The organism is Brevibacterium sp. 2SA, assembly GCF_005502845.1.
Lineage (GTDB): Bacteria > Actinomycetota > Actinomycetes > Actinomycetales > Brevibacteriaceae > Brevibacterium.
Genome location: NZ_SCMW01000017.1, coordinates 1 through 57,671, shown reverse-complemented (window position 1 = coordinate 57,671; position 57,671 = coordinate 1). Strand labels below are relative to the sequence as shown.

Here is a 57,671-nt window from a genome sequence, read left to right as displayed (position 1 = left end):
CCGCGCTGAACTCGACTCCGTCATGGATGAACGGCTCGGGGCTGAAGACCGTGCCCGCGCCCTCACCGGCATTGAGCTGCGCGATCGCAAGCGCGCAGTAGGTGACCATGAGGACGAGGGAGAAGATGAGCAGGAGCGCGTTGATGTTCGCCGTGCCCCGCATCGAGGACAGGACGATGCCGGTCATGATGACCGTGTAGGCGACGACCCAGATCCACGGCGGTGCGTCGGGGACCATCGATTCCATGTAGAGGCGGATGATGAGGCAGTTGACCATCGGCAGCAGGAGGTAGTCCATGAGCGAGGTCCAGCCGACGAGGAAGCCGAGCCCCGGCGACATCGTCTCGCGCGTATACGTGTACGCCGAGCCCGCCGTGGGGAAGACCCGGACCATCTTCCCGTAGCTGAACGCCGTGAACACCATGACGACGAGCGCGGTGAGATAGGCCGCCGGCACCGCACCGTTCGTCTCGTCCGAGACGATGCCGAACGTGTCGAAGACGACCGTCGGCGTCATGTACCCGAGCCCGAGTCCGACGATGGACCACAGTCCCAGGTTCCGTTTGAGCGATCCTGATGCCGCCATATCAATCCTCCCCGATGAGTCTTGCCGTCGGCGGCGCCTGAGCAGCGTCGCCCACGAAGGCGCAGACGTGATCTGCGCCATGTCGATGGTAGAGCAATTCAACTGAATGCGAAATCTCGACCACGGATAGAGAAGAGATGATCGCCGAGGTTGCGCTCGGCAATGCGAAATCCGTTGCGTTGAGTTCGGGTTGAGTGGCGGCAAGGTCCGTGGCTCAGTCAATTGTCGAACGATCTTTCAGTTTCCCGCGATTGGGAGTAGGTTGGGCGGAGGAGCTCACCGCTTCCCGATGAGGATCATCACTGCTCGACGAGGAGAGAAACGCACCGATGCCGATCGAAACGCTCAGCCCCCAGCAGTCCCACGCGTGGAAGGATCGGGTCCTCCCGCCGGTCGAGCAGACCGCAGACGGTGTATGGGCGATCCCGGTGCCGATTCCGAACAACCCCCTCGTCTACACGTACTGCTATGCGCTCGCCGACGGCGACGGCGTCGTCCTCATCGACCCCGGCTGGGACGGGCGGGACCAGTACCTCGCGCTCGCCTCGGCGCTGGCCGACCTCGGATTCGCCGTGCGCGACATCCACGGCGTCGCGATCACCCACTACCACCGCGACCACATCGGGCTCGTCCCCGCGCTCATCAAGGAGAACCCGGCGATGTGGGTGGCACTCCACGGGGAGGACCTGCGCGCGGTCAAGCGCTTCGCCTCACGGGCCGTCGACCTCGGCACGGGCACCGATCCGAACCTCAACATCGCCCGCGCCTACGGGGTGCCCGAGGAGCGCTGGCACGAGGTCGAATCCCTCCAGGTCAGCAAGCCGGGGAAGCGCGAGGACGGAACCGGACGCGATCCCTTCGCCCTCCAGCTCGCACAGCTGCCTGACACGCTGCGCATCCTCGAGGACGGGGCGACGCTGCCGCTCGAGACCGGACGCCTCGATGCTCTGTGGACCCCGGGCCACACCTACGGGCACACGGCCTTCGTCCGCGAGGGCGAACTCCTCTTCTCCGGCGACCATGTCCTGCCGACGATCACGCCGAACATCGGCCTCGACAGCGGCTCGATCACGCACAGCCTCGGCGACTATCTCGGATCGCTCGAGAAGATGGGCGCGCTCGCTGCCGACATCGCCGTCCTGCCCGCGCACGGCTTCCGGTTCCGCGGTCTCCACGAGCGCCAGCGGGAGCTCGTCGCGCACCATCGCGAGCGTCTCGCCGAGATCGACGCGCGGATGAGCGAGACCGACGACCATTCCGTCTACTCGATCGCCCAGGGCCTGCATTGGGCCCGCGGATTCGACCAGCTCCACCACTTCAACCTCTTCGCCGCGCTCGCCGAGACCGCCGCGCACATGCACTACCTCGACCTCGACGTCGGCACCGGCTCGCTCGTCGGGCAGGGGCAGCCGTGAGGCCGGACTTCGTGCCCGCCGCCGCGGTGCGCCCGGAGGTCTTCGTCTCCCGCGCCGGTGACCACATCCAGCGCGGGCTGCAGCGCGGTCGCGAACTGCGCACCGGGATCGGCGCGGCGATCGCCGGCTACCAGCGGTACTTCGCCCACCTCGGCATCACCGAGGTCGACGCCCGCCATGCCGCCGACGACAGCTATGCGCGCGTGCAGGCGTGGGCGCCGGAGGCCGCCGCTGAGATCTCCGCGGTCGCCGAGGGCTCCGGGCGCACGGTCACCGAGATCATGGAGGTCATAGCCCGCACGGAGATCATGACGCTTGCGGGGGCCGCCCCCACCGAGTGCTCGACGGTGACCCGGGTCGTGCACGGTGCGACGGTCTCGGCGCAGACCTGGGACTGGCTCGCCGACTTCTCGACGCTGTGGCACATCGGCGACGTCGGGGCCGTGCCCGGCCAGCTGCGCCACGTCGGCATCGCCGAGTACGGGATGCTCGGCAAGATCGGCCTCAACGACGCCGGCGTCGGCGTCCACCTCAACATCCTCAAGCACGCGGACGACCGGGCCGGGGGAGTGCCCGTCCATGCCGTCCTCAACCGGGTGCTCTCGACCGCGCACACCCTCACCGAGGCGCTGGAGATCATCCGCTCCGCTCCGACGTCATCGTCGTCGGTCATCACCGTCGTCACCGCCGAGGCGGCCGTCCAGGTCGAGATCGCCGGAGAGTCCAAGCGCGAACTCCGCCCCGGGGACCCCGTGGGGCGCGGCGACAAGGGGACTGCTGACACCGAGGCGGTGCTCGCCGAGGCCGACGTCCTCGTCCACACGAACCACTTCCTCCACCCCGACCTCCAGGCCGGAGCGATGGAGCTGCGCGCGGACTCGAGCTCACGGCCGCGCTATGACTTCCTCGCCGCCCGTGCCGCTGCCGCGATCACCGCGGGGCATCCGCCGGAGACGACGGCCGACCTCGTCGCCCTCCTCACCTCGGGACCGGGTGATCCGCCGGTGAGCTGCACGCCGGAGCCCGGCGCCGCCTACGGGGATCGGCCGGCGACCCTCGTCACGGTGCAGATCGACCCGGGCGCGAAGACGATCGAGCTCGCACCCGGGCCACCGGCCGACGGCCTCCACGGCAACCGCCGCTTCCAGCTCTGACCCGGCGCCGGCCGCTCCGGGTCCCGACGAGTTTGCGCCAGGTCAATCTGAGATGGCCATTACCGGTCGTGGCCATCTCAGATTCAACTGGCGCAAACCGGCGTTCAACCCGCGCAAACCGGCACCGGCCGGCCCTGACGAGCGCGGGCCGTCACCTCATTCGGCGGACTTCTCCGCCTCCTCGGTGCGCATCTCGATGATCGTGTCGAGGCCCTTCGCGATCGCCTCGGGGTCGTCAAGGGCGGCCTGTGCGAGCTTCCATGGGACGATGTCGAGGTTCTGGTCGCCGATGACGAAGCGGATGAACGGCTGCTGGCTGCGGGGGTCGTCGGCCTCGAGCTCGGCCCCGTAGCGCCACTGACCGAGTCCGATGCGCCGGATCGTCTCGCCGATGAAGCGCATCGCCCCGCCGACGAAGGCGATCTCGTCGTCGGCCATCATCTCGTCGCGGGAGTCGTACCGGACGTTCAGCTGCTTGCCGAGCCGGACGAGGCTGTCACGGTCGAGGGCCCACGACTGCGGGTCGGCTTGCTCCTTCGTCCACGCGGCGATGCCCGGCTCGACGGTGCCGAGGAAGCGGGAGAGGAACTCGACCTCCTCCTCGGAGGAGTTCTCGGACGTGAGCATCCCGATCGACAGACCCGTCGAGGTCCGCCGCGGGCTGCCGTCGCCGCCGAGCTCCTGGCGGGCCCGGTCGAGCACGGCGGTGAAGATCCCTCCGGTGCGCTGGTCGACGGCGGTGAGGACGACGGCGACGAGGGGGATCGGCTCACCCTTGGTCGGCCCGTCGGCATTGTCGGGGCGGATGAACGGCATCCCGTTGCCTGTCGTCTCGTCGTGGTCCCATGCCCCGCCGACGGCGCGCAGATACGTCTCGCCGAGGTAGCGGATGAGCCCCTCGACGAAGCGGTGGTTATCGGGGGAGACGACCTCGTCGGGGTCGGCGAACCGGGAGAGCACGAAGTGCTCGATGAGCGGCAGGGACTCCGGGCTCATGTCCTTGCGGAAGGGCGCCTGGGTGCCGTCCTCCTGTTCGACGGACTGGGGGAGGTCCGCGAGCACGAACGCGCCGAGGCGGACGTCCATGTTGTTGATGAAGGCCGTGTATTCACGCTGAAGATCAGTCACGCCCTCCACCTTAGCCGCTGGAGCTCAGGCCTCAGGGGTCGCGCAGTCGGTGAAATCGAGGAACCGGAGGAGAACCTCGACGATGAGGTCCGGTTCGATGTCGACGGGGTCGCGCAGATCGCGTCCGGCAGCGGACTGCAGCGAGAGGTGGGTGAAGAGGGAGATGAGGATCGTCAGCAGGCTGTCGAGCGGGATCGTCGGCACCGCGCCGACGTTCTCGATCGCCGTGCGCACGAGTCGGGCGAGCCTCTCCCGGCGGCCGGCGTCGAGCTCCTGATAGCGCGCGTAGAGCTCCGGGACCCGCAGGCAGTAGAGTTCGACCTCCTGCTCGGCGATCGCATCGGCGACGGTGTGGAGCTTCTCGGTGAAGATCTCCTCGACGAACTGCGTGAGCAGCGGCCGGATCTCCGCGGCGTCGGTGTCGTCGAGCTGCTCCTTCCACCGCTGGATCGTCGCATCGAGGCGGTCGAGGGTCTCGGCGGCACGGATCTCGAGGGTCGCGAGGACGAGGTCGTCGCGGCTGGAGAAGTTCGAGTAGAACGCGCCGCGGGTCAGGCCGCCGGCTTCGCAGATCTCCTCGATCGACGCTCCTTCGATGCCCTTGACCGCGAACACGGAGACGCCGGCCTCGACGAGGGTCGATCGGGTCCGGCGCCGGCGGTCGCTGAGGTTCTCGGTGTTCATCGCGTGTCAGTCTCGCCCGTCTCTCGTCTCCCGGCTGGTCCGCCTCCCGGCCGGGACGTCCCGGCCGAAACTGGGCATCCCATGGGAAATCACACGATTCTCTCATACTGATTTGCGCTCGAGAGGCGTTGTCCACAAGAATACATGACTGTATCCAATACACTTTTGTATCGAGGTCTTCGTGTCGACATTTCTCTACGCCCTCGGGCGCCGGGCCTTCCGCCAGCCGGTGCGCTTCATCGCTCTCTGGCTGGTCATCCTCGGCCTCGTCGCCGCCGGCGTCGCCGCCTTCGCCGAGGACTTCGATGACGACTTCACGCTCCCGGGCTCGGAGGCGCAGGTCGCCCTCGACGCGATGAAGGCGACTTTCCCCGAGGCGGCCGGCACCTCGGCGTCGGTCATCGTCGTCGCCCCCGACGGACAGTCCGTCACCGACCCCGACTACCGAGACGGGATCGAGCAGGCCGTCGACGACCTCGGCGAGCTGCCCAACGTCGACGCCGTGACCTCACCGTTCGACGACATGGTCGAAGGTGCGATCAGCGACGACGGCCAGGCGGCGATGATCTCCGTCCAATACGACGGCACCCTCCAGGAAGTCGGAGGACCCGAGGCCGCCGATGAGCTCGTCGCCGCGCTCGATGGAATCCGCGCGGACCTGCCCGGCGCCGAGGTCGAGGCCGGCGGTGAGCTCTTCCAGATCACCGGCGTCCACGTCTCCTGGGTCGAGGGGATCGGCGTCATCATCGCCTTCGTCGTCCTCCTCCTCACCCTCGGATCGTTCCGCGCCGCCGGCATGCCGCTCATCACGGCGCTCATCGGTGTGGCGATCTCCGTCCTCCTCGTCGTCGGGGCGACGGCGTTCGGGGCGATCAACTCCTCGTCGATCATGCTCGCTCTCATGCTCGGACTTGCCGTCGGCATCGACTACGCGCTCTTCATCGTCTCCCGGGCCAGAGCGCTGCTGGCCGAGGGCCACGAACCCATCGAAGCCGCCGGACGGGCGGTGGCGACGGCGGGATCGGCCGTCGTCTTCGCCGGCATCACCGTGATGATCGCCCTGCTCGGCCTCTCGCTGGCGGGCATCCCGTTCCTCACCGTCATGGGCATCGGAGCCTCGGGGTCGGTCGCGGTCGCCGTGATGATCTCCCTGACGATGGTGCCCGCCCTGCTCGGGTTCGCGAAGGCGAAGATCACCCCGAAGCCCTCCCGCCGCTACCGCCGGGCCATGGCCAGGGCGGAGGCCGAGGGACGCGATGCCAGCACGGACAGGACCGTTCTCGCTGAGGCGGGCGAACCCTATCCGCAGACGTTCATGGACCGCTTCTACTCCGGCTGGCTGACTGCGGTGACGAAGATCCCGATCCTCACGATCGTCGTCATCGTCGGGGGCCTGAGCCTCTTCGCGATCCCCGCCACCCAGCTGCAGCTGTCCCTGCCCACAGCGGGTCAGCAGGAGGAGGGGACTCCGGCCCGGACGACGTACGACCTCATCGACGAGCACTTCGGTCCCGGCTACAACGGTCCGCTCGTCATGACGAGCGAGATCGTCACCTCCGATGATCCGCTCGGCGACGTCGACGACATCGAGGCCCGCATCGCCGAGGTCCCCGGGGTCGAGCAGGTCGTGCTCGCGACCCCGAACCGGGACGCGACGACCGCGCTCTTCCAGATCATCCCGACGACGAGCTCGGATGACCCGGCCACCCTCGACACCGTCAACCGGCTGCGCGAGCTGAGCACGCAGATCGAGGACGACTACGGCTACGACACCGCCGTCACCGGTGCCACGGCCATCCAGATCGACGTCTCCGACCAGCTCGGCCAGGCGCTCGTGCCCTTCGGGATCTTCGTCGTCGGCCTCTCGATCATCCTCCTCACGATCGTCTTCCGCTCGATCGCCGTGCCCCTCAAGGCCACCGGCGGCTTCCTCCTGTCGGTCTTCGCGTCGTTCGGCTCCGTCGTCCTCGTCTTCCACGACGGGTACCTCGCCGGCCCGCTCGGCATCGACCAGACGGGCCCGGTCATCAGCTTCCTCCCGATCATCCTCATGGGCATCCTCTTCGGACTCGCGATGGACTACGAGGTCTTCCTCGTCTCCGGGATGCGGGAGGCCTACGTCCATGGCGCGAGCGCCCGGCAGGCGATCCGCACCGGGTTCCTCTCCTCCGCCCGGGTCGTCGCGGCCGCCGCGGTCATCATGTTCTCCGTGTTCGCGGCGTTCGTGCCCGCCGGTGAGCCGATCATCAAATCGATCGCGCTCGCCCTGGCCGCCGGCATCTTCGTCGACGCGTTCCTCGTGCGCATGTCGCTCGTGCCGGCGATCATGCAGCTTCTCGGCGACAAGGCCTGGTGGCTGCCGAAATGGCTCGATCGGATCCTGCCGCGGCTCGACGTCGAAGGGGAGGGCCTCGCCCACGAAGTGGCCCTGCGCGACTGGCCCGAACCGAACTCGCCCTACCGCATCTTCGGCCGCGGCGTCGGGGTGAGCGCCCACGGTCGCGGCTTCTCCCACGTCGACGTCTCGCTCCTGCCCGGGCAGACCCTCGTCGTCAGCGGAGCGGATCGCACCGCGCTCCTGCTCGCGATGACCGGTCGTGTCCCGCTCACGGCCGGGGAGATGAAGATCGGTGCGCTGGTCCTGCCCGAGCATGCCGGAAAGGTCAGGCGCACGGTGCCGTTCTACGACCTCGGCGAGGGAGGGACCCCGCCGCCGGGGGCGCAGGAGATCGCCCGTCTGCGCCGGGACGTGCCCGCCCTGCTCGTCATCGACGGCGCCGAGGCGCTGACCCGCAGCGAGGGCCGGTACCTCGCCGATGCCCTGCCCGAACTCACCGCCGAAGGCACCGCCGTCGTGCTCGCCCTGCCGGACGGGGATGTGCGCGGGATCCTGCCGCCGCACGCCGACTACCTCCACCTCGATCTCGACGCGGCGACGATCGACCCCGACGACGACACTCGTGCTCCTGAGGGCACCGACAGCAGCGGCGCGCGCACCGGCGCGGCCGCGACGAACCACACGGAAGGCGTACAGTCGTGAGACTCGAGCGAGCGAACTCCAAGAAGCCCGTGACCTGGCTGTCCTTCGCCGGTCTCGTCCTCATCCCCATCATCGTGGCCGCCGGGTTCATCCTCGCGACCTGGAAGAGCGGGGACCGGCTCGACACGATCGAGGCCGCGATCGTCAACAACGATGAGGGCGCCGAGGTGGACGGTCAGACGGTGCCCATCGGACGGGAGCTCACGAGTGGGCTCGTCGGAGAGAAGGACAACAACGTCGACTGGGTCATCACCGACGAGGAGGACGCGGAGAAGGGCCTGGCCGACGGCACGTATGCCGCCCGGCTGACGATTCCCGCCGGCTTCTCCCGGGCCGTCACCTCGGTCTCCGACGCCGACACCGCGACGCAGACGCAGCTCGACGTCGACGTGTCCGGAGTCGCGCCCGCATCGGACCAGCTCATCTCCCGGTCCGTCGCCGAGGTGGCGCGCACGACCTTCAACACGGAGATGACGGAGACCTACCTCGACAACATCTACGTCGGGTTCAACGACATGGGCACGCAGATGCGCAAGCTCGGCGACGCCGCCGGCGAACTCGACGACGGCGCCCAGCAGCTCTCCGAAGGCACCCGGCAGTCCGCCGACGGTGCCGGTGAGCTCGCCGCCGGCATGGGCGAACTCGACAGCGCCGGCGGCGAGCTGAGCTCCGGAGCCGGCGACCTGGCCACGGGTGCGGGGGAGCTCGCCACCGGTGCCGGTGAGCTGTCGACGGGCCTCGGCACGATGCGGGACGAGACGGCGAGTCTGCCCGATGACACCCAGCAGCTCGCCGACGGCGCGGGCGATCTCTCGTCCGGGGCGAGCGATCTCTCGACCGGTGCCGGTGACCTGTCGAGCGGCGTCGACGAGTACACGACGTCGATCGACGAGATCATCAAGGGCCTGTCGGGCGACTCCGGCAGCGGTTCGGGTCAGGGCGGTCTCGACGACCTCATCTCCGGTGGTCAGGAACTCGACAAGGGAGCGAAAGGCGTCGCCGAAGGGGCCAACGGTCTGTCCGACGGCCTTGGCGAGTATCGGGACGGTCTGCAGTCCGGGGCCGACGACGCGGACGAGCTCGCCCAGAGCGGCACGGTCACCGGTCTCGACTCGCTCGTCAGCGCCGGCCTGCTGACCAGCGGTCAGGCCGACCAGATCCGTGCTCAGCTGTGCCCGGCCGGGACCCCGGAGCCTGCCTGCCAGGGCGCGGAGCAGGCGTATGCCCAGGGTCTGCTCGCCGGCACCTCGGGTGGGCTGAACTCGGCCGTCGAGGGACTCGGCTCGACCGACGACGATCAGTCCCTCCTCGGCGGGGCGGCGTCGCTGGCCACGGGTGCCGATGATCTCAGCTCAGGGATGAGCGAGTTCGTCAAGGGGCTCGAGGACGGCCTCGGCGACCTCGCCGACGGCATGCAGGACATCGCCGACAACGCCCCGCAGCTGCTCGAAGCCTCGCAGGGTCTGCGCGACGGCGCCTCGGAACTCGCCGACGGCAGCTCACAGCTCGCCGACGGCGCCTCCCAGGTCGCTGACGGCAGCCAGCAGCTCGCCGACGGCATGCCGGCGCTCACCGACGGCATCTCGCAGTCCGCCGACGGTGCCAGCCAGCTCTCCGACGGCGCGAGTCAGCTCTCCGACGGCGCCGGCCAGCTGTCGACCGGCCTCGACCAGTACACGACGGGCGTCTCGCAGGCGGCGACGGGCTCGACCGACCTCGCCGACGGGCTCGGCCAGCTCGCCGACGGCTCCGAGGAGTACACCGACGGCGTCGGACAGTTCGCCGACGGCGTGCAGGACGGCGCTGACGAAGTGCCGTCGTACTCGGCGCCGGACCGGGACAAGCTCTCCCGGGTCGCCTCGGCGAACATCGAAGCCCCGGACACGGATTCGGTGACGAACCTCCTCACCGGATCGACGATCGCCCTGCTCATCATGCTCGCGCTCTGGGTCGGCGGACTCGTCACCTACACCGTGCTCAAGCCGATTCCGTCGTCGACTTTGCTCTCGACCCGGTCGTCGGTGTCGGTGTGGCTGCGCGGTCTCGTCCCGGGGCTCGCCGTCGGGCTCGTTCAGGCGCTCGTGCTCGCGATCCTCGCCGTCACCGTCATGGACATCGACGCGATCCAGGGCTTCGACATCGCGGTGCTCACGTTCGTCTCCGCGCTCGTGTTCATGGTGCTCAACTTCGCACTCGTCGCGTGGTTCGGCGGAGTCGGCCGATTCCTGTCGGTCATCGCCGTCGTCCTCGCCGTCGCCGGGCGCACCATCGGGGCCGTGCCCGAGTTCTTCCAGTTCGTCGCCCCACTGCTGCCGCTGACCCCGGCGATGAACGGATTCTCAGCGATCGCGGCGGGCACGAGCGGACTCGGTGCCGCCTATGGCGGGCTGCTCGCCTGGGCGGTCATCGGGCTCGTCATGTCGCTGCTCGCGATCGTCCGGGCCCGGACGACGAAGCCGGAGGAAGCCCTGGCGATGGCGTAGCGCCGCCCGCCGGCGGCGTCTGGTGGTCGCCGGTCGTCGATCAAGCCGCAGCGCGGATAGCGGGCCGTGCACGCGCCCGCATCCGCACTGCCGCTTGATCGAGCGCGCATCGGCCCTGCCGGCAACGGGCGCGGCCCTGCCGGTTGTGTGTGCGGCCCTGCCGGCTGCGTGTGCCGGCAGGGCGTGTGCAGCGAGCACGCTCAGATGAGGCGGGCTCGGATGAGGCGGGCTCAGATGAGGTCGAGGATCGCCTCGGCGGCGGCGTTCGAGTCGCACAGGGTCGCGGCGTCGGTGTCCGGGTTCGCAGCGATCGCCAGCCCCCACTGCACCGCGGAGAGTTGGATCGACAGGGCGAAGCGGCGCGGATGGACCGTGCCGAAGGCATCGATCGTGCGGTAGGGCCGCGGCGTCACTGCGAGCCCGCTCAACCGCTTCTCGCGGCCGTCGTCCAAGGTCAGACGCGCCGAGGTGAGCTGCCCCCGGTCGAGCATCCCGTGGATGAGGACGTCGGCAGCGAGGGCGACGGAGTTCGTCGGCGATGCGGCATCGATGACGACGCTGCCGGTCACCGTCCCCTCGACCCGCGCCGAGGTGACCGCGAAGATCTGCGGCAGCGCATCAGCGGCCGCGGGGTCCGTCCCGGACGGGGCCCCAGCGGGATCGTTCTCCGCGATGTGCATGTCCGGGCCGATGAAGCGGACGATGCCCGCATCGGCGAGGGCGATGAGTTCGGCGATCCGCCTCGGCGGGGGACCGTCGCAGATCCCGGAGACGAAGTTCTCGAACCAGCCGCGGATCTCCATATCCGTGCTCACCGGGTCGATGTGGCCGTCGGCGATGAGCTCCTTGAGGAGGAGCCGCGCCTGCCAGAGCACCATGAAGAGCGACTTGACGGGGCTGCCGTGGGGGCCGGCGAGGGAATCGCGGAGGTCGGTGCGGAGGAAGTCGAGCATCCAGTCGTGGAGTGAGGATTCCGCGCCCGGCGCGCGCCCGGCGAACTCCTTGTCCTCGAGGGGGTCGAGGAGGTCGTGGAGGGAGAGCCGGTGCGCCGGGTCGGGAACGAGCTCCTCTTCGATCTCGGCCCACGCGAAGGCTTCGCGGGTGACGCGTCCGGAACGGGAGGACTCGGCGGAGTCCTCGGCATCGGGGTGGGTCTCCTGCCAGGTGCGGCGCGTGAGGTGGCGGGAGACCGCCTCGGCGATCGCTTCGCGCAGACGTCCGGGGTCATCGGCGAACGCATCGGGGTGCGTCCGGGCCAGCGTCCGGTAGTACGCGAAGCGGATGTCGGCGAGGATGAGCGGCCACAGCTGATCGTTGAAGCGGGCGGCGGCCTTGGCATCGCCGTCGAGGTCGTCGAGACCGGCGAGCTGGGCGACGTTGTCCGTCGTGAAGTAGCGCAGCGGCCAGGAGGTGCGCGGGTGCTCGGGGCTGATCGGCTTGCTGCGGTAGGGGATGCCGCGGCGGGAGCCGAGGAAGAGGAGCGGTTCCTCCCCGCTCGGGGTGTAGCTGACCGCGCCGGTACCCTCGTCGGCGGTGAAGCGTCCGCCCCGCTCGATCGTCAGCAGGGTCTGGACGTCGAAGTAGTTGAGTCCCATGCCGCGGACGATGACGCGGGCGCCGGCGGGCACCTCGCCCAGCGGTGCCTCCGCGGGCAGGCTCTGGGGCATGTAGAGTCCCCCGTTGCGCTGGGCATAGGCGGCGAGGCGGGCGCGTTCGTCGGCCTGGGCGCTCGGGATGTGCCCGACGGCGAGGACGACCGCCGAGGCGATGATCGTCGTCCCGTCCTCGCAGCGCACGAGCTGCGGAGGCGCGGTCGCCTCCGAGTCGTCACCGGGGAGGTCGACGGCGGGCAGGTCGATGACGGATTCGACCGTGGTGCGGTGTTCGATGATCTCGATGAAGTCAGGCGCGGCAGCGCGGATCCGCTCGTAGGCGTCGCGCAGGTACTCGCCGTAGAGGGTGCGGCTCGGGAAGGTCGAGTCGACGGGCTCGGTGCCGCCGCGGGCGCGGTACCACTGCGCCATCGTCGGGCCGAAGCGGAAGGATTCAGCGGGGTCGGGGGTCGCGGACGACGCAGCCGCCTCGGCGGGATCGGAGTCGTTGGCAGTGGACCCGGCTCCCTCCTCGGCGAGGAAGGAACAGCTGGTATCCGGGAAGATCGTCTGCTCGCCGATCGTCGTGTTCATCAGCAGGCTCGCCGGCTGGTCGGTGCGCCAGACGATGCCCGCACCGGGCGGGTACGGGTCGATGAGGTGGATGGCGATGGGGTCGCGGGAGTCGGGCCAGCGGGCGGCGGCGAGGGCGACGATCCTCTCGAGGACGCTCAGCCCGCGGGGGCCGACTCCGATGATCGCGACCGTGCTGTCGGCGGTCACTCCTGCGTGCCGGCACCGGGGCCGGGGTAGCCGGGCCACGGGTCGCCCGGCTGGTAGTCCTGCGGGTAGCACATGCCCGCCGCGTTCGGTTCGCCCGGAACGGTCTCCGGGGTGGGCTCAGCGGTCGCGCCGTCGCCGGCGGGCGCCTCGGTGCCGGTCTCCGTGTCCTGGGAGTCGTCGGTGGTGCCGGAGTCCGACGAATCCTGAGCGGCGTCGGAGCCGTTGTTCTGCGAGGGGTCGTTCGTCGGCTGCGGGGTGTCGGCACCGTCGGAGGCACCCTGGATCTCGCCCTGGATCCACTCGTGGAGGACATCGAAGTCCGGGTCGTAGGTGGGGGTGACGTCGTTGTTGATCTGGACGGTGGTGACGTCGCCCTTCTGCATCGCCACGGCGAGTTCGATGAACGCGGGGATCTCGTTCTGGGGGATCGAGGTCGCGATGTTCTTCGTCGCCGAACCGGCGAGCTTCGGGTAGGCGGCGGCGAGTTCCTGCGGATCGATCTGCTCGAGAGTCGTCTTGAGCATCCGCTGCTGACGGCACATGCGGTCGTAGTTGTCGCTGCCCTCGCGGGAGCGGACGTACCAGAGCGCCTTCTTGCCCTTGAGGTTCTGCGGGCCCGGATCGATCCAGCCGAAGACCTTGTTCGGCACGCCCGACATCGATTTGCCGCCGCCCATCGGGATGGGTCGTTCGACATCGATGTTGACTCCGCCGATCGCGTCGACGACGTCTTCGAAGCCGGCCATGTCGACCGAGGCCCAGTAGTCGAGGTTGAGCCCCAGCGAACCTTCGACGGCGGCCATCGTCGCCGACATGCCGGGTTCGAGGCCGTTCGTCTCACCGACGGCGTCGGGGTTCTCCTCGCCCCACTGCCAGACGGCGTTGATGAGGTCGACGGAGGAGTCGCCGGTGGGGCGGAACCCGTTGGGCCAGACCTGGGCTTCGGGGCTGTCCGCGGGGAAGATCGGGAAGGCGAGGTTGCGGGGCACGGAGATGAGCGCGGCGTTGCCGGTCTTCGTGTCGATCGAGGCGACGAGCATCGTGTCCGGGCGGGTGCCCGTGCGGTCGTCGCCGTTGTCGCGGCCGATGAGGAAGACGTTGATGAACGGCTTGTCCTTCCACAGCTCCTGCGCGTCGAGGGTCTTGCCGGTGCTCGCGCCGAAGAGGCTGGCGATCGTGTCGGCCTGGACGCGGGCGTAGACGGAGCCGATGCCGAAGGGAATGCCGATGATGAGGACGAGGGAGACGACGAGGAGGCCGGACATCCGGTTCTGCCACGGCGCATACCGATGGCCCTTGCGCAGGCCGAGGTGGGAGATGACGATGACGACGATCCAGATGAGACCGACGAGGACCGCGCCGATCGCGAGGACGTTGAGCAGCGTCGGGGTCGCGATGATCGTCGCGACGGCGTGGACGGGTCCCTTGATGAGGAGGTAGCCGATCGCGACGAGGATCGTGAGGACGAAGCCGCCGAAGACGATGAGCCCGAGCGGCCGGAACTTCGTCCGCAGCAGGCCGACGCCGGGCAGGAGCGTGCTCAGCGAGGTCCATCCGACGAGTGAGGGGAATCCCTCGCCGAGGCGGGAGGAATGTCGGCGGGCCCGTGCCGGTCCGCGGGTGGCCGGGGACTCGTCCCCTGATTGGGCGTCGCCGGCTGCGGCGTTCGTGGTCGGTGCCGACGCCGAGGCGGTGGCGGCGTGTGATCGAGCGTTGCCCGCTGCTCCGGTGGCTGCGGCTGCGGCAGCGCTGGCGCGGCGGGAGTCGCCGTCGGTGCGGCGGCGGTCGTCGTCCGTGCGGCCTCGGGCGGTCCTGTCGTCATCGCCGGCGGCGCGATGTGCCCGGTCCTGTGCGGGAGAGTGCTGCTGGCCGGCGGGCGGCTGCTGGCCAGCGGGACTCTGCTGGGCGGCTGCGGCGACACCGGCGGCGCTGGCGCCGCTTGCCGCGGCGGCGCGCAGCATTCGTGCTTCACGCCGTGTGCGAGGGGCGACGGGGCGCGGGGTCGGCGCCTTCGAGTCTCCGCGATGGTCGGCGCTCTGGGGGGATTCTGCACTGCGGCGGTCGGTTCCGCGGTTGTTCCCGCGCGACTCGGAGCTGCGAGGGCCGTCGGCGTGGGCAGAAGGGGGCGTGTCTGCGGACGAGTCGCTGCGTCGCGACTGATTGAGCGAATAGTTCGGGGTGTCCTTGTGCGCTGCGGACGGAGGCTGCGGGGGAGAGGCCGGGGTGTTCGGCGACGACGGGGAACCGGAGTTCTCGGTCGAGCTGGCGGCGGCTTCGCCGCGGAAACGAGGGCGGGACGAGGCACGGAGACGGCGACCGGCGGAGGAGGAATCAGGGTCGCTCCCCTGAGGTCCTCTCTTGTCAGGGGGAAACTCCGGCAAGTTCTCTACTCCTTGTTGCTCTTCTCGTGCGTCGCATCTCGGGCCCTTGACGCCTGGTCAGCGGCGCAGATGTACCCAGCGATGAGCGGACGAACGGGAGTGTCGAAGCGCAGATCACGGGTCACATCACCACGATTTTACGCCGGTACATTGATGAATGCTGGTATTCGCATCAGCGATGACCTGGGAAACTGCCTCAACGTGCGGCATCGCGGACGAACTGAGGTCAGCTCATATGATCAAGGCCACTCCGTGCGCGCGAACTTTGCTCTCGGAGCTTCCTTTCGCATAGGCTGGTTCTCGCAGTCTCAACTGTGGTGCCGAGGTTCGCGGAATGCGCGAGTTCTCGGGCCGAAATCTGGAGTCGTGGCTGAGCGGCCGAAAGCGTCACCCTGCTAAGGTGAAGTCCCTTGAACTGGGGACCGTGGGTTCAAATCCCACCGGCTCCGCGTTGTGATGTGTCGCGACATCGTTCACTCGATGTCGCGGCACATTTCTCTTTTCTGACCCGGGTATGTCTCACGACATCGTTCCGGTTTTTCACCTGATGTCTCACGACATCGTTCCGGTTTTTCACCTGATGTCTCACGACATCGTTCCGGGTATGTCTCGCGTCATCGTTCTGGTGACTTCTCAGGCTGCGCATCCGCACGAGTCCCGTCGGTCGTCTGCTCAGGATGCTCGTTTTCAGGGGTGCTCGTCTGCGCTGCTCGCGCAACACGGATGTTCGCAGACACGATGAGGGCGGCTGCGCCGACCGCGAGTGCAAGAGTGCCGGTCGTCACTGCACTCTCGAAAGCGCTCGCCTGAGTCGTGGTCCACCGTGCAGCGGTGAGCGATCCGGCGACGGTGGCGGCGATGACCGTGCCGGTCACGGCGATGCCGATGCCCGAGGCGATCTCCTGCGCGGTGTCGTTGAGCGCGGCTCCGATCGACGTCCTGTCCTTCGGCAGGCCCTTCATGACGCTGATCGTCGCGGCGATCATCACTACCCGCATGCCAGCGGCGACGAGGACGAGGGATGCGGCGATCCACACGTAGTGGACGTGACCGACCGCCGCGTAGAGAACCAGGCCCGCGACGACAGCCCCGGCGCCGAGGCGCCCGGCCGATTCCATGCCCACGCGGCGGATGACCGTGTCGACGAACGGTCCGATGAGGATCATCGTGAGCACCTGGGGGAGCGAGCCGAGCGCGGCCAGGGCCGGCGGCCATCCCCACGCGAGTTGCAGCTGCAGGGTCACGGTGTAGCCGAGTCCTGCCGTGGCCAGCCCGAGCGCCGCCTGATAGGTCAGGCCCAGCGAGACTGCGGGCCGGCGGATGAGCGCAGGATCGACGAGGGGGTGGCCGGTGCGTCGTTCGCAGACGATGAACGCGGCGATCCCGAGCAGTGCTGCGACCGCGATGATCCACGGCCGCGGATCCTGCGCCCCGAGGTCGACGAACAGGGTGGGCGCGAGCAGGGTCGCGATGATGGCGAGAGTGCCGAGAGCCGCGCCGAGGATGTCGATGGGGGCGCGATGGAGTTCGGTGGGGTCGTCGGCGGCGATGCCGAAGCGGACCCCGACGAACGCGAGCACGGCGATGGGCACGTTGATGAGCAGCAGGGCCTGCCAGGGTGCGATCGCCAGGAGGAGGCCGCCGAGCGTCGGGCCGATGGCGAGTCCGACGAGGCCGACCGTGGAGATCAGTGCGGTGGCGCGCACACGCAGGGCATCCTCGTCGAAGAGCCGGAACGACAGTGCCATCGCGCCAGGCGCCGTCATCGCGGCAGCGACTCCGATGAGCACGCGCACGACGATGAGCCCGAGCGGGGTGGTGACGAGGACGACCGCTGCGCTCGCGAGCCCGAAGAGGCTGAGCCCGATGAGCATGACGCGGCGGCGACCGAAGCGGTCGGCGATGGCCCCGAAGGCGAGCATGAGTCCGCCGAAGACGAGTGCATAGGCCCCCGACGCCCACTGCAGCTGCGAGGTGTTCGCGGAGAGGTCGGTCGCGATCGTCGGCAGGGCGACATTGAGCACCGAGGTGTCGAGCATTTCGATGAGGAAGACGGCGGAGAGCCCGAGGAGGGCGAGCCATGCGCCGCGCAGGGAGCGTGGGCGTGGATGTGCGCTCGTGTCGGGGCTGGCAGTCCGGTTGGGAGTTGAGGTCGGCGCCGGAGTGAGTGGGCGCTGATTATTGGATCGGTGTTCCATTCCTCAACAGTGGAACGTTGATCCATTTGTGTCAAGATGGTGGGTATGAATTCTTCTCGTCCGTCCGGACGTCGTCCGAAGAGCGATTCGCTGACCCGCGCGGCGATCGTCGCCGCCGCCATCGAGCTGCTCGATGAGGCGGGGGAGCCCGGGTTGACCGTGCGGGCGCTCGCGGCGCGCCTGCACACGGGCCCCGGGTCCATCTACTGGCACGTCGGGGACCGCAGCGGCCTGCTCGCGCTCGCGTGTGATGCCGTGCTCGCCGCCGTTGCGGAGGAGGCCGGTTCGACAGGCGAGTCCGGGGCGGCAGGCGAGGGCGGCTTGACACCGATCCCGGAGCCCATTGCCGCCGTTCGAGGGATCGCGGTGAGTCTCTTCGACGCGCTCGACGCGCATCCCTGGGCCGGGGTCATCCTGGCGGGAGCCGCCTCGGCGCCGAGTCTGCTCACGGCCCTCGATCGCATCGGCACCCTCCTCGATGAGGCGGGGGCGGCCCGAGACGAGCAGTTCTACCAGGCGACGGCGATCCTCAACTACGTCCTCGGAGTCGCTGCCCAGATGGCACGCAACGCGGGGGTCGCGGCCGGAGGGGAGTCGCAGGCCGCATGGCTCGAGAAGCGCGCCGCGGAATGGGAGCGGATGGATGCCCGGACGCACCCGTTCCTCCACCGCGTGTCCGCCGACTTCCGCGACCACGATGATCGCGAGCAGTTCATCGCCGGCCTCGACCTGCTGCTTGCCGGGATCGTCGCGTCCACGAAACCCTTTCAGGAACGCTCTGAGTTCGGCTGATAGTGCCGAGTTTCCGGCAAGCGAGGCCGTCAAATGTCGCCGGGTCGATATCCAACAAGGTTGATTGATTGTCAGTTCCAGGGCTGGTGCCTGAACGGTCGATAGCCTAGGCTCGACATTGTCAGTCAATCGCCAGATCGAGGTGATTGAGACCGAGGAGGAGATGCCATGCGAATACTGCTGGTGGGCGCCGGAGGGCATGTCGGAGGAGTCGCGCGAGATGCCTTCGAAGGTCGAGGACATGAGGTCCTCGCCGTTTCCCGCACGACCGACCCCGCAGTGAACACTTCTGATCCAGCTTCGATCCGTGCGCTCCTGGAAGCTGTCGGAATCGTCGATGCGATCGTCGTCGCGGCCGGATCCGTCCCATTCAAGCCGGTCACAGAGCTAACACGGGAGGACTACATGTCCGGGTTCGTCTCGAAGACCCTCGGGCAGCTCGAATTCGTCGTGCAGGGCCTCGACCACGTTGCCGACGGAGGGTCGATCACCGTGACCACCGGAGTGCTTGCACGAGAATCCGTTCCGACGGCAGCTGCGGCCGCGATGGCCAACGGGGCAGTCGAATCCTTTGTCCTGGCGGCGGCGCCCGAACTGCCCCGAGGTATCCGCATCAACGCGGTGAGCCCCAACGTTCTCGCGAACTCGCCTCACTATCACGACGCATTCGCCGGGATGACTCCGGTGACCGACAGTGAGGTCGCGATGGCCTTCATTCGGGCGGTCGAGGGCAATGTCAATGGGCGAGTTCTCGCAGTCTAAGGCTCGCGGCGCTGAGGTCGTGATTGACGAGACCGGTGCCGTAGCCGAATCACTGCAAGGAAGAGCCGCGGAGGGCGCGCGGCCGCCGGCGTCGAACACTGAGAGGCGGCAGCGGGTCATCGACGAGATCAAGCGCCGCATCGTCCTCGGCGAGCTGAGACCCGGGCAGCGGATTATCGAAGCCGAGCTCACATCCTCACTCGATGTCAGCCGTCCCACCGCGCGCGAGGCACTCAACCAGATGGCCAGTGACGGTTTCCTCATACAAGAGGCCTATCGAGGTTTGCGTGTGGCCGACATCGAAGCCGACTCGCTTCTTGAGATTGCGCGGATTCGCGTGGCGCTCGACACTGAAGCGATCACGGAGATTCTCGCAGATCCCACCGGGAGGCGTCTGGCGACCCTCGAGGCGATCTGGGAGCAGTTCGAGGCCGAGGACTCTGACGGCGACCCGTTGGCGATGCATGCCGCGCACATTCGATTCCATCGTGGTATCTGGCAAGCCTCGGACAACTATCTGCTTATGCGGATCTGGCCCGTAGTCGAGGCGCAGATGACGATCGTGCTCGCATACGATCAGTTCACCCGACGCGACCCGCAGCGAGCCCATGCGATTCACTCCGCGCTGATAAATGCCATTCGCAGTCGTGACCATTCCCGGATCAGGATGGCGTTGAAAGTTCACACAATCGACAGTGCACAGGAGCTTTCGCTCCTCGTCTCCGGCGTCGCGGACGGCTGACTTCGGCAGGTGGGCTGCCATCAGTCGCTGAGGTCTGGTGAATGCTGCGAATGCGCATGGGTCCAAGGTGATCCTGCGGGTGACTTCGCCGGCATCAAATGCGTATCGGCCGCCGTTCGACTGGCCGTACCCCATTGACGGGACCGATCTGCGTGCGTAGCGTTGATGACACCTGATTGTCATACAATTCAAACGGCGCAGAGGCGCGACTGGGACCGAAGACGACCACAGTCGGCAGCGAAGGAGCACATGATGAAGGTCGTGATCGTCGGTGGCGGAGTCGTCGGACTGACGACCGCTTACGAACTTGAGGCTGCAGGGTGCGATGTCACTTTGCTCGAAGCCGTTCGGTGCGGCTCGGGCGCCTCCCATGGCAATGCTGCGAAGATTGCCTTGGCCGAGAGCGCACCCGTGCCGGGCCCCGGAGTTCTCGTGCAGGGAATCCGCTGGATGTTCAGATCCGACAGTCCGCTGTCCATCCACCCTTCTGTTGCGCCGGGGTATATCGGTTTCCTTCTCCGCATGGCTAGACACTGCAATAAGCGCGACTTCGAAGCCGGACTCGATGTGCACCTTCGTCTGGGGGCCGATGCGAATGACCTCTTCGACGACTATCGACGCGACGGCATCGACTTTGAGATGCACGCTCGGGGCGTCCTGCTCGCCTTCGAGACCAGGGGCCGCTTCGACGAACACGCGGAGTCTCTGCCGATGTTCGAATCGGCCGGACACTGTGCACAGATCCTTCATGACGATGATGTCCGTGAGATAGAGCCAGCGTTGAGCTCGCGAATCCGCCATGGTCTTTTCTTCCCCGCTGACCGTCAGATCGAACCTGATTCGCTCACGCATGCTCTGAGGCACCGCCTGGTTTCACGTGGAGCCGATGTGCGTGAAGGAGTGGAGGTCGGCGGATTCGTCCGCCGCGGTGGCAAGGTAGCGGCGGTCGTCACCACCGACGCCGAAGTAGTCTCCGCCGACGCCGTTGTCATCGCCGCCGGAGTTCGGACTGCGGATCTGCTGGCGTCACTGGGCTGCACAATGCCGATCCGTGCGGGCAAAGGGTACAGCATCGATTATTCCCCCGCACCGATCGAGTTGAGGACCTCACTCACCCTCGAAGACGCACGGGTAGCCGTCACCCCCCTCGACCAAATGCTCCGTCTCGCGGGGACGATGGAGTTCGGCAGTCGAAATGCGGGGGTCGATGAAACTCGAGTCGACGCGATTCGCAGGTCCGCCCGTGAGGCGTTCGCGGGTTGGGACGATGACGCCGCCTCTGCAGGTGAAGCCCAACCGTGGGCTGGGGCAAGGCCGATGACACCTGATGGTCTCCCGATCATCGGCGGTGTGCGCGCGAATGTCTTCGTGAATTCCGGTCACTCGATGCTCGGCCTCACTCTTGCACCCGGCTCAGCTCGCCTGCTTGCCGCGCTCCTGACCGGTCGAAAAGTCACACTCCCGAGTGAAATCCTCGATCGGGTCTCGCCCAAGAGATTCACCAAAGTACGACTCACTCGTGACCGCACCAGAGGGCGTACGACGATGACCGCGAGGACAGCATCATGATGCAGACGCAGTTCACCGGAGTGCTCGCTGCGGTGCTCACACCGTTCACCCCCGACGCGTGCGCCGTCGACCATGACGGCATCGGTCGACAGGTTGAACACATTATCGCCGGAGGAGTGGGCGGACTCGTCCCCGGCGGTTCGACCGGCGAGTTCACCGCACTTAGCACCATTGAGCGCAAGGCCGTCAATCGCTCGTACATCGAAGCGGCCGGAGGGCGTGTGCCCGTCATCGCCGGCACCGGCGCGCTGAACACGGCTGAGACCATCGACCTCACCCGCGATGCTGCCGACGCCGGCGCAGCTGCCGCGATGATCGTGCCGCCCTTCTACGATGTGCTGAGCTTCCCCGAACTTGTGGCCCACTACAGTGCCATCACCGACGCCGTCGACATCCCGATCATGTACTACAACATTCCCGGTGCGACGGGCGTCGAGCTCTCGCCCACGGAGTTCGCCGAACTCGGCAGGAAGACCGGAATCACCTGCTTCAAGGACACCGGAGGCGACTTCCCGAAACTGACGAGCGTCCACTTCGACCATGCCGGGGACATCACGGCGCTCAACGGTTGGGACACACTGAGTTTCGCGGCCTTCGCTCTCGGCGCCCGGGCCGGTGTCTGGGGAGCTGCGAGCGTGATTCCACGCTTGTGCGCCGACCTCTATCGAGCTCTCGTCATTGATCGCGACCTCGACAGGGGTCGGGCTCTCTGGGCGCTCATCAATCCGATCTGTGTGTTCCTCGAAGCTCACAACTACGCGGGCGCTATCAAGGCAGGAGTCCGCCTCGTCGGAGTCGATGCGGGCCCTACCAGAAGGCCAATACTGCCGTTGGCCGAGGCCGACGTCGAGGAGTTCCGCGGACTGCTCCAACGCGCAGGAGTCGAGGTCGTGGGGTGACATCCAGGCAGATCATCCCGGCTGTCGATGTCCACGCTGCGGGCGAGCCTGGGCGGGTCCTCCTCGCCTCGGGGCTCAGGGTGAGGGGAGAGACGATGGCGGCGCGCCTTGCCTACTGCCGAGAGCACCTCGACGGGTTCCGCAGGCTTGTTCTGCAGGAGCCGCGAGGGTACCCGGGACTGTGCGCCCCGCTCATCGTCGAACCGTCCGATCCGAGTTGTGATGTCGGAATGATCGTCATGGAGCAGGGAGGCTTCCGTCCGATGTCGGGGTCGAACCTGATCTGCGCAGTCACTGCGCTCATCGAGACCGGTTCCGTCGACGTCACCGAACCGGTCACCGAGCTCCGTGTCGACACTGCGGTGGGCGTCGTTTCGGTCCACGCCGAGGTGGTCGCCGGTCGGGCGGTCCGGGTGGCCTTCGACAACGTTCCCTCGTTCGTCGTCGACCTCGATCGACCGCTCGAGGTGCCCGGGTACGGAACAGTCCCCGTCGACATCGTCTTCGGCGGCCAGTTCTACGTTCAAGTGAGAGCCGACCGCCTCGGAGTCGCCCTCGAGCCTCGCAACGCAAAGGCGATCATTCGCGCTGCCAGCGCCCTCCGGCAGGCCGCCGACGAGGCCTTCGACGTCGTTCACCCGTTGCTTCCGGACAGCCGCGGCATCGGTCTGCCGATGCTCTTCGGTCCTCCGGCGACGACCGGCACCGATGGGCGGAATGCCGTCGTGCTTCCCAATGGCATCGTCGCTCTCGACGATCCTGAAACGTGGTCAGGAACCCTCGATCGCTCGCCCTGCGGCACCGGAACGAGCGGGCGAATCGCGGCGATGTACGAGCGCGGTGAGATTGCCGTTGGAGAGCGCTTCGTCCACGAATCGATGCTCGGCACGACGTTCGCCGCGTCAGTGCGCGCGCCGGTCGAGGTTGGAGGACTGCCCGCTGTCATCCCGTCGATCAGCGGGCGCGGCTGGATTACCGGCCACCACCAGCTGGTTCTCGAACCCGACGATCCCTTTCCCACGGGATACACCGTCGGCGACATTTGGGGGACCGGCGAAGAGGTGGAGCAGGTGCAGGGAAGATGAATCGTCGCGTGTGTGATTCCTCGGCTGAACATGTCGGCCGGGAGCTCGAGCTTGCGGGTCGGAAGGTGCTCGTCACCGGTGCGGCCGGAGGCATCGGTCAGGCGATCGTCGCTGCCTGCGTGCGCCAGGGTGCTCGCGTCGCGGCGGTCGATCGTGTCATGGCGCCGGTGCCGGACGGCTGCGGCGACAAGGCAGTGCCGTTCGTCGCTGATCTGACGGATCCAGGAAGCACAGACTCCCTGATTGCCGAGGTGATTACCGAGCTCGGCGATCTTGAGGGGCTCGTCAATTGCGCTGGTGTGATGCGGCGCGGCGATCTGCTCGCAATTGACCTCGCAGACTGGTCAGCAGCGTACGCCGTCAACGTCGATGCCGTCATGCGGTTGTGCCGAGCCGCATTGCCCGCACTCTTCGCATCGTCCACCGGGAATGACACGGCGTCGATCGTCACGATCGCTTCGCAGTGGGGGCTGGTTCCTGCGGCCGGGCATATCGCCTACAACAGTTCGAAGGCGGCCGTAGTGTCGTTGACTCGCAGTCTCGCCCGAGACTTCGGGGCCCGTGGGATTCGGGCCAACTCGATCTGCCCCGGGGAGATTCTGACCCCGATGGTCGAGTCGAAGCTCGCCACAACAGGGACGAAAGAGAGCGAGCTCGCCGCAGCGATCCCGCTGGGCAGGCTCGGAAGACCTCGGGAGGTCGCGGAACTCACAACCTTCCTGCTCAGTGAGCGCGCCTCATTCATCTCCGGTGCCGCGATCGAAATCACCGGTGCCCAACAAGTTGGATGACTGCGCTCAGTTCTCACCGATTTCTCGCAAACGAACCCACCACCGAAGGGAGAGCGCCGATGACCACACGCACTGACAATTTGCCGCGCGCCATGCTCATGGGGAAGCGGATTCTCGTGACAGGCGCCTCGAAGGGAATCGGCGCGGCCATCGTCCGCGCACTTCATCGCGAGGGCGCCAACCTGGTCCTCCACTTCAATACTGACCGGATGTCCGCGATCGCGCTCACTGCTGAGCTCGGCCACCGGGTACACGCTGTCGGCGCGGACCTGTCCGACCCGAGCGCGGGGACCCGATTGTGGGACGAGGCACGGAATCGCCTCGGCGAAGTCGATGTCCTCGTGAACAATGCTGGGGCGTGGATCGCCTCCCCTATCAGCGACGCTTGCGGTTGGAGTGCCGGCTGGACCGAGAATCTCCAACTCAATCTCCGTGCTGCCGCAGACCTGTGCCGTCTCGCCGTGCACGACTTCGAAGCTCAGGGCGGTGGGGCCATCATCACGATCACGAGTCGTTCGGCCCATCGCGGTGATGATGGCGACCACCTCGCGTACGGGGCGGCGAAAGCCGGCGTCCTCGCCCTCACGAAGGGCTTAGCACGCGCGTTCGGGCATCTCGGCATCCTCGCGTATGCGATTGCGCCCGGGTGGGTCGACACCGGACTTGTTGCAGGCACGGTCGACGCGAAGGCAGAGGGCACACTGCCACTGAGAGAGCTGACGCCTCCTGAGGACATCGCCGAACTTGTAGCATTCCTGGCAAGCGGACGCTCACGCCATCTCACTGGAGCCACTCTCGACGTCACCGGTGCCGACTACGTCCGCTGAGCACGGCTGACCCGGAAGGCTGCCCCGGTTTCAGAACCTCACCGCCTCGATGAACTTCTTCAGTTCCGGGTCCTCAGTGTGGTTGAACGCTTCGTCGGGAGTGGAATTGACGGCGATCTCACCCTGGTGGAAGAAGACGACGCGGTCGGCGGCCTTCGAAGCGAACGCCATGTCATGGGTGACGAGAGCAACCGCAATGCCTTCCTCCTCCTTGAGTCGGCGAAGGACATCGAGGACTTCAGCTGCCACTGGCGGATCGAGGGCAGAGGTGATCTCGTCACAGAGCAGCAGTTTCGGCTGCATCATGAGGGCACGGGCGATAGCAACGCGTTGGCGCTCGCCGCCGGAGAGCTGGACGGGCTTCGACCGGATGTGATCGGACATTCCCACCTCGGCGAGAGCTTTCTCCGCCCGCGCGAGTGCATCGGCCTCCGACATTCCCAGCCTCTTCCTCGGTGCCAGCGTGAGGTTCTTGAGCACATCCATGTGCGGCCACAGAGTGTAGCTCTGAAAGATCATGCCGACATGGGAGTCGACCTGTTTCCACGCCGGCGTGCGCTTCTGATCTTCGAAGACGACCTCACCGTCGAAAACCATTCGACCGTCGTCGGGATCGGTCAGGCCGGCGATAGCCCGGAGCAGGGTCGACTTGCCTGATCCGGAGCGCCCGATGATCACAGTGATATCGCCGGCCCTCATGTCGAAGTCGATGCTCTTCATCACCTCGCGGTCTCCGAAGCTCTTCTGCAGGCCCTGGCAGGAGACGAGAACTTCACCTTTTGCGGCGGTGATCCGCCTGCCTGACCCGCTTGGTACGGTGCCGGTTTCGCTCATGGCTTCACTTTGACCTTTCCGCCGGGCAGCATCTGCACTGCCAGGCCCCTCTTCTTCCGCACACTGCTGCCCATCATCAGGTTGCGCTCGATCTTGCTGAGGATCAGCGATGCGGGGAATGCGATCGCGAAGTACATCAGCGCCGCGACGCTGAGGATTTCAAGAGCGCGATAGGACTCAGTGGCGATCTTGTTCGCAGTGAACATGAGGTCAGCCACTGCGATCGTCGACACGAGAGCCGTGTCCTTGAACAGCGATATGTCGAGCGAGAGGATGACAGGCAACTGCTGTTTGAGGGCCTGCGGGACAATGATGTAGCGGATCTGCTGGAACCGGGTCAGTCGCAGCATCTTCCCCGCCTCGATCTGCTCGACCGGCACCGCTTGGAAACCGGATCGGTAAGCCTCTGCCATGAATGCAGTGAGATTGAGGGTGAGGGCGATGATCGCCGATATCGTCCCGGGAATCGTGATGCCGGTCAGCGTCGGCAGAGCGTAGTAGACCCAGAACAGCTGGACCAGCAACGGCGTGCACCGGAAGATCTCGATGTAGAGCTGCGTGATCCAGCGGACCACCTCGATGTTCGACATCCGCAGCAGTGCCACCGGTACGGCCAGAACCATGCTGAGGACGATGACGATGACCGAGATCTGCAATGTCATGCCCAGGCCCTCGAGCAGCCGGGGGAAGTTGTTCGTGATCACCGACCAGTCGAATTGGTAATTCATGATGGCTCCTCACCGATCACATCGCTCACTTCATTTCGAGATCGCCGAGGTCGGACGGGTCAATGACGCCGGCTTTGTCGAGGGCGGCTTGGAACGAGCCGTCATTCTTTGCATTCTGGATTGCGATGTTGAGGACCTGGAGCGAGCGATCATCGATATCGGAACTGACCCCGTAGTTCGAGTCGCTTTTGAAGATCACCGGGTTGGGTCTGACGATCTTCAGGGATGAGTTCTTCTGAGCGGCATCTGCGAGTGTCGGAAGGTCACCGAACGCCGCGACCGCCCGCCCAGCCTCCATCGCCGTAATCGACTGCGGAATGGCTTCGGCGCTGACGATGTCGACGTCGAATTCCTGGACGCGACGTTCGTACGAAGTTCCCGAGGCAACCGCGATGCCCTGACCGGATTTGATGATGTCGTCGGTTGACTTCAGCCCCGAGTCGGCTTTGACGATCCACACGCCCTCATAGGTATAAACGGGATCGGTGAACTGGATGGCCAAAGATCTTTCGGACGTGGCGTCAAGGTAGGCTCCGACATCGAATCGATCGGCCTGGAGGCCGGACACCATCTTCGACCATTCAGCGGCGACCGGAGTGAACTTCACACCCATCTCGTCAGCCAGGTTCTGCAGTGGCAGGACATTTGGTCCGCCCATCGTGCCGTCGGGCTGCTCGCCTGTCATGGGTGGAGCCGAGGCGATTCCGACCCGCAGTTCGCCCTGGTCCCGGATCTTCTGGAGCCAGGCGCCGTTCTCGGTGCCTCCAGCGGCTCCGCCAGACCGGAAGCCGGCGCCGAAATAGCCGCCGGCGAGGGCCAGCACGATGACCGCGACGATGGCGATGATGATCTGACTTGTCTTGGACATCTTTGCCTCTTTCCGTCATGCTCGACTCCCTCGTCGAGCCCTGGACTGCGTTGTCCGAATGCTCCCCGGCGATCGTCGGGAATGGCAGTGCGGAATCGCACATGTCATACAATCGACCTTATAGCGGATTGATGTGATGTGCGACACATTAAATGAAATTCGACGCAGAAGTGTTGCCATGCGCCGTGATCTGCGTGACTGTCTTAGGTTGTATGACAATTGTTGAGCGATTGCACAATGGGAGATGAGGGTTGCGATGACCAGCGGCGAAGCGGAAGAGCCTCTCGAGACGATCGGTTTCGCGGCGCTCTCGACCGCAATCGAGAACCGTCTGATTCAAGCCGGGGCAAGTTCTGAAGTGTCCCGGATACTGGCACTTAACTGCGCGTCATGTGAACGCGACGGCACTCTCAGCCATGGGGTGTTCCGGGTTCGCGGCTACATCGATTCGCTCACCCGCGGTTGGGCTGACGGCCGGGCGATGCCGGTGGTCGAGGAAGCAGGCGACTCGTTCATCCGCGTCGACGGCCGGAACGGATTCGCACAGCCGGCGCTCGCCGCAGCTAAACCTGCGATCACTGCAGCGATTGAGGGCACTGGAGTTGCAGTGGTCGCCTTGCGCGACTCGCACCATTTCAGTGCACTGTGGCCCGATCTCGAGGTCTTTGCCAGGGACGGGTGCACAGCGATGGCGATGATCGCGAGCGGAAAGCTCGCTGTCGTCCCCGAGGGTGCGCGCAGGCCGGTCTTCAGTACGAACCCGTTCGGCTTCGCCACGCCTGTCGCGGGCACGGATCCCCTCGTATTCGATTTCTCGACATCGTCGATGTCACATGGTGACCTCCAGCTCGCGGCTTCCGACGGAGTCGCCGTGCCGCCGCACACTGGTGTCGACGCTGCAGGAAACGAGTCCGAGGACCCGAAAGCGATCCTCGATGGTGGCGGATTGCGGCCGTTCGGAGGACACAAGGGAGCGTTGCTGTCGCTGATGATCGAGACGCTTGCCGCCGGTCTGACCGGCGGCAGCTTCACTTACGAAGTCGACATGGAGGCTCCCACGGGTGCACACACATTCCGGACCGGACAGCTCTACATCGTCATCGATCCGCGGCGCGGAGGAAACGAGTCTTATCCCGAGCGCGTCGCCTCCTTCATCGACATGCTCAGGGAGGCTGGAATGGACCGACTCCCTGCCGATCGCCGCTATGCCAACCGGGCAGCGGCTGAAGCGCGCGGTATTCCCATGTCTGAGGAAATACGGGCTCTCCTCGCTGGGGAATGACTGGTCATCATTTGCCTGCAGGTGGCCGTGCGCGGTCTGCAGTTCAACCGGGATGTCTTGAACGCAGCCGTTCGAGCCCCGCCCAACGCTCACCGTGCCTGCATCCGCCACCACAGCAGGGCGACGTGGAGAGCGGTGCGTGACTCGGCGTCGTCGAGGGAGACGCCGAGGCGCTCCTCGAGTTTCGCCAGCCGCGCGTAGAGGGCGGGGCGAGAGAGGAATCCTGCCCGCGCGAGCGCCGACTTGTTGCCGCCGTGGGTGAGGGCGAGGTCGAGGAAATCGAGCATCTGTTCATCCCCGTCGAGCAGCGGCCCGAGCTCGCCCTCGGCGAAGGCCCGCAGGCGCGGGTCCTCACCGAGCACGGCGAGCAGACCGCGCAGCCGCACATCGGCGGAACGGTAGAAGAGCCGCTCGCGGACCTCGAGCGTCGAGGCCGCCTCGGCGACCTGCGCGGCAGTGGGGAGTCTGCCGATGGCCGCGATGAGCGACACGTCGCTGCGTCCGACGCCCACGGTCCACGTGACATCGAGGTCGGGCAGCGCGGAGAACACGCGGTCGAGGACCTTCGTCTCGTCGCGACGGCCGGGCAGCGCGAGGATGAGGCCGAACGAACCCGACTGCAGCTGGGCGGAGACGACGGCGAGGTCGGCCCGGGCGGCCGCCTCGGTGACCTCCGTGATGACAGCGCGCTCCCAGAGCTGAATCCGCGTCGGATCGGCCGCCGGATCGTGGTCGATGCGCACGACGACCGGAACGAGACGAGCCCCGGCGGGCGGATCGAAGCCGAGCGATCGCGCACGAACCCGCACCTCACCTTCGTCGTCGTGGCGCGCATCGAGGATGTCCCGGACGAAACCGCTCTGCGCCTGCAGGACGAGGTCACGCTCATCGCGTTCGGCCATCCGGGTGAGCGTGAGCGCCTGGGCGGCGCGCTCGACGATCTGTTCGACATCCGGCACAGCGGTGCGCGTGATACCCGGCACGACGAGACGGCCCCAGCGGCGGGCGCGCAGGCCCACGGGCAGGGAATGCCAACGGCGGTCGACGCCGAGGTGACCGCCGGGCACCGACGAACCCGCACCGAGGCGGCCGCCGGGCTCCACGCGGTCACGGCTCTCCGTGCGTCCCGCACCCGTCTCGACGACGAGATCCTTCCACTGGGCGGCAAGGGCCTCCGATCCGTCACCGGCATGCGCGAGCACCCGGTGACTGACGTCCTCGAGGATGACGGGGGCACCGAGGAGGGCGGCCGTGCGCGCGACGATCACCCCGACCTCGGCCCGCTCGAGACTGAGCTGGGTGTACGTCTCGTGGATCTCCCGGGCCCGTTCGAGACGGCCGAGCTGCAGACCGAGCAGCGCCCGATGCGCGAGTTCGGTGATGCGGACGAACTTGATCCGACGCCGCAGGCAGATGACGGGCAGGCTCCGGCCTTCGGCGGCGGCGCGGAGCACCGCGACCGCGGCGTCATCAGGCGTCGAGTCGTCGTTGACGAGTTCGACGACGACTCCGGCGGCGCCGGCGTGCGCGAGCTGATCGAGGAACTGCGCCATCGCCGCAGCCGACCGGCGGAACGTCTGCGCCGTGGTGAGCACGAGCTCCCCGCCTTCGAGGAACCGTTCGACCTCGGGCGCATCGGCGATGTGGATCCACCGGACCGGGCGGTCGAGACGCTCGCCACCGGAGAGGACCTCGGGACCGCCGGCGCGGATCTCCCCGAAGTCGAGCACGTCGGCGACGACGAGGCCACCGGCACGGTCGGCCTCCGCCGTCCCCGCGGTGTCCCTCGCGCCCTGTTCACCGCCATCGATCGTCATTGACACAGTGTAAATCTGGCTTCGCCGATACTGACACTCTGACACTGACGTCGCAGCGCCTCGGCGACGAAGATGAGAAGACGCACCTCTGCCGTCGACGTCGAAGGAACCCCCTCATGCCCGCCATCTCCCATTGGATCAACGGCCGCCCCGAGACCCTCGGTGCGGACACCCGCCTCGGTCAGGTGACGAACCCGGCGACCGGACAGGTCACCGGTGAGGTCGCGCTCGCCGACAAGGCCACCACGGACGCCGCGATCGCTGCGGCCGCGGCCGCCTTCCCCGCCTGGCGCGACACCTCGCTGGCGAAGCGCACCGCGACCCTCTTCGCCTTCCGGGAGCTGCTCAACTCCCGCAAGGCCGAACTCGCCGAGATCATCACCGCCGAACACGGGAAGGTGCTCTCCGATGCCATGGGCGAGATCGCCCGCGGCCAGGAGGTCGTCGAATTCGCGTGCGGCATCTCAGGTCTCCTCAAGGGCGGCTTCTCGGAGAACGTCTCCTCGACCGTCGACGTCCACTCGCTGCGACAGCCGCTCGGCGTCGCCGCGATCATCTCGCCGTTCAACTTCCCGGCGATGGTGCCGATGTGGTTCTTCCCCATCGCCATCGCCGCCGGCAACACCGTCGTCCTCAAGCCCAGCGAGAAGGACCCGAGTGCCGCGAACTGGCTCGCCGAGCTCTGGCAGGAAGCCGGCCTGCCCGACGGCGTGTTCAACGTCCTCCACGGTGACAAGGAAGCCGTGGACACACTGCTGACCAGCCCGGACGTCGCCTCGGTGTCCTTCGTCGGGTCGACTCCGATCGCCCGGTACGTCTACGAGACGGGCACTGCGAGCGGCAAGCGGGTGCAGGCGCTCGGCGGCGCGAAGAACCACATGCTCGTCCTCCCCGACGCCGACCTCGACCTTGCCGCCGACGCCGCCGTCAACGCCGGGTACGGCGCTGCCGGGGAGCGGTGCATGGCGATCTCCGTCGTCGTCGCCGTCGACTCGATCGCCGATGAGCTCGTGGCGAAGATCGCCGAACGCACGCGGACCCTGCGCATCGGCGACGGTCGGGACGAGCCGGACATGGGCCCGCTCATCACCGCAGCCCACCGCGACAAGGTGTCCGGGTACATCGATGCCGGCGCCGAGGCGGGGGCCACTGTCGTCCTCGACGGGCGCGATAACCTGCCCGCGGACGGGTTCTTCCTCAATCCGACGCTCTTCGACAACGTCACCTTCGACATGTCGATCTACACCGACGAGATCTTCGGGCCGGTGCTCTCCGTCGTCCGGGTCCCCGGCTATGACGAGGGACTCGACCTCATCAACGCCAACCCCTACGGCAACGGCACCGCGATCTTCACCAACGACGGCGGCGCCGCCCGCCGCTACGAGCGGGAGGTCGAGGTCGGGATGGTCGGCGTCAACGTCCCGATCCCCGTGCCCGTCGGCTGCTACTCGTTCGGCGGCTGGAAGAACTCCCTCTTCGGCGACACTCACGCCTACGGTGACGAGGGCGTCCACTTCTTCACCCGCGGCAAGGTCGTCACCTCCCGCTGGCTCGATCCCAGCCACGGCGGCCTCAACCTCGGCTTCCCGACCCACGACTGACAAGGACACGACGATGACGACGACCATCGACAGCGCAGACACCCCGACCACCCCCACCGAGGCGGCCCCCACCTCGGCGATCACCGCCGATCAGCTCGCCGCCGGGCGCCGCGCGTACGACCTCGATCGCCGGCACGTCTTCCACTCGTGGCAGGCACAGGGCACCTTCGACCCGATGACCGTCGTCGCGGCGGAGGGCTCGCACGTCTGGGACGGGGAGGGGCGGAAGCTCCTCGACTTCTCCTCGCAGCTGGTCAACACGAACATCGGACACCAGCATCCGACGGTCGTCGCCGCCGTCCAGGAGCAGGCGGCGCGGCTGTGCACGATCGCCCCGCAGCACGTCAACGACGCCCGCTCCGAGGCCGCGCGACTCATCGCCGAGCTCACCCCCGGCGACCTCGACCACGTGTTCTTCACCAACGGCGGCGCCGACGCGAACGAGCACGCGATCCGCATGGCCCGCCTGCACACTGGTCGGACGAAGGTGCTCTCGGCCTACCGCAGCTACCACGGCGGCACGCAGCTCGCCGTCAACGTCACCGGCGACCCGCGGCGGTTCCCCAACGACTACTCGGCCGAAGGCGTCGTCCACTTCATGCCCGCCTACCAGTACCGCTCGTACTTCGGGGCGACGACCGAGGCCGAGGAGACGGAGCGGGCGCTGCGCCACCTCGAGGACCTCATCGTCCTCGAGGGGCCGGCGAACATTGCCGCCCTCGTCCTCGAGACCGTGCCCGGCACCGCCGGCATCTACGGTCCGCCCGCCGGGTACCTCGAAGGGGTCCGCGAGCTCACCGCGAAGCACGGGATCGTCTACATCGCCGACGAGGTGATGGCCGGATTCGGGCGCACGGGCCGCTGGTTCGCCGTCGACCGCTGGGATGTCACCCCCGACCTCATCACGTTCGCGAAGGGGGTCAACTCCGGGTACGTGCCGCTCGGCGGGGTCGCGATCTCCGCCGCGATCGCCGAGACCTTCCGAGATCGCGCCTACCCCGGCGGGCTGACGTACTCGGGGCATCCGCTCGCGTGCGCGGCGGCCGTCGCGACGATCGGCGCGATGCGGGAGGAGGGGATGGTGGAGAATGCCGACCGCCTCGGCGCCGAGGTGATCGGACCGACCCTGCATGAGCTCGCGTCCCGGCATCCGTCCGTCGGCGATGTCCGCGGCATGGGCTGCTTCTGGGCCGTCGAACTCGTCCGCAACCGCGAGACGAAGGAGCCGCTGGCCGCGTACGGCGGGAGCTCGCCGGAGATGAACGAGGTCATCGCCGCGCTCAAGGCCGGCGGGGTCCTCCCGTTCGCGAACTTCAACCGCATCCACATCGTCCCGCCGCTCAACACCCCGGACGCCGAGGTGCGCGCGGGCCTCGCGGTGCTCGAAGAGGCGCTCAGCATCGCCGACCGGTACGTCGACTGACCTGAGATGACGGCCTGCGCCGGGGTGGCACGGTCGAGATCACGCGGAGCCGCCTCGGCGAGGTCATCGGGGGCACCCGGGCCGCTGCTCGGGGACGAGGTCGGCCGCCTCGGCGAGGTCGGGGCGACAACCTCCCTGGATGTGAAAGCTGATACAGTCGGACCGTTTGCTCTGCTGTTTCTCCAGTTGGGAGATGAACGCAGGGTGAACTGGGTGGCCAGGCGCTGAAAAGTGGGTGAAGTTCCGACTTCGGACGCTGTAGACTCGCACCTGGTTGAGCTCGCAGTCCGTCGGCTCGGCCGTCTCCCGTCCTCATAGTGTCTACATCCAAGGTCGCTGAGTGGAAATCTTCTTCGTTGTCGTGCTCGTCGTCGCACTGGCGCTCTTCTTCGACTTCACCAATGGCTTCCACGACACGGCCAATGCGATGGCGACGCCGATCGCCACCGGCGCGATCAAGCCGAAGGCCGCTGTCACCCTCGCCGCGATCCTCAATCTCATCGGGGCCTTCCTCTCCACCGAGGTGGCGAAGACGATCTCCGGCGGGATCATCAGAGAGGGTAACGGGGGAGTCCAGATCACTCCCGAGTTCATCCTCGCCGGCCTCATCGGCGCGATCATCTGGAACATGGCGACGTGGCGCTTCGGGCTGCCGTCCTCGTCGTCGCACGCGCTCTTCGGCGGTCTCATCGGCGCGGCCATCGTCGGCGCGGGCGTGAACTCCGTCGACTTCGGCGTCTTCCTCTCCAAGGTCGTCATCCCCGCGATCGCCGCCCCGCTCATCGCCGGCATCAGCGCCTACATGTGCACGCGCCTGGCCTACTACATCACGCGGCGCAACGGTGACGGCCAGACCGCGCACCGGGCGCCGTTCAAGTACGGGCAGATCTTCAGCTCCTCGCTCGTCGCGCTCGCCCACGGCACGAACGACGCGCAGAAGACGATGGGCGTCATCACCCTCGTCCTCATCTCCGCGAACCTGCAGGAAGGCGGCACCGGTCCGCAGTTCTGGGTCATCGTCACGTGTGCGTTCGCGATCGCCTTCGGCACGTACGTGGGCGGCTGGCGCATCATCGACACGCTCGGCACGAAGCTCACCACCGTCAAGCCCGCCCAGGGTCTGTCCGCCGAGACCTCGACGGCCGCGGCGATCCTCGCCTCCTCGCACCTCGGCTTCGCGCTGTCGACGACGCAGGTCGCCTCCGGGTCGGTGCTCGGGTCCGGGCTCGGTCGCAAGGGCGCCGACGTCCGCTGGTCGACGGCCGGGCGGATCGCCTCGGGGTGGCTGCTGACGATCCCGGCCGCCGGCATCGTCGGGGCCGCCGCCGCGGGCGTCGCGTACTTCGGTCTCTTCGGCGTCCTCGTCGACACGGCCGTGGCCGTCGCCGTCGTGCTGTGGATCTACCTCAGCTCGCGGCGGGCGAAGGAGACCGAGATCTCGAACTTCGACACCGTCGGCGAGGCGGTCAACGTCCGCGGTCGCAAGCGCAAACTTCGCCAGGACCGCAACCGCAAGCGCGCCGCGGCCAAGCGTGAGGCCCGCACCGAGGCGATGGAGAAGAAAGCGGCGGCGAAGCAGGCCCGCAAGGCGCAGGCACGACGCGGGAACGCAAGGAACGGCGGCCCGGGAAGCAATGGCGCGGGGAACGGCAGTGGCAGCGGTACCGGAGTCGGTGCTGACGGAGTCGGTGTCGGCGTGGCTGACGCAGGAGCGCGCGGCGCGGATCGAACCGACGGCACCGATGCCGCCGATCTGACCGGGGCTGATGCCATCGGCCGGGACGCTTCGAACGACAAGGGAGACGCGAAATGATCGAATGGAGCTCCTTCGCCGTCGTCGCCATTGCGACGTGGGTGTCCTCGCTCGTCGTCATCGGACTGTTCTCGACTGCCGTGCGCATGCGCGCCGTGCACATCGACCAGATCGCGGAGGGCCATCCCAACCCGCTGCTCAAGCTCGGCTACTGGGCGGTCTTCGGGGTCTGCGGCCTCCTCGTCCTCTACGGCGTCTATCTCATCGTCCCGGCACTCAGCGGAAGCTGAGCACACCGTCACCGAGGCGCCCCCGGCCGGGCCGCTGGCTCCTCAGAGGCCAAGTGCGCTCAGTTCGCCCACGCACGCCTCGCAACAGCACACACAACTAACAGCCGCACGCACAACCCACAGCGGCACGCACTGCTCGTGGCTCGCCACCTCCTCGGTGGAGCGCTGAATGCTCCCCGTGCAGGCGGTGTTCATCGAGCTCCGAGTGCGGGACATCAATACGCGACTTCCGCTCCCACTCCGCTTGCCACCCGCTCCGTTCGCCGCCGCAGCGAACCTCGGGTGAATGTGACGATCCCCCGACCACCTCGGCGGTGATCGGGGGATCTGTCGGTTCAGGCGACGGCGAGGCCGAAGCGCTCAGCCGACGGCGTCAGGAGCTCAGCCTCAGGCGAGGCCCAGGTGCTTGCGGAGCTTGTCGACCTCGGCGCGGAGTTCGGCGGGAACCGAATCGCCGAGTTCGGCGTACCATTCCTCGATCGAGGCGAGCTCGGTCTCCCACTCCTCGGGCTTGATCGCGAGCGCCTTGCGCAGCTGCTCCTCGGTGAAGTCGAGTCCTTCGGTGTCGAGGCCGCCTTCGGCCGGGGTGAAGCCGAGCGGGGACTCAGCGGCGTCGACGGTGCCATTGACACGTTCGAAGACCCACTTGAGCACGCGCGAGTTCTCCGAGAAGCCGGGCCACAAGAACGAGTTGTCGTCGTCGCGACGGAACCAGTTGACGTAGAAGATCTTCGGCAGCTTCGCTCCGTCGGTCTGGCCGATGTTGAGCCAGTGCTGGAGGTAGTCGCCGACGTTGTAGCCGATGAACGGCCGCATCGCCATGGGATCGCGGCGGACGACGCCGACAGCGCCGGTCGCGGCAGCGGTGGTCTCCGAGGAGAGCACCGAGCCCATGAACACGCCGTGGTTCCAGTCGCGGGTCTCGGTGACGAGCGGCATCGTCGTCTTGCGGCGTCCGCCGAAGAGGATCGCCGAGATCGGCACACCGTTGGGGTTCTGCCACTCGGGCGCGAGCGTGGGCACGTTCGAGATCGGGGTGCAGAAGCGCGAGTTCGGGTGGGCGGCCGGGGTCTCCGAGTCCGGAGTCCAGTCGTTGCCGCGCCAGTCGGTGAGGTGCGCGGGCTTCTCGTCGGTCTTGCCCTCCCACCACACGTCGCCGTCGTCGGTGAGCGCCACGTTCGTGAAGATGTTGCCGCCGGCCTCGATCGCGTGCATCGCGGTCGGGTTCGTCGAGTAGCCGGTGCCCGGCGCCACGCCGAAGAGACCGAACTCGGGGTTGACGGCGTAGAGCTGGCCGTCTTCACCGAAGCGCATCCAGGCGATGTCGTCGCCGAGGGTCTCGGCCTTCCAACCGGGAATCGTCGGCTCGATCATCGCGAGGTTCGTCTTGCCGCAGGCCGATGGGAACGCCGCGGCGATGTACTTGACCTCGCCTTCCGGGTTCGTCAGCTTGAGGATGAGCATGTGCTCGGCCAGCCAGCCCTCGTCGTGGGCGATCGCCGAGGCGATGCGCAGCGCGTAGCACTTCTTGCCGAGCAGCGCGTTGCCGCCGTAGCCGGAGCCGAACGACCAGATCGAGCGCTCCTCCGGGAAATGGGTGATGTACTTCGTCGAGTTGTTCGGCCAGGCGACGTCCTCCTCGCCCTCGGCGAGCGGGGCGCCGACGGAGTGGACGCACTCGACGAAGCCCGCGTCCTGCGCGTCGATCGCATCGAGGGCGTACTTGCCCGAGCGAGCCATGATGAGCATGGAGAGCACGACGTAGGGCGAATCGGTGACCTCGATGCCGAACATCGGCTGGTCCGCCTCGGCGAGGCCCATGACGAACGGGATGACGTACATCGTGCGTCCGCGCATCGAGCCCTCGAAGAGACCGTCCAACGTCTGCTTCATCTCGGCGGGGGCGACCCAGTTGTTGAGTGCGCCGGCATCCTTCTCATCGACCGAGCAGATGTAGGTGCGGTCCTCGACGCGGGCGACGTCCTCGGGGTCCGAGGCTGCGTAGTAGGAGTCCTTCGTGCCGGTGAGGGCCACGAGCGTCCCGGCGTCGACGAGCTGCTGCGTGATGAGGGCCTTCTGGCCCTCGGAGCCGTCGATCCAGACGATGTCGTCGGGGGTCGTGAGGTGGGCGATCCGGCTGACGAACGAGAGCACCTTCTCGTTCTTCGTCGGTGCGTTCTTCAGCTGGTCAGCGACGACGTCATGGTCGAGGACTGTCATGAGTGGTCTCCTGGTCGATCGGGGTTTGACGACATTGGGGAGGATGTCGAGCGGTGGTTACACAACCACGGTAGGGTGGCGGCAGAGGCGGACATCACCGGTTTTCGGCAACCGAAGATGTGCATTGGGCCACAAAGACGGGGTCGCTGACGTGAATGCATCATTTGACCGACGTGTTTTTGCATAGCAATGACGGATAGTTGCAGATCCTGACTTTCGTTGAAAATTGCATCACCGTTCACCTCGCCGAGGTTGTCCGCCCGCCCGTTTGTCCGGCGTTTCCCGCCGGTTGGGTCACTCGAGGGTCACGATTGCCAGCAGAATCGGTTCGCGGGGATCGACTGGTGTTCACAGGACGCTCGGCTCCGGGGATCCCGGGCGACGGCTCCCGCCGCTGCGCATCTCGAGCCCGGCGAAAACTGTGGCGAAGGGCACTGCCGGGGATTTGAGGTCGGGTGAACATCCTGTGTATAGTTGTTCGAGTTGCAGGGCGGAAGTCCGGTCGACATGCGCCACTAGCTCAACGGATAGAGCATCTGACTACGGATCAGAAGGTTGGGGGTTCGAATCCCTCGTGGCGCACCGCAGAAGGCCTCTCACCAGGAGAAAGATCCGGTGAGGGGCCTTCGTCGATTCCCTTGGCTGAAGCCGGATCAGCTCCATGGGGCGAACTCGATCAGCGGTTGCCCAGCAGCTAGATCGACGGCCAGGTCCTGAGCGACATGGAGGTGGAGTCACGGATGATGTGTTCACGGAGGCCGCATGAGTGACGTCGACAGCCCGGAATCCTCGAGGCAGGTTCCGGCGACACTCGCCTCGACAATCCCCGTCGGCTTCGCACTGCCGGTCGATATCCTCGAGTTCACCGGTCCGGACCCCGAACCGATCTGGCTCAATGAGGCCGGGGGAGTGACGGTGCGCTTCGACGGTGACACGGCGGGAGACGGCACCCGCCTCCGGTACCTCAAGCGCAACCCGTTGCCGAGCAGTGAGGATCTCGCGCTCGAGGGGGAGAAGCTCGAGTGGCTGACTGCCCGGCATCCCGCCCCGCGCGTCGTCGACTATGTCCGTCGAGGCGATGCCGAGTTCCTCATCACCGAGGCGATCCCCGGCGCCAACGCGGTCGCCGCCGTGAACACAGCGCGGGCGAACACCGCGATCGCGGCCATCGGCGAAGGCCTGCGCCGCCTTCACGAGCTGCCCGTCGACGACTGCCCGTGGACGTGGTCCGTCTCGGACCGACTGCAGACTGCCGAGGCCGAGCGGGCGAGCACTCTCGGCCCGGCCCCGGAGATCGACCGCCTCGTCGTCTGCCACGGCGACCCGTGTGCCCCGAACACCCTGCTCGATGCGACTGGCACGTTCGTCGGGCACGTCGATATGCAGCGCCTCGGCGTCGCCGACCGCTGGGCCGACCTCGCGGTGACGACGATGTCGTTCGGCTGGAACTACGACGAGTTCGACGAGGCGGTCTTCTGGGACGCCTACGGCATCGCCCCGGACGAGCCGAGGATCCGGTACTACCGCGAGCTGTGGGACGCGGAGTAGGTCTGCCGCACACCGAGGCGGTCAGCCCGGTCCGTGCCGCGTCTCCTCAGCTCTCCTCCCCGATCTTCACGGCGAGCACCGGCACCGGGGAGTCGAGCAGGAGGCGCTGACTCACCGATCCCATGAGGGCCTTGCCGACGCGGGACCGGCGCTTCATGCCGATGACGAGGCGGGAGACATCCGAGCGGTCGTCGAGTTCGTCGAGGACCGCCTCGGCGGGATCACGGTCACCCCTCCCGCGCCGGTCGACGAGTTCGTACGGCACCTCGGAGGCGTCGAGCGTCGTCGTGTCGAACGTCGACTGGATGCCGAGCGGGATGACGATGAGGCCGGTGTCGAAATGGCGGGCTTCGCTGATCGCCGCCGTCAACGCCGCCTCGGCGGTCTGGTTGTCGGGAACTGCCACCATGATGGCCATGGCTTCTCCTTCTGATCGGAGTGGGTCTGATCGGGGTGGGTGCGCCGGGCGGGGAGTACCGGCAGATCGTGTCTTCGCTCATTCTCGCCGAAGCGGCTCGGAACAGCACGTGGTCAACCGTCCGCGCGGAGGATGCGAAGGCCTCTGCCGGCGACGACGCCCGGGAAGAACTGGGCGTCGACACTCCAGCTCACTGCCCGTATTTTGTGCGGAACTCCTCCTCGAGGTCCTCGAGTGTCTTGTCCCGGGTCTCCGGCAGCATCGTGATGAGGAAGACGAGCGCGAGGACGCCGCAGCCTGCCAGCAGGAAGAACGTCGCAGAGATCCCCAGCGATGCCACGACCGGCGGGAAGAACTGAGCGACAGCGGCGTTGGCCATCCACAGTGCGAAGACGCAGATGCCCATCGCGAACGACCGGATCTTCAGCGGGAAGATCTCCGAGAGCATGAGCCAGGTCAGCGGCCCGATCGTCCCCTGCATTGAGAAGACGAAGAGAATGACGAATGCGAGGATCGCGTAGGCCTTGAACTGGCCTTCCGGGAGGAACGCGGCCGAGAGGCCGATGAGGATGTGGAAGAAGGTCGTCAGCATGAAGCCGCCGATGAGCATCTTCCGCCGAGGCAGCTTGTTGATGAGCAGAATGCCGACGGTGACGCCAATGACCGAGGCCAGCCCGTTGAGAGTATTCGCGACGATCGCGGCGTCAGCGGAGAATCCGGCGTCGGTGAGCAGCTGCGTGCCGTAATACATCACGGCATTGATGCCCGAGAACTGCGAGGCGACTCCGACCCCGACGCCGATGATGACGAGCCGCAGCACCCACTTCGAGGCGAGGTCGGAGAGACCGCCGGTCTTCGACTTCTCCTCCTCCTCGGCGAGCAGTTCGACCTCCTTCATCTCCGCCTCGGCGCGTTCGGTCGATCGCACTTGCTTGAGCACCTCGAAGGCCTGTTCGTCGCGGTGCTTCGAGATCAGCCAGCGTGGACTCTCCGGGAGGAAGAGCATGCCGATGAGCAGCGCGATCGCAGGGAGCACGGCGACGGCGAGCATGTAGCGCCAGACTCCGTCGTGCTCACCCCAGATGTTGAAGATGATCGCGTTGATGACGAAGGCTGCGAACTGACCGGAAACGATCATCACCTCATTGCGGGTGACGAGCGAACCGCGCTTCTCGAACGGAGAGAGCTCAGCGAGATAGACGGGCACTGTCGTCGATGCCGCCCCGACGGCGAGTCCGAGAACGAACCGGGCACCGGCGAGGAACTCCCACGTCGGTGCGAGCGCGCACGCCAGCGTGCCGACGATGAAGAAGAACGAGAGCAGCAGGATGTTCGAGCGTCGGCCGAAGGCGTCGGAGAGCCGGCCGCCGATGATCGCACCGAAGGCCGCGCCGATCGTGAGGAAGCTGACGACGAGACCCTCGGTGCGCGGGGTCAGCCCGAAGTCCTGGGTGAGCGGCTCGAGGGCGCCGTTGACGACACCCGTGTCGTAGCCGAAGAGCAGGCCGCCGAACGTCGCGACGACGGCGATGATGCCCAGTCGCGAGGTGTGCGGCCCCTTCGTGTCCGGGGGCAGGTCCACCAGGGATTTCTGTTGTCCGCTCATGGCGATCACTCTCCTTCGAATGACGTGCGTCCCGGCGCCCGTGCGGCGCCGTGCCTGGATTCGAGCAATGGTTGGGGACGGAACCGCGGATGCGGTCCCGCAGGGAACAGGGCTGATGGGGTCAGGTGGTGCGTGGTCGGATGGTCAGCGCCGAGGCTGCGGCGGGTAGCCCGAGGCGATCAGGTGGTGCGTGCGGTCGTCAGTCGGCATCGCCTCCGTGCCGGGCGACGAGGTCGTCGATCGTCGTCTTCTGGTACCGGGTGACCGCGTCGTTGTTCTCGTTCTCCCCGAAGACGTTGGAGACGATGAGCGCATCGGGCCGGTCGAGGAACCCGGACTCGCCGAGGCGGCTGAAGAGGGCCTCGAAATCGACGTCCCCGTCGCCGACCTTGAGGTGCTGGTGCACCCGCGCCGAGGTGGTCGGCGGGTTCGCGATGTATCGCAGCCCGTGTGAGGCCCGGTGGTCGAAGGCGTCGGAGATGTAGACGGCCCGCAGGCGATCGCCGAGTTCGGGAACGAGGGTGTCGAGGCAGTCGCCGTAGTGGAAGGTGTGCGGGGCGACGTAGACGAAGCCGATCGCGTCCGAGTCGAGGCCGCGCAGCACCCGCCACGCCTCGTGCCCGTCCTCGACGAAGTCGTCGGGGTGCGGATCGAAGTTGAGTCTGAGCCCCTCCCGCTCGATGACGGGCAGGATCTCATCCATCGATCGGTAGAACGACTCCTCGGACTCCTCGAAGGACTCGGGGCGGCCGCTGAATTCGGTGTTGATCGTCTCCACCCCGAGGTCGACGGCGATCTCGATGACCCGGAGGAAGTTCCTCACCGCGGCATCCCTCTTCGCCTCATCCGGCCAGGCGATCCGCTGCACCGGCAGCAGGGCGGGGACCGTGATGCCGGCGGCGTCGACGCTGCGAGCGAACCGGGCGATGAGGTCGCGGTCCATCTTCGGGTAGCGGAAGTGCGTCGCGAAGTCCGGATGCGGGGTCAGCTGCATGTGCTCGAACCCGAGGTCGGCGGTCGCGGCCGCGAAGTCGAGCAGCCGGTGCGTGTGGTGCAACGGGGTGGGGTCGTAGGCGAGCTTCATGATCGGCTCCTCACGCGTAGAACGCGGGCATCTCGGGGACATCGAGGGGGCGCCTGCCCGCCCCGCCCAGGGAGGCGACGCCTTCCTGGCACGCGACGGCGACGCGGTAGCCGTCCCACGCGGAGGGTCCGGCGATCTCCCCGCGGCGGGCGGCATCGACCCAGGCCTGGACCTGCGCGTCGTAGGCAGTCGCGAAACGGGTGGTGAAATCGGCGTGCTCGCCCATCGTGAACCGACGGTCGGACCACCGCTGCAGGCCGGTGGGCTCACCGATCCGCGCGATTCCCGACTCGAAGACCGCCTCGGTGGTCACCTGGTAGCCGAACTGCACGCTGACGTTCATCTCGAGGTCGACGAGGACGCCGTTCTCCAGCTCCATGAGCACGAGGATCGGTTCCCGCAGTCGGTCCGGGGTGAGCCGGTTCCGGCGGGCGAAGCGGACCTCGACGGCAGCGATGGGGGAGCCGGCGAGCCACGGGACGATGTCGAATTCGTGGACGACGGAGTCGGTGATGAGCGACTCCTGCTGGTACGAGTCCGGCACTGCCGGATTGCGGTGGGCGCACCGGAGCATGAGCAGCTCGCCGCTGTCCCCGGAGGTCACCAGCTCGCGCAGCTGCCGGTACTCGGGGTCGAAGCGGCGCATGAAGCCGACCTGGATGAGCTTCTTCCCGCCCGCCTGCTCGGCTTCGAGAACCCGCCACGAGGATTCCGGGTCCGGCGTCAGCGGCTTCTCGCACAGGGTGGGCAGCCCCGCCTCGATGGCGGGCAGGAGGACGGCCTCGTGGAGGAATCCGGGGGTGGCGACGAGGAGTCCGTCGACGGCGCCGGCGGCGATCGCATCCTCGACGCGGGAGAAGGCCTGCGCTCCGGGGGCGTTGGCGACAGCGGCCTGCGCTCGCCCCTCATCGGGTTCGATGACGGCCGAGACCGTCGCCCCGCTGATCGTGTGCGTGAGGCGCTTGACGTGGTCGGCGCCCATCATCCCGGCGCCGACGACTCCGACGCGGAAGTCGGCAGTGGGGTCGAACTGTGCCATGGTGGGGTTCTCCTTGAGTTCGGTCGGGTCGTCTGCTGCGGTGCAGAGTCGTGGGTCGGCTCAGCGGTCGGTGACCGCGGCCGGGGTGGAGGTGAGGATCGTCGAGAGCGTGCGCTCGGCGATCGGGAACGGGGCGTCGACGCTGCATCCGAACATGTCCTGTTCGACGATCGCGAAGGTGTCCGGAGCCAGCCCGGCGATCGCCTCGATGATCGGATCGAGCGGAGGGATGCCCTGGTTCGGTTCGACCATGATCCCGTCGGCGACCGCCTCGGCGAACGGGGTGTCGGACTTGAGGACATCGAAGATCTTCACCGGGTCGACCTGTTTGAGGTGGAGGTAGCCGATCCGCGAGGGATGGTCGGCGATGAGCTTGAGGTTGTCCCCGCCGTAGTAGGAGAAGTGCCCGGTGTCGAGGCAGAGGTTCGTGTACGCCTCATCGGTGAGTTCGAGGAACCGCTCGACCTCCGAATGGGTGCCGACGTGGGAGTCGGCATGGGAATGGAACTGCTGGTGGAGGCCGAACTCCTCCTCCAGAGCCTTCCCGAGGCGGTCATGGCCGGCCGCCAGACGCGTCCAGCCCTCGGTGTCGAGGGTGCGCGGTTCGAGGACTTCGCTCGTGGCGTCGGAGCGCCACAGGTCGGGGATGACGACGATGTGCTCGCCGCCGAGCTCCTGCGTCAGCGCCGCGATCTTCTCGACCTGCGCCCACGCGCGACCCCACTGGTCGTCGGTCTTGTGGAAGCCGGTGAAGACGGTGCCGCCGGAGAGCTTGAGTCCGCGGGAGTCGAGTTCCTCGCCCAGTCGGCCGGGGTCGGTGGGGAGGTAGCCGTAGGGTCCGAGCTCGATCCACGTGTAGCCGGCCGCGGCGACCTCGTCGAGGAAGCGCTGCCACGGCACCTGGCCGGGATGGTCGGGGAACCACACGCCCCACGAGTCCGGGGCCGTGCCGATGCGCAGGGTCTGGGCGCGGGGCGAGGAATCGGCGGGTGACTGCGTCGTCGTGGTCATGTCAGTGGTCCTTCGGGTGCGGGTCGGGTCGGTGGTCGGCGTGCTCATCGTCGCAGCGGGGTTTGCCGCAGCGGTGGTCGCGGTCACAGCAGCGGCCTCTGCTTCTTCACGGCGATCTCGTACTCCTCGCGTGCGGCCTGCGTGTCCGACATCGTCGAGGTCTCGGCGACGGGGACGTCCCACCAGCCCTCACCGTCGGGGGCGTAGACGAGCGGGTCGGAGTCGATGTGGATGAGCGTCGAGGTCGGTGCCTCACGGGCGGCGGCGACCGCCTCGGCGAGTCGGGTGCTCGCGTCCGGGCCCGGCGCGATCTCGACGACGTCGATCCCGTAGGACCGGGCGTTGGCGGCGAGATCGACGGGGAGGACCTCGTCGGTGCGGAAGTCGGTCGCCTCGGCGTCGTACTTCCGGTACCACGTCCCGAACCGGGGCGCGCCCACGGTCTCGGAGAGGTGCCCGATCGAGGCGTAGCCGTGGTTCTGGACGAGGACGACGATGAGCTTGAGGCCCTCGGCGACGGCGGTGACGAGTTCGGTGTGGAGCATGAGGTAGGAGCCGTCGCCGACCATGACGATCGCGTTGCGGTCCGCGGCCTCGACGACGCTGCCGTCGGGTGGGACCGCGCTGTCGTCGTCGCCTGTCGCGGCGATGAGCGCATCGGCGGCGTCGATCGCGCGCCGCACCCCGAGCCCGCCGGCGATCTCGTAGCCCATACACGAGAACGCGTATTCGACGTGGTAGCCGAGCGGATCGCGGGTGCGCCAGAGTTTCTGCAGGTCACCGGGCAGGGAGCCGGCGGCCTGGATGACGACGTCGCGGGGGCCGGCGGCGCGATTCACCGCGCCGATGATCTCCGCCTGGCCCGGCAGTGCGGCCTGCGTCGGTGCCACTGCGGCGTCGACCGTCGCCGTCCACACATCGCGTTCGGTCTCGATCCGACGGCGCAGCTCCGTGCTCACCCGATGATCGCCGAGGTGCTCGCGCAGACCGCGGATGCCCTCCCTGGCATCGGCGACGATGGGGAAGCGGCTGCCGTGCTTGAACGCGTCGAAGCCGGCGACGTTGAGGTTGACGAAGCGGACGTCGGGGTGGCCGAACACCGTGCGGCTGGCCGTCGTGAAGTCGCTGTAGCGGGTGCCGATGCCGATGACGACGTCGGCCTCGGCGGCGATCCGATTAGCGGCCGTCGATCCCGTCGCCCCGATCCCGCCGAGATTGAGCGGATGGTTCCAGTCGAGCACCCCACCGCCGGCCTGCGTCGTGGCCACGGGGATGCCCGTTGCCTCGGCGAAGGTGCGCAGCTCGTCCTCGGCGCCGGAGTAGAGGACGCCGCCGCCGGCGATGATGAGTGGGGTCCTCGCCTCCTCGATCGCCGCGACCGCGCGGGTGAGCGGCCCCCACTCCGGCAGCGGCCGGCGCAGATGCCAGTCGCGTTCGGCGAGGAACTCCTCGGGGACCTCGAGGGTCTCGGCCTGGACGTCCTCGGGCAGGGCGATCGTCACCGCACCGGTCTCCGCCGGGTCGGTGAGCACGCGCATCGCGGCCAGCGCGATCGAGAAGAGCTGCTCGGGCCGGTCGACCCGGTCGAAGAACCGCGACAGCGGCCGGAACGCGTCGGTGACCTGCAGTGATGTGTCGTGGGGGTGTTCGAGCTGCTGGAGCACGGGATCGGCCACCCGCGTGGCGAACGTGTCGGAGGGCAGGAGGAGTGCGGGCATCCGGTTCGCGGTCGCCAGGGCCGCACCCGTGAGCATGTTCGCGGCCCCCGGTCCGACCGAGGCCGCCGAGGCGAAGGTCGACCGGCGCCGATTCATCCGCGCGAAGCCGACGGACTCGTGGACCATCGCCTGTTCGTTGCGGGCCTGGTGGTAGGGCATCGCCCCGGGTTCGTCGTGGGCGAGCTGGCGCAGCGCCTGCCCGATGCCGGCGACGTTGCCGTGGCCGAAGATCCCGAAGGTGCCCGCGATCGTCCGCTGCCGGATGTCCCCGTCGACGGTGTACTGGCGGGAGAGGAAGGTCATCAGCGCTTGGGCGACCGTCATCGTCGTGGCCATCTCAGTTCTCCTCCGTCGCATCTGCAGTCTCACGCCCATAGGGCAGCCGGTTGTCGAACTCCTGGCCCTCCCACTGCTCCCGCACCCAGCCGTGCGCCGGATCGTCGGTGATGAGCCACACGCGTTCGGGGTCGGGGCCGGCCATGACGTTGAGGTAGTAGTTGTCGTATCCGGGGGCGGCCGCGAGCGGTCCGTGATAGCCGAAAGGGACGAGGGCGACGTCGCCGGTGCGCACGATCGCCGAGGTCTCGATCTCCCCGGCCGGTGACGAATACGTCGTGAAGAGGGCGAACGGATCGGCGGTTGCGGGCGCGTCGACACCGCGGGAGACGGCCGTCTCGAAGTAGTAGATCTCCTCGAGGCGGGACTCCTCCCCGGCGATCGCCTCGTCGTGCTTGTGGGGCGGGAAGGACGACCAGTTCTCCGCGGGCGTGATGACCTCGCACGCGATGATCTTCACGCAGTCGAGCCCCGCGGGGGTCGCGAAGTTGTGGACCTGGCGGCTCGAGCGGCCCGCACCGCGGAGTTCGACGGGGACCTCGGCGGCGGAGAGGAACTGGACCGGGCGGGTCTCCGTCGTCGGGGCCTCGCAGACCGCGAGGCGACCGACCCCGTGCAGGCTCGCCGAGGTGCCCGTGGGCAGATAGAGACAGTCGGCGGGACCCTGGAACACCGAGGGCCGGCCGGTCAGGGTCTGCTCTCCGGTCGTGCCGTCGGTCAGCGTGTAGTCGACGGTGAACGCCTCCCCGCTCAGCGGAACGATGACGCGTTCGACCGCCTCGGCGGGCAAGTCGACCTTGTCAGCGCGGTCCCCGCCGGCAGTGGGCCCGTCGCTTCCAGCGGTCTCCCCGCTGTCGGCGTTCTCCGTGGGAACGGGACCGCCGAGGTCGGCGATCTTCAGCCCCGTGTGCGCCCAGCCCTCGAGCGTCGCGTCGACGACGGATTCGAAGCCGTCACGGGTGAGTGTTCCGCGGGGGTGGAACCATTCGTTGGTCATGCTGTGGCCCTCTCGGATCCGTGGACGAGTGCGGCGGCGCGGTCGACGGCCCCGGCGACGTCGCCGTCGGCGGGGTAGACGATCGAGCGGCCGATGACGAGGCCGCGCACTCCGGGCAGTGCGAGCGCTGCCTCCCAGCGGCGGAACGTCGCCTCCGGGTCGGTCGAGCGCTCGCCGCCGAGGAGGAGGGTCGGCAGGGTCGTCGCGGCGAGGACGCGTTCCATGTCGTCGACGACGGGGATCTTCAGCCAGGTGTGCGCCGAGGTGGTGCCGAGTCCCTGGGCGATGCCGATCGAGGTGATGACGGCTTCGGGGGTGAGGAGGTTGCGGACCTTCCCGTCGACCCATTCGCTGAGGAAGGGCTCGAGCATGACGGGGATGTCGTGCTCCGCGCACGCGTTGATGGCGCGGGCGTTGGCCTCGAGCGCCGAGGCGGTCGCCGGGTCGCCGAGGCTGATGCGCAGCAGCGTCTTCGCGAGATCGATGCCGTCGCGGGCCATGCCGGCGGCGGTGTGGCCGGTGAAGCGGTCGTCGATCTCGAAGCCGGAGCCGGCGAGCCCACCGCGGTTCATCGACCCGACGGCGAGCCGGTTCTCGAGGCAGCCGAGGAACGCGAGGTCATCGAGGATGTCGGGGGTGGCGAGGACGCCGTCGACGCCGGGGCGGGCCAGTGCCGTCGCGAGCCGCTCGAGGAGGTCCGCGCGGTCGGCCATAGCGAGCGGATCGTCGCCGACCTTGTTCGCCCCGCGGGCGGGATGGTCGGCGGCGACGATGAAGAGGCGGGAGTCGCTGCCGCCGATCGGACGCCGCGTCCGGGCCGACCAAGCGGCGGAGATCGCGCCCGGATCGTCGAAGCGGGCATCGCGGAGGCGGGCGAGCGCGGCGGGGGAGAGGGTGGAGGTCGGCATCAGCGGTCCTTCGATGTCGCGGCGACGGGGGTTGTGGTGTCATTCGCCGAGGCGGTCGGGGGTGTTCCGATGACCTCGGTGACCTCGATGGTCGTGGGCATCGCGGTCGAGCATTCGCGGCGGGTCGCGACGATGGCTCCGGCGACGTTGGCGAAGCGCAGGAGGTAGTCGAGTTCCCACCCGGCGAGCAGCCCGAAGCACAGCGCACCGCCGAATCCGTCCCCGGCGCCGAGGCCGTTGACGACGTCGACGGGGTAGGGCGGGACTTCGACGCGCTCGGTCGCGGTCTTCGCGAGCACCCCCTTGGGGCCCTGCTTGACGATCGCGAGTTCGATGCCGCGTGCGAGCAGGGCGTCGGCGGCGCGGTCGGGATCGGTCTCGCCAACGGCGATCTCGCACTCCTCGCGGTTGCCCACGGCCACGGTGACGTGCTCGAGGGCACGGCCCACCTCGGCGGTGGCGGTGGCCGGATCGGACCAGAACATCGGGCGGTAGTCGAGGTCGAGGATCGTGTGCTCGGCCCGGTTCCGCGCCTGCCACGCGGCGTGGTGGGCCGTCCGGCTCGGTTCGCGGCTGAGCCCGGTGACGGTGGCCCAGAAGATCCGTGCCTGCGCGATCGCCGCGAGGTCGAGGTCGGCCTCGGTGATCGTGAGGTCGGGGGCGATCGGATCGCGGTAGAAGTAGAGCGGGAAGTCATCGGGCGGGAAGATCTCGCAGAACGTCACCGGAGTGTTGTGCTCGGCATCGGTGCCGACGAAGCGGTTGTCGACGCCGAGGCGGGCGAGCTCGGCCTTGAGGTAGCGCCCGAAGGGGTCGTCGCCGGTCGCGGTGATGACGGCCGAGTCGAGTCCGTACCGGGCCGCGGCGACGGCGACGTTCGAGGCCGAACCGCCGAGGTATTTGCCGAAGGTCGCGACCTCGGCGAGGCCGACACCGTCCTGGAGAGGGTAGATGTCGACGCCGATCCGGCCCATGCTGACAAGGTCGAAGGGCGCGGTTGAGCCGGTGGTGGTCTGCGGCTCCGAGGAGGGTGCCTGGGGCATGGACTTTCCGTTCCTTCCGTGCGGCGGCGTTGCCGTGAGTCCGTGGTCTGACGCAGTCCGAGCGGATGCTCAATCTTTGTCAGGACAAACTATTTGTCATGACAATATCACTCTTGGAGGTCTGCGTCACCCCTTTTTCTCTCGCGGATCTCCTCGGCGACGCTGACCAGGGGATGGACGTCCGTCGGCCACGACGAGGGTGGCGGCGTGGCACATCGCGCCGGGGCAGATCGCCGTGGCGGAGACGGGGCCAGCGCTCCGGTGCAGTTGCCGGGGGAGTCGCACCGACGACAGCTGCGCAGGCCGGGTCACCGGGCGACGAGCGTCGTCTCGAACGAGTAGAGGTCGGGCCGGTAGCAGTGGTCTCCCCATTCGATGATCGCCCCGGAGTTGTCGAGCGCGGTCCGCTGCATCGTCAGCAGCGGCGCCTCGGCGGGGGTGTCGAGGAGATCGGCTTCGTCGGGGGCGGCGGCACGCGCGCCGATGCGCTGGTGGGCGACGGAGAAGACGACCCCGCGTGCCCGCAGCGTCTCATAGAGCCCGGTGGTGACGAGTTCGCCCGCCGTGATGTCGGCGAACGGCTCCGGCAGGATGTTGTGGAGGAGGGCGAGCGGAGTCGCCCCGATGAGCCGCAGCCGGCGCAGATGCAGCGTCGGTGCTCCCTCGGCGACGCCGAGGTGGTCGGCGGTGTCGCGGTCGGCGGCCATGACCTGGTGGGAGAGCACCGTCGTCGCCGGCTTGTTGCCCGACTTCTCGAGGTCCTCGTTGAGGCTCGTGAGATCGACGGCGCGGGCGACAGGCCGCTGAAGGACCTGTGTGCCGACGCCGCGGCGGCGCACGAGCATCCCCTTGTCGACGAGGTCCTGGATCGCCTGGCGGATCGTCGGCCGGGACAAGCCGAGGCGCTTGGCCATCGACACCTCGTTCTCCAGCCGCGTGCCGGCGGCGAGATCGCCGGCGGCGATCGCGGCTTCGAGCCGACGGGCGATCTGGACGTAGAGAGGCGTCGCACCGCTCGCACGGTCGAGAGGACCGAAGAACTCCTCGGTGAGTTCGATCTCGGGTGCACGCGCCATGTTCTCTCCTTGCTCTCTCCCCGAGCTTACCGGGCGCAGACGCCCACTCGACCGCCTCGGCGCACCTGACCCTCCGGCGCACTCACTGCACGTGATCGCGGGCGGTCAGCAGCACCTCGGCGGCGGTGTCGAGTCCTTCGATCCGGCCGAGGTCCTCGTCCTCGTGTTCGATGTGCACGGCCATGTCCGGATCGACGGCGTGGAGGGCCGCGACGAACCGATCCCAGAACGCCTGGTCGTGGCCGCGGCCGAGCGCGACGAAGTCCCACGCGGACTCCGCGGGCCACCTGCTGATCGTCGCATCCCCGCGGATCCGGGTGATCCGGTCGCCGCTGAAGCGGGTGTGGCGGTCGTCAAGGACGCCGTGGATCGCGGCGGCCGGATTGATCCGTACGTCCTTGGCCGCGGCATGGACGACCCGGTCGCCGAGGTGGTCGATCGCGGCGAGCGGATCGATGCCCTGCCAGAAGAGGTGGGAGGGGTCCATCTCCGCGCCGATGCTCTCCGCGTCCGCAGCATCGATGAGGCGTTCGAGGGTCGCGGGATTGAAGACGAGGTTGTGCGGGTGCATCTCGATGGCGATCCTCACCCCGTGGTCGGCGGCGAGGCGGTCGAGGTCGCGCCACACCGGGACCGCGCGGGCCCACTGGTCGTCGAGGATGTCGAGGAGGGAGGACTCCCAGGGATTGACGATCCAGGTGGGGACGGCCGCCTCGGCGCCGGCACCGGGAAGACCGGACATCGTCACGACACGGGTCTGGCCGAGCCGGTGCGCGACGCGGATGGCGCGGTCGATGTCGGCAAGGGTCGGCGGGCCGATGTGGGGATCCGGGTGGAGGGGATTGCCGTTGGCGTTGAGGCCCGCGAGCTCGACTCCCGCCTCGGCGAAGATGCCGAGGTAGTCGTCGCGGGCGGTGTCGGAGGTCAGTATCTCATCGATCGTCGGCATGTGGACGGGTGGGAGGAAGCCGCCGACGTTGATCTCCGCGGCGTCGAGCCCGAGGTCGCGGATGACGGCGAGCGCCTCGGGCAGCGGACGATCGTGGAGGATCGCGGTGTAGACGCCGAACTTCACGTCGGCACCTCCTCGCGGGCGCCCGCGTGTGCCGCGGAGGCGATGACGGCGTCGCGCACGGCCAGGGCGTGGAGGCCCTCGGCGAAGGTCGCGCAGCGGGGGAGGGAGTCGGCGGCGGGTCGTCCGCCGACCTCCTGGAGGAAGGAGCGGGCCTGGAAGACGAAGCCGTCGTTCTGGCCGATGCCGATGCCGGGCGCCGCCATCGGCAGGCCGTCGGCGATGTAGGGGTGGGCCGGGCCGAGCTGGACCGTCGTCAGTCCGTCGCGCAGCGGGTCGCCGCTCGTCGTGCCGAGGTCGATCGAGCCGGGTGAGCGCATGTCGAAGCGGGCCGAGCCGTTCTCGCAGAAGACCTCGACGGCCAGCGTGTTCGGGTGGCCGGCCGAGATGCGCGAGACCTGGATCGTGCCCGACCCGGTGGGGAACTCGACGCCGAATCCGGCGTAGTCGTCGTTCGTCACCGGCTCGTACTCATCGCTGACCTCGACGTGGTCATGGCCGATGACGTGACCGAGCGGCAGCGGGCGTTCGGTGATCGCGGTGTGGAACCGGCCGCCGGAGACCGCGAGGATCGGGCCGGCGATGAATTCGACGGTGTCGGTGAGGTGGCTGCCGAGGTCGGCGAGTGCCCCGGTGCCCATGTCGCCGGTGTAGCGCCAGCTCATCGGGGCCAGCGGTGAGCACGCGTAGTCGGTCCAGTAGTGGGCGTCGATGTGGTGGACGGGGCCGAGGGTGCCGTCGGCGACGAGGTCGGCGATCGCGGCGATCCCGGGCGCGCGGCGGAAGGTGAAGCCGAGGCGCGCGATCGTCGGTGCGGCCTCAGCGGCGGCGACCATCGCCTCGGCGTCGGGAATGGTGTCGGTCAGCGGCTTCTCGCACAGGACGTTCTTGCCGGCGGCGAGCAGAGCCTCGACGAGCTCACGGTGGAGGGAGTTCGCGACGACGACGCTGACGATGTCGATGTCATCGGCGTCGACGATGGTGCGCCAGTCGGTGTCATAGCGCTCGTAGCCGAAGTGGGCGGCGGCCGCCTCGGCGACCTCCGGGACCATGTCGCACACGGAGACGAGCCGGACCGGGGGAGTGGTTTCGCTGGGGGCTGCGCGCCAGGCGGCGGCGTGGGCGCGACCAGCCATGCCTGCGCCGATGACGGCGACGCCGAGTGGGTTGACCATGACTTCTCCTTCGAAGACCGAGGTGGACATCTCCACCCTAGCGAGATATTTGTCCGGTCAAAAGAGTTTCATGAGATCAATTTGTCCAGACAATTGATTGACGGCCGATTGAGACGCGATCGGGTCCCGGGTTCCCAGGAGACTCCCCGGTAACAGCGTCAAGTCCCGTTGTATTCTCGCAATGGGCCGTCGGCCCGGCACGTCCCATCAATGGTGGGAAGACGCTGGTCAGAGGCGTCTTTCACGAACCGAGGAGTACACATGTCAGAGAAGCCTGCTGTCGTCCTGGTCCATGGATTCTGGGGAGGTGCCGCCCACTGGGCCGATGTCATCGTCGAGCTGAGCAAGCGGGGCTACACCGATCTCCACGCGGTCGAGAACCCCCTCACCTCGCTCGGCGATGATGCCGAGCGCACGCGGAAGATGGTCGCCCAGATCGACGGCCCGGTCATCCTCGTCGGCCACTCCTACGGCGGTGCCGTCATCACCGAGATGGGCGACCAGTCCAACGTCCTCGGCCTCGTCTACATCGCCGCATTCGCCCCCGATGCCGGGGAGAGCCCCGGTGGGATCACCCAGGAGATGCCGCCCGAGGGTGCTGCGAGCATCGCCCCCGACTCCGACGGCTACCTCTGGATCGCGCAGGACAAGTACCACGAGAGCTTCTGCCAGGACCTCGGCGACGAGCAGGCCCTCGTCATGGCGGTGACGCAGAAGGCGCCGCTGGGATCGACGTTTGAGGACATGATCACGGCCCCGGCGTGGAAGGCGAAGCCGACGTGGTACCAGGTCTCGACGCAGGACCGGATGATCGCCCCGGACAACGAGCGCCGAATGGCCGAGCGGATGCAGCCGCAGAAGACGATCGAGCTCGACGCCAGCCACGCCTCTTTGGCCTCGCAGCCGAAGGCCGTCGCCGACCTCATCGACGAGGCCGCGACGACGATGATGGCGTAGGGCCGCCCCAGGCACCGCAGTCGCCCGGTGATCGGCTGCCCGGTGGTCGGCTGGTGTCGGTCGCCCGATGATCGGGTGGGGTCGCAGTCAGCGGTCCGCACCGCTCGGATCGCCGCGTGACCCGACGTGCTGCCTGACACGACGCCCCCGAGGGGGATCCGGCTCGAGATTCGTCGTGATGTCGAGTCGGATCCCCCGCGGGGGCGTCGGTGTGTCGGTGCGGGCGCTCTCGCCCGGTGACCTCAGTTCGGGGTGACCTCAGTCTGGGGCGGGCGCACTCCGTGCCGGGCTCGGTCCGGGGCGGGCTCAGTCCGTGCCGGTGTCGAACGCGGCGGAGAGGCCTGAACGGTCGGTCGCGGCATCGACGTCGACCGGGGAGCTCGCGATCTCCTCGGCGCCACCGGCCTCGAGAGAGCCGACGAGCTCCGAGGTCGGGCCGGAGACGATGCCCATCGCCGCGTACTGCTCGAGGCGGGCACGGGAGTCGGCGATGTCGAGGTTGCGCATCGTCATCTGCCCGATCCGGTCCTCAGGGCCGAACGCGGCGTCGCCGACGCGCTCCATCGACAGTTTCTCCGGGTGGTAGGACAGGTTGGGGCCCTCGGTATTGACGATCGTGTAGTCGTCACCGCGGCGCAGGCGCAGGGTGACCTCGCCCGTGATCGCCGAGGCGACCCACCGCTGCATGGATTCGCGGAGCATGAGCGACTGCGGGTCGAGCCAGCGGCCTTCGTACATCCGGCGGCCGAGGCGGCGCCCCTCCTCGTGGTAGAGGGCGATCGTGTCCTCGTTGTGGATCGCGTTGAGCAGGCGCTCGTACGTGATGTGGAGCAGCGCCATGCCCGGGGCTTCGTAGATGCCGCGCGACTTCGCCTCGATGATCCGGTTCTCGATCTGGTCGGAGACGCCGAGGCCGTGCCGGCCGCCGATCTCGTTGGCCTTGTAGACGAGGGCAACGGGGTCGTCGAAGACCTCGCCGTTGATCGCCACGGGCCGCCCGGCTTCGAAGCGGACCGAGACCTCTTCGGTCTCAACCTCGACGTCGTCGCGCCAGGCGGCGACGCCCATGATCGGTTCGACGATGTCGAGTCCGGCGTCGAGGAACTCGAGGCTCTTCGCCTCATGCGTCGCGCCCCAGATGTTCGCGTCCGTCGAGTACGCCTTCTCCGCGGAGTCGCGGTACGGGTAGCCGTGGGCGACGAGCCATTCGCTCATCTCCTGCCGCCCGCCGAGCTCCTCGACGAACGTCGAGTCGAGCCACGGCTTGTAGATGCGCAGCTTCGGGTTGGCCATGAGGCCGTAGCGGTAGAACCGCTCGATGTCGTTGCCCTTGTAGGTCGAGCCGTCGCCCCAGATGTCGACGCCGTCCTCCTTCATGGCGCGCACGAGCATCGTGCCGGTCACGGCCCGGCCCAGCGGCGTCGTGTTGAAGTAGGTCTTCCCGCCCGAGCGGACGTTGAACGCACCGCACTGTAGGGCGACGAAGCCCTCTTCGACGAGGAGGCGCTTGGCGTCGACGAAGCGCGCGATCTCCGCCCCGTACTCCTTCGCCCGCGCGGTCACGCCGTCGAGGTCGGGCTCGTCGTACTGGCCGATGTCGGCGGTGTACGTGCACGGGATCGCGCCCTTGTCGCGCATCCAGGCGACCGCGCACGAGGTGTCCAGGCCACCGGAGAAGGCGATGCCGACGTATTCGCCGACGGGCAGAGTTGAGAGAACTTTCGACATGGTCATCACTGTATCTCTCCGACGCCACCCATGTCGAATTGTTATGCAGAGCTATGTATTTTTATGTGCCAGCGCCGAGGTGGCCCGCCGTTCCGCTGCCCGCGGCCCGCCGTTCCGTTGCCCGCGGCCTGCCGTTCCGCACGACGTTGCTAGGGCGACACACCCCTCGTGTCGGCGAAAAGTGGTTTTGCCGACGCCTAGTTGTCGGGCATTTTCACTTTTGACCCGCAATGTCGCCGCCCGTTCGACTTCTCGCCCGCGGAAGTGCGTTTCGCACGCACCCGCACTTCTCGCCACCGAGGCAGCGCGCGGCACCCTTCCGGCCGGTGAGGCTCGGGGCGGCACACCCTACGTGTCGGCGAAAAGTGGTTTTGCCGACGCCTAGTTGTCGGGCAATTCCACTTTTGGCCCGCAGTGCCGCCGCACCGCCAGACTTCTCGCACGCGGGAGTGCGTTTCGCGCGCACCTGCACTTTTCGCCGTCGAGGCAGCGCGCGGTGCCCTTCCGGCCGGTGCGGCGCGGCCGGGTCAGCGCGCGACGCCCGTCCGGCCGGTGAGGCGCGGCAGGGTCAGCGGCGCTGGTGGGATCGGATCGCCTCGGCGACGGCGATGGCATCGTCCTGCGGGGCGTCGGACTTCCGATCCGGTCGCGCGATGAACAGGTAGAGGAACCCGGCGGCGAGGACGACGACGAGCCCGATGAGGACGATGTAGTCGGAGAAGAACGCGCCGGTATCGCCGGGCATCGCGAGGAGGATCATCGCGAAGATGCCGTACGCGAGTGCGAGCACGTTGACGATGGCGCCCCACGCCCCCAGCGACCACGGCCCGGCCGGCTTCCACCCCTTGGCCCGCTGCCGCAGGGAGGCGAGGACGACCATCTGGAACGCGAGGTAGATGCCGAGGATCGCGAACGACGTGACGGCGACGAGGATGCCGTCGTTGAACCAGATGAGCACGCAGATGAGCGCCGGTGCCGTGCAGGCGACGATGAGGGCGTTGCGGGGGACCTTCGTGCCCTCGGTGACCTTCGAGAGCCACCGGTGGCCGGGCATCATCCCGTCGCGGGCGAAGCTGAAGATGAGGCGCGAGGCGGCGGCCTGGAGGCTGAGCACGCAGGAGATGAACGCGAGGATCGCGATGAGGAGGAAGAGCTTCGCGCCGACCGGGCCGAGGCTGCCCTCGAGGATCGAGGGGATCGGGTCGGCGACCTCGCCGGCGACGATCGCGTCGAGGTTCGGGGCGGCGAGGACGTAGCCGCCGAAGGAGAAGAGCGCGGAGACCGCCCCGACGATGATCGTCATGATCATCGCCTTGGGGATGCGGCGGGCGGGGTCCGAGACCTCCTCGGCGACGTCGGCGCACGCTTCGAAGCCGTAGAAGAGGAAGAGGCCGGCGACGGCCGCACCCATGAAGGCCGCGAGGTAGCTGCCGTCACCGGCGACTCCCATCGCGTCGAAGAACACGGAGAACGGGTGCTTGCGCTCGAAGATGAGGAGGAAGAGCCCGAGCCCGATGACGCCGATGAGTTCGGCGAAGAGGCCGATGCGGGCGATGCGGGCGAGCCATTTCGTGCCGCTGAAGTTGATCGCCAGCGCCAGCACGAGGAGGACGAGCGCGAGGATGAGGGTGACGTTGCGGGTGAGTTCGAGGCCGAAGAGGCTCGCGACGAAGCCCGCCCCGAACTCCGCCACCGAGGTGATCGTCACGATCATCGCGCAGATGTAGACCCACGCGGCCATCCACGCGTACCGCTTGCCCCAGAGCCGGCGCGTCCACGGGTAGATGCCGCCGGCGATGGGGAACTGGGAGACGACCTCGCCGAAGACGAGGGCGACGAGGAGCTGACCGGCGGCGACGATGACGATCCACCAGATCGAGGGCGGACCGCCGGCGGCCAGGGCGACGGCGAGCAGCGAGTAGACGCCGACGAGCGGGGAGAGGTACGTGAATCCGAGGGCGAAGTTCGCCCACAGGCTCATCGATCGGTCGAAGGAGTCGCTGTAGCCGAGGACGGAGAGATGGTCGCCATCGGAGAGGTGGTTGCCGGGGCTCGCCGAGGCGGGGGTGCCGGGGCCGTCGGCAGGGCCGGGTTGGGCGGATTGCTGGGGATTATCGGACATGGGGTGCACCTTTGCACGAATCGACGGTGATTCAACCAGCTCATCGTAGCTGACCAGGGACGAAGCCGAGCCTGTCGGGCTGACGTGTCGCCCACGGGGTGGGGAG

General features: G+C 67.8%; 44 protein-coding genes and 2 tRNA genes (1 of these 46 running past the window's edge). 21 read left to right on the top strand and 25 right to left on the bottom strand.

The window, feature by feature from the left end:
• A protein-coding gene (locus FFS20_RS08475) for an APC family permease (protein WP_249356746.1) crosses the window boundary here: on the bottom strand, positions 1-586 show its beginning. It extends 872 nt beyond the left edge of the window; only the first 586 of its 1,458 coding nucleotides appear in the window; the start codon lies at positions 584-586; the stop codon falls past the left edge of the window.
• Between the two features lie 329 nt (positions 587-915).
• Here FFS20_RS08475 and FFS20_RS08470 point away from each other — a divergent pair, with 329 nt between their 5' ends.
• Positions 916-2,001 (top strand): MBL fold metallo-hydrolase, encoded by a 1,086-nt coding sequence (locus FFS20_RS08470; protein WP_137825421.1) that lies wholly within the window; start codon positions 916-918, stop codon positions 1,999-2,001.
• Positions 1,998-3,155 (top strand): C45 family peptidase, encoded by a 1,158-nt coding sequence (locus tag FFS20_RS08465; protein WP_137825420.1) that lies wholly within the window; start codon positions 1,998-2,000, stop codon positions 3,153-3,155. Before FFS20_RS08470 ends, FFS20_RS08465 begins: the two co-directional genes overlap by 4 nt.
• A 156-nt stretch (positions 3,156-3,311) precedes the next feature.
• Here FFS20_RS08465 and FFS20_RS08460 read toward each other — a convergent pair whose 3' ends face one another.
• Both FFS20_RS08460 and FFS20_RS08455 read right to left on the bottom strand, forming a co-directional pair.
• Positions 3,312-4,283 carry a hypothetical protein gene (locus tag FFS20_RS08460; protein WP_137825419.1) on the bottom strand — a complete coding sequence of 324 codons (972 nt, stop codon included), beginning with the start codon at positions 4,281-4,283 and terminating at the stop codon, positions 3,312-3,314.
• A gap of 24 nt (positions 4,284-4,307) precedes the next feature.
• A complete protein-coding gene (locus tag FFS20_RS08455) occupies positions 4,308-4,967 on the bottom strand; it encodes a TetR/AcrR family transcriptional regulator (RefSeq protein WP_137825418.1) in 660 nt (219 codons plus the stop codon).
• Positions 4,968-5,148: 181 nt separating this feature from the next.
• On the opposite strand from FFS20_RS08455, the gene FFS20_RS08450 reads away from it, so the two are divergent.
• The gene (locus tag FFS20_RS08450; protein ID WP_137825417.1) at positions 5,149-8,007 is read left to right on the top strand and encodes an MMPL family transporter; all 2,859 of its coding nucleotides are present in this window, start codon (positions 5,149-5,151) and stop codon (positions 8,005-8,007) included.
• A complete protein-coding gene (locus FFS20_RS08445) occupies positions 8,004-10,490 on the top strand; it encodes a YhgE/Pip domain-containing protein (protein ID WP_137825416.1) in 2,487 nt (828 codons plus the stop codon). Before FFS20_RS08450 ends, FFS20_RS08445 begins: the two co-directional genes overlap by 4 nt.
• A gap of 230 nt (positions 10,491-10,720) precedes the next feature.
• Here the strand turns inward: FFS20_RS08445 and FFS20_RS08440 are convergent, their stop codons facing one another.
• Both FFS20_RS08440 and FFS20_RS08435 read right to left on the bottom strand, forming a co-directional pair.
• The gene (locus tag FFS20_RS08440) at positions 10,721-12,865 is read right to left on the bottom strand and encodes an FAD/NAD(P)-binding protein (protein WP_137825415.1); all 2,145 of its coding nucleotides are present in this window, start codon (positions 12,863-12,865) and stop codon (positions 10,721-10,723) included.
• Positions 12,862-14,826, bottom strand: a complete 1,965-nt coding sequence (locus FFS20_RS08435) for an LCP family protein (RefSeq protein WP_137825414.1) — start codon at positions 14,824-14,826, stop codon at positions 12,862-12,864. The genes FFS20_RS08440 and FFS20_RS08435 overlap by 4 nt, the downstream gene beginning before the upstream one ends.
• A gap of 780 nt (positions 14,827-15,606) precedes the next feature.
• Between FFS20_RS08435 and FFS20_RS08430 the strand changes: the two genes are divergently transcribed.
• Positions 15,607-15,695 (top strand) — tRNA-Ser (locus tag FFS20_RS08430).
• Between the two features lie 165 nt (positions 15,696-15,860).
• On the opposite strand, the gene FFS20_RS08425 is transcribed toward FFS20_RS08430, so the two are convergent.
• Positions 15,861-17,444, bottom strand: a complete 1,584-nt coding sequence (locus tag FFS20_RS08425) for an MFS transporter (protein ID WP_137825413.1) — start codon at positions 17,442-17,444, stop codon at positions 15,861-15,863.
• A gap of 45 nt (positions 17,445-17,489) precedes the next feature.
• On the opposite strand from FFS20_RS08425, the gene FFS20_RS08420 reads away from it, so the two are divergent.
• The 8 genes from FFS20_RS08420 to FFS20_RS08385 all read left to right on the top strand — a co-directional run bounded on the left by FFS20_RS08420 (position 17,490) and on the right by FFS20_RS08385 (position 24,911).
• Entirely contained in the window at positions 17,490-18,236 is a 747-nt protein-coding gene (locus FFS20_RS08420; RefSeq protein ID WP_171007030.1) for a TetR/AcrR family transcriptional regulator C-terminal domain-containing protein, read from the top strand.
• A 168-nt stretch (positions 18,237-18,404) separates the two neighbouring features.
• Entirely contained in the window at positions 18,405-18,998 is a 594-nt protein-coding gene (locus tag FFS20_RS08415; protein ID WP_137825411.1) for a short chain dehydrogenase, read from the top strand.
• Positions 18,999-19,017: 19 nt separating this feature from the next.
• Positions 19,018-19,740, top strand: coding sequence for a GntR family transcriptional regulator (locus FFS20_RS08410; protein WP_249356745.1), 723 nt, complete (start codon positions 19,018-19,020; stop codon positions 19,738-19,740).
• Positions 19,741-19,989: 249 nt separating this feature from the next.
• Complete coding sequence (locus tag FFS20_RS08405) at positions 19,990-21,309, top strand: FAD-dependent oxidoreductase (protein WP_249356744.1); 1,320 nt, start codon at positions 19,990-19,992, stop codon at positions 21,307-21,309.
• Complete coding sequence (locus FFS20_RS08400; protein ID WP_137825408.1) at positions 21,306-22,208, top strand: dihydrodipicolinate synthase family protein; 903 nt, start codon at positions 21,306-21,308, stop codon at positions 22,206-22,208. The genes FFS20_RS08405 and FFS20_RS08400 overlap by 4 nt, the downstream gene beginning before the upstream one ends.
• Entirely contained in the window at positions 22,205-23,293 is a 1,089-nt protein-coding gene (locus tag FFS20_RS08395; protein WP_137825407.1) for a proline racemase family protein, read from the top strand. Before FFS20_RS08400 ends, FFS20_RS08395 begins: the two co-directional genes overlap by 4 nt.
• Positions 23,290-24,084: an SDR family oxidoreductase gene (locus FFS20_RS08390; RefSeq protein WP_137825406.1), complete on the top strand. Its 795-nt coding sequence runs from the start codon at positions 23,290-23,292 to the stop codon at positions 24,082-24,084. Before FFS20_RS08395 ends, FFS20_RS08390 begins: the two co-directional genes overlap by 4 nt.
• Positions 24,081-24,911, top strand: coding sequence for an SDR family oxidoreductase (locus tag FFS20_RS08385; RefSeq protein WP_249356743.1), 831 nt, complete (start codon positions 24,081-24,083; stop codon positions 24,909-24,911). The genes FFS20_RS08390 and FFS20_RS08385 overlap by 4 nt, the downstream gene beginning before the upstream one ends.
• A 30-nt stretch (positions 24,912-24,941) precedes the next feature.
• Here the strand turns inward: FFS20_RS08385 and FFS20_RS08380 are convergent, their stop codons facing one another.
• Genes FFS20_RS08380 through FFS20_RS08370 form a run of 3 tightly spaced genes read right to left on the bottom strand, consistent with a single transcriptional unit; the run spans position 24,942 to position 27,341 of the window.
• Positions 24,942-25,745 carry an ATP-binding cassette domain-containing protein gene (locus FFS20_RS08380; protein ID WP_137825405.1) on the bottom strand — a complete coding sequence of 268 codons (804 nt, stop codon included), beginning with the start codon at positions 25,743-25,745 and terminating at the stop codon, positions 24,942-24,944.
• Positions 25,742-26,473, bottom strand: coding sequence for an amino acid ABC transporter permease (locus FFS20_RS08375; protein ID WP_137825404.1), 732 nt, complete (start codon positions 26,471-26,473; stop codon positions 25,742-25,744). Before FFS20_RS08375 ends, FFS20_RS08380 begins: the two co-directional genes overlap by 4 nt.
• A gap of 25 nt (positions 26,474-26,498) precedes the next feature.
• Positions 26,499-27,341: a transporter substrate-binding domain-containing protein gene (locus tag FFS20_RS08370; protein ID WP_137825403.1), complete on the bottom strand. Its 843-nt coding sequence runs from the start codon at positions 27,339-27,341 to the stop codon at positions 26,499-26,501.
• A 256-nt stretch (positions 27,342-27,597) separates the two neighbouring features.
• On the opposite strand from FFS20_RS08370, the gene FFS20_RS08365 reads away from it, so the two are divergent.
• On the top strand, positions 27,598-28,623 hold the full coding sequence (locus tag FFS20_RS08365; protein ID WP_137825402.1) for an Ldh family oxidoreductase: 1,026 nt from the start codon (positions 27,598-27,600) through the stop codon (positions 28,621-28,623).
• 89 nt (positions 28,624-28,712) lie between these two features.
• On the opposite strand, the gene FFS20_RS08360 is transcribed toward FFS20_RS08365, so the two are convergent.
• A complete protein-coding gene (locus FFS20_RS08360) occupies positions 28,713-30,440 on the bottom strand; it encodes a PucR family transcriptional regulator (RefSeq protein ID WP_137825401.1) in 1,728 nt (575 codons plus the stop codon).
• A gap of 116 nt (positions 30,441-30,556) precedes the next feature.
• On the opposite strand from FFS20_RS08360, the gene FFS20_RS08355 reads away from it, so the two are divergent.
• The 4 genes from FFS20_RS08355 to FFS20_RS08340 all read left to right on the top strand — a co-directional run bounded on the left by FFS20_RS08355 (position 30,557) and on the right by FFS20_RS08340 (position 35,507).
• Positions 30,557-32,041: a CoA-acylating methylmalonate-semialdehyde dehydrogenase gene (locus FFS20_RS08355; RefSeq protein ID WP_137825400.1), complete on the top strand. Its 1,485-nt coding sequence runs from the start codon at positions 30,557-30,559 to the stop codon at positions 32,039-32,041.
• A gap of 13 nt (positions 32,042-32,054) precedes the next feature.
• Positions 32,055-33,464: an aspartate aminotransferase family protein gene (locus FFS20_RS08350; protein ID WP_249356742.1), complete on the top strand. Its 1,410-nt coding sequence runs from the start codon at positions 32,055-32,057 to the stop codon at positions 33,462-33,464.
• Between the two features lie 340 nt (positions 33,465-33,804).
• A complete protein-coding gene (locus FFS20_RS08345; protein ID WP_137825399.1) occupies positions 33,805-35,277 on the top strand; it encodes an inorganic phosphate transporter in 1,473 nt (490 codons plus the stop codon).
• Entirely contained in the window at positions 35,274-35,507 is a 234-nt protein-coding gene (locus FFS20_RS08340; RefSeq protein ID WP_137825398.1) for a hypothetical protein, read from the top strand. The genes FFS20_RS08345 and FFS20_RS08340 overlap by 4 nt, the downstream gene beginning before the upstream one ends.
• A gap of 387 nt (positions 35,508-35,894) precedes the next feature.
• Here the strand turns inward: FFS20_RS08340 and FFS20_RS08335 are convergent, their stop codons facing one another.
• Complete coding sequence (locus FFS20_RS08335; RefSeq protein ID WP_137825397.1) at positions 35,895-37,727, bottom strand: phosphoenolpyruvate carboxykinase (GTP); 1,833 nt, start codon at positions 37,725-37,727, stop codon at positions 35,895-35,897.
• A 509-nt stretch (positions 37,728-38,236) separates the two neighbouring features.
• Between FFS20_RS08335 and FFS20_RS08330 the strand changes: the two genes are divergently transcribed.
• Positions 38,237-38,309: transfer RNA gene (locus FFS20_RS08330), tRNA-Arg, on the top strand.
• A gap of 180 nt (positions 38,310-38,489) precedes the next feature.
• Complete coding sequence (locus tag FFS20_RS08325; RefSeq protein ID WP_137825396.1) at positions 38,490-39,275, top strand: aminoglycoside 3'-phosphotransferase; 786 nt, start codon at positions 38,490-38,492, stop codon at positions 39,273-39,275.
• A gap of 46 nt (positions 39,276-39,321) precedes the next feature.
• Here FFS20_RS08325 and FFS20_RS08320 read toward each other — a convergent pair whose 3' ends face one another.
• The 12 genes from FFS20_RS08320 to FFS20_RS08265 form a co-directional block, all read right to left on the bottom strand.
• Entirely contained in the window at positions 39,322-39,693 is a 372-nt protein-coding gene (locus FFS20_RS08320; RefSeq protein ID WP_137825395.1) for a universal stress protein, read from the bottom strand.
• Positions 39,694-39,883: 190 nt separating this feature from the next.
• Positions 39,884-41,299, bottom strand: a complete 1,416-nt coding sequence (locus FFS20_RS08315; protein ID WP_137825394.1) for a sugar porter family MFS transporter — start codon at positions 41,297-41,299, stop codon at positions 39,884-39,886.
• A gap of 199 nt (positions 41,300-41,498) precedes the next feature.
• Complete coding sequence (locus FFS20_RS08310; RefSeq protein ID WP_137825393.1) at positions 41,499-42,383, bottom strand: sugar phosphate isomerase/epimerase family protein; 885 nt, start codon at positions 42,381-42,383, stop codon at positions 41,499-41,501.
• A gap of 10 nt (positions 42,384-42,393) precedes the next feature.
• The gene (locus tag FFS20_RS08305) at positions 42,394-43,422 is read right to left on the bottom strand and encodes a Gfo/Idh/MocA family oxidoreductase (protein WP_137825392.1); all 1,029 of its coding nucleotides are present in this window, start codon (positions 43,420-43,422) and stop codon (positions 42,394-42,396) included.
• 60 nt (positions 43,423-43,482) lie between these two features.
• Positions 43,483-44,433, bottom strand: coding sequence for a sugar phosphate isomerase/epimerase (locus FFS20_RS08300; protein WP_137825391.1), 951 nt, complete (start codon positions 44,431-44,433; stop codon positions 43,483-43,485).
• An 83-nt stretch (positions 44,434-44,516) separates the two neighbouring features.
• Positions 44,517-46,487, bottom strand: coding sequence for a thiamine pyrophosphate-dependent enzyme (locus FFS20_RS08295; protein ID WP_171007029.1), 1,971 nt, complete (start codon positions 46,485-46,487; stop codon positions 44,517-44,519).
• A 1-nt stretch (position 46,488) separates the two neighbouring features.
• Entirely contained in the window at positions 46,489-47,484 is a 996-nt protein-coding gene (gene iolB, locus FFS20_RS08290) for a 5-deoxy-glucuronate isomerase (RefSeq protein WP_137825390.1), read from the bottom strand.
• On the bottom strand, positions 47,481-48,392 hold the full coding sequence (locus FFS20_RS08285) for a deoxyribose-phosphate aldolase (protein WP_137825389.1): 912 nt from the start codon (positions 48,390-48,392) through the stop codon (positions 47,481-47,483). The genes iolB and FFS20_RS08285 overlap by 4 nt, the downstream gene beginning before the upstream one ends.
• Complete coding sequence (gene iolC / locus FFS20_RS08280) at positions 48,392-49,435, bottom strand: 5-dehydro-2-deoxygluconokinase (RefSeq protein WP_137825388.1); 1,044 nt, start codon at positions 49,433-49,435, stop codon at positions 48,392-48,394. Before iolC ends, FFS20_RS08285 begins: the two co-directional genes overlap by 1 nt.
• A gap of 308 nt (positions 49,436-49,743) precedes the next feature.
• The gene (locus tag FFS20_RS08275) at positions 49,744-50,511 is read right to left on the bottom strand and encodes a GntR family transcriptional regulator (RefSeq protein ID WP_137825387.1); all 768 of its coding nucleotides are present in this window, start codon (positions 50,509-50,511) and stop codon (positions 49,744-49,746) included.
• An 82-nt stretch (positions 50,512-50,593) separates the two neighbouring features.
• A complete protein-coding gene (locus FFS20_RS08270) occupies positions 50,594-51,586 on the bottom strand; it encodes a sugar phosphate isomerase/epimerase (RefSeq protein ID WP_137825386.1) in 993 nt (330 codons plus the stop codon).
• Positions 51,583-52,758, bottom strand: a complete 1,176-nt coding sequence (locus FFS20_RS08265; protein WP_137825385.1) for a Gfo/Idh/MocA family oxidoreductase — start codon at positions 52,756-52,758, stop codon at positions 51,583-51,585. The genes FFS20_RS08270 and FFS20_RS08265 overlap by 4 nt, the downstream gene beginning before the upstream one ends.
• Before the next feature lie 261 nt (positions 52,759-53,019).
• Here FFS20_RS08265 and FFS20_RS08260 point away from each other — a divergent pair, with 261 nt between their 5' ends.
• Entirely contained in the window at positions 53,020-53,715 is a 696-nt protein-coding gene (locus FFS20_RS08260) for an alpha/beta hydrolase (RefSeq protein WP_137825384.1), read from the top strand.
• A gap of 306 nt (positions 53,716-54,021) precedes the next feature.
• Here the strand turns inward: FFS20_RS08260 and argG are convergent, their stop codons facing one another.
• Positions 54,022-55,443: an argininosuccinate synthase gene (gene argG, locus FFS20_RS08255; RefSeq protein ID WP_137825383.1), complete on the bottom strand. Its 1,422-nt coding sequence runs from the start codon at positions 55,441-55,443 to the stop codon at positions 54,022-54,024.
• Positions 55,444-56,011: 568 nt separating this feature from the next.
• Entirely contained in the window at positions 56,012-57,565 is a 1,554-nt protein-coding gene (locus tag FFS20_RS08250) for an amino acid permease (protein WP_137825382.1), read from the bottom strand.
• Positions 57,566-57,671: the final 106 nt, after the last annotated feature.

Bases quoted from the DNA above. Each gene is read 5' to 3' on its own strand.
- FFS20_RS08470 (WP_137825421.1), top strand. From the start codon at position 916: ATGCCGATCGAAACGCTCAGCCCCCAGCAGTCCCACGCGTGGAAGGAT.
- FFS20_RS08455 (WP_137825418.1), bottom strand. From the start codon at position 4,967: ATGAACACCGAGAACCTCAGCGACCGCCGGCGCCGGACCCGATCGACC.
- FFS20_RS08435 (WP_137825414.1), bottom strand. From the start codon at position 14,826: ATGCTGCGCGCCGCCGCGGCAAGCGGCGCCAGCGCCGCCGGTGTCGCC.
- FFS20_RS08425 (WP_137825413.1), bottom strand. From the start codon at position 17,444: ATGGAACACCGATCCAATAATCAGCGCCCACTCACTCCGGCGCCGACC.
- FFS20_RS08420 (WP_171007030.1), top strand. From the start codon at position 17,490: ATGAATTCTTCTCGTCCGTCCGGACGTCGTCCGAAGAGCGATTCGCTG.
- FFS20_RS08415 (WP_137825411.1), top strand. From the start codon at position 18,405: ATGCGAATACTGCTGGTGGGCGCCGGAGGGCATGTCGGAGGAGTCGCG.
- FFS20_RS08405 (WP_249356744.1), top strand. From the start codon at position 19,990: ATGATGAAGGTCGTGATCGTCGGTGGCGGAGTCGTCGGACTGACGACC.
- FFS20_RS08400 (WP_137825408.1), top strand. From the start codon at position 21,306: ATGATGCAGACGCAGTTCACCGGAGTGCTCGCTGCGGTGCTCACACCG.
- FFS20_RS08390 (WP_137825406.1), top strand. From the start codon at position 23,290: ATGAATCGTCGCGTGTGTGATTCCTCGGCTGAACATGTCGGCCGGGAG.
- FFS20_RS08385 (WP_249356743.1), top strand. From the start codon at position 24,081: ATGACTGCGCTCAGTTCTCACCGATTTCTCGCAAACGAACCCACCACC.
- FFS20_RS08380 (WP_137825405.1), bottom strand. From the start codon at position 25,745: ATGAGCGAAACCGGCACCGTACCAAGCGGGTCAGGCAGGCGGATCACC.
- FFS20_RS08375 (WP_137825404.1), bottom strand. From the start codon at position 26,473: ATGAATTACCAATTCGACTGGTCGGTGATCACGAACAACTTCCCCCGG.
- FFS20_RS08370 (WP_137825403.1), bottom strand. From the start codon at position 27,341: ATGTCCAAGACAAGTCAGATCATCATCGCCATCGTCGCGGTCATCGTG.
- FFS20_RS08365 (WP_137825402.1), top strand. From the start codon at position 27,598: ATGACCAGCGGCGAAGCGGAAGAGCCTCTCGAGACGATCGGTTTCGCG.
- FFS20_RS08360 (WP_137825401.1), bottom strand. From the start codon at position 30,440: ATGACGATCGATGGCGGTGAACAGGGCGCGAGGGACACCGCGGGGACG.
- FFS20_RS08355 (WP_137825400.1), top strand. From the start codon at position 30,557: ATGCCCGCCATCTCCCATTGGATCAACGGCCGCCCCGAGACCCTCGGT.
- FFS20_RS08350 (WP_249356742.1), top strand. From the start codon at position 32,055: ATGACGACGACCATCGACAGCGCAGACACCCCGACCACCCCCACCGAG.
- FFS20_RS08340 (WP_137825398.1), top strand. From the start codon at position 35,274: ATGATCGAATGGAGCTCCTTCGCCGTCGTCGCCATTGCGACGTGGGTG.
- FFS20_RS08335 (WP_137825397.1), bottom strand. From the start codon at position 37,727: ATGACAGTCCTCGACCATGACGTCGTCGCTGACCAGCTGAAGAACGCA.
- FFS20_RS08325 (WP_137825396.1), top strand. From the start codon at position 38,490: ATGAGTGACGTCGACAGCCCGGAATCCTCGAGGCAGGTTCCGGCGACA.
- FFS20_RS08320 (WP_137825395.1), bottom strand. From the start codon at position 39,693: ATGGCCATCATGGTGGCAGTTCCCGACAACCAGACCGCCGAGGCGGCG.
- FFS20_RS08315 (WP_137825394.1), bottom strand. From the start codon at position 41,299: ATGAGCGGACAACAGAAATCCCTGGTGGACCTGCCCCCGGACACGAAG.
- FFS20_RS08310 (WP_137825393.1), bottom strand. From the start codon at position 42,383: ATGAAGCTCGCCTACGACCCCACCCCGTTGCACCACACGCACCGGCTG.
- FFS20_RS08305 (WP_137825392.1), bottom strand. From the start codon at position 43,422: ATGGCACAGTTCGACCCCACTGCCGACTTCCGCGTCGGAGTCGTCGGC.
- FFS20_RS08300 (WP_137825391.1), bottom strand. From the start codon at position 44,433: ATGACCACGACGACGCAGTCACCCGCCGATTCCTCGCCCCGCGCCCAG.
- FFS20_RS08295 (WP_171007029.1), bottom strand. From the start codon at position 46,487: ATGGCCACGACGATGACGGTCGCCCAAGCGCTGATGACCTTCCTCTCC.
- iolB (WP_137825390.1), bottom strand. From the start codon at position 47,484: ATGACCAACGAATGGTTCCACCCCCGCGGAACACTCACCCGTGACGGC.
- FFS20_RS08285 (WP_137825389.1), bottom strand. From the start codon at position 48,392: ATGCCGACCTCCACCCTCTCCCCCGCCGCGCTCGCCCGCCTCCGCGAT.
- iolC (WP_137825388.1), bottom strand. From the start codon at position 49,435: ATGCCCCAGGCACCCTCCTCGGAGCCGCAGACCACCACCGGCTCAACC.
- FFS20_RS08275 (WP_137825387.1), bottom strand. From the start codon at position 50,511: ATGGCGCGTGCACCCGAGATCGAACTCACCGAGGAGTTCTTCGGTCCT.
- FFS20_RS08265 (WP_137825385.1), bottom strand. From the start codon at position 52,758: ATGGTCAACCCACTCGGCGTCGCCGTCATCGGCGCAGGCATGGCTGGT.
- FFS20_RS08260 (WP_137825384.1), top strand. From the start codon at position 53,020: ATGTCAGAGAAGCCTGCTGTCGTCCTGGTCCATGGATTCTGGGGAGGT.
- argG (WP_137825383.1), bottom strand. From the start codon at position 55,443: ATGTCGAAAGTTCTCTCAACTCTGCCCGTCGGCGAATACGTCGGCATC.
- FFS20_RS08250 (WP_137825382.1), bottom strand. From the start codon at position 57,565: ATGTCCGATAATCCCCAGCAATCCGCCCAACCCGGCCCTGCCGACGGC.